Raw genomic sequence first — 57,671 nt, 5'->3', positions numbered from 1 at the left:
GAAAACCTTAATGAAGACATCTATTTTGTACGAGCTTATACTCCGATGATGAGTAATCTGAGTGAAGAATTTCAATATCTGAAACAAATTCCGGTTTACAATCCGTCTTCAACGAAAAAACTGATAAAAGATAAAACCTCATTGTGGTCTGTAACATTACACCCGGAAGCAAATACCTTTATACAGGGCAACCCATCCAAAATTGCTGTAAGACTTCACAGTAAAGGTATTCCACCTTCTCAGTGGGAAGGTTATGTTATTGAAAAAGATCATCCTGAAAAGAAAATTACAACCTTCAAAGGATTAGACGGAAATGTCGGTGTTTTCTCATTTACACCTGAAAAAGACAAAATTTACGAAGCTGTTGTGACCGACAACAATGGATTACAGAAATCCGCAACACTTCCCAAAGCTTCAGAAAAAGGGGTAAGCCTTCAGGTAATCAGTGAAAAAGACAATATTAAATACAAAATAAAAAACTCCGGAGAAGCGTATCCTTACCTTACAGTAATTGCAAATATTGGGGAACAGGTTGTTTATAAGGCTAAAGTAAACCAGCTGAAAGATGCATTCCAGTCTATACCAACAGATCAGCTTATCAATAGCGTTTTGCAAATCACAGTTTTTGACGATAAAGAAAATCCTTTAGTAAGCAGAATGTGCTTTGTGATGCCACAAAATTTACATATTGCCGCTCCCGAAGTAAAGCCTGAAAAATTGAGTACCGAAAAAAGAGCTTTGAATTCTTTCGATGTTAAACCTTTAAAAGATGTTCCGAATTATTCTGTAGCTGTATTTGATCCTGAATATAAAAAATCATTACAGGACGAAAACTTTTTGAGTTCTTTGTGGCTTACCAGCGTCATTAAATCTAAAATTGATCGTCCCGCACAATATTTTTCCAACAAGATGAACCCGGAAGCTTTGGATGCGCTTTTGATTTCCGAACAGTGGAAAATGTTTGACTGGAAAGAGATCATATCTGGGAAATATCCTGAAATTATTAATAATTCATCAAAATATATTTCTTACAGGGGAAAAGTTACCATCAATGCAAAACCTGCTCCACAGCAAACCCTTATTATGTTTGTGGAAGGCAACAAATCTGACCGCGAAATTCTTCAGGCAGAAACAGACAGCAACGGCGAGTTTTTCTTTGACAATATGATTTTTGAAAAACCAATAAAAGTCACTTATCAGCTAAACGGCGCAAATGCTTCGTTGAAAAGCAGAACGAACGTATTTGTAAATCCACTTAATACATTTATCCCTTTGAAAAAAGATTTACCTGAAGTAGAAGGATTTGAACTTGTGGAAAGAAATACAACATCAGAAACTTCTCAGCCCGCCGAATTGACAAAAATCATTGAGGCGAAAAAGTCTAAAAAAGAATATGACGAGAAAATCATCAATATTGAAGAGGTAAAACTAAAAGCCAAAAGAAAAAATCTTACGGAAGATCTCAACAAAAAACTCAGCAGTCCGCTTTATAAAAGCATGAATGAAGTAGTTTTTGACTTTGTAAATGATAATCAGTCTGCAGCAAGTTCACCGAATATTTTACAATGGCTTCAGGGACGTGTTGCAGGATTAACAATTAACAATGAAAACGGAAATCCAACTCCTTACATTAGACAAAGCAAAGCAAACATTTATCTGGATGAAATGTTAGTGGATGCTAGTTCTCTCAACGGAATAGCTGTTGCCAATATTGCTATGGTTAAAATCATAAAAGATGGTGGTCTTGGGATGAGCGGCGGCGGAAATGGCGGTGTGCTAATTTACACTAAGCGTGGAGATACCCAGAGTCCCATTGAAAATAAACTTTCTACGATGGTCGATTTAAATTTTTTCGTGATGGAAGGTTATAATGAATCTGAGAAATATCCTGATTCCGATTATGGTAATTCTGAGCTCTCAAAAATCAGTACCGATTACCGACCTGTATTGTTCTGGAATCCTACTCTTGAAATTGATGAATCCGCTCCTGCCATAATTAACTTTTACAATAATGATTCAGCGAAAAAATACCGATTTATGATTATGGGATTCGATGCTGAAAAATATATACCGGTTTATTATGATAAATTGATGCCTTGATGATCAACGCATGAAATATTGCCAATCATTTTGTGAATTTAAGATGCTTTCATTTTTGAGTATCTTTGAGATATTACACAACCCGTTGTTATGTTGTTTGTTGATACAAATAGTTGTGAATTGCTTTCATTTTTGAGTATCTTTGAGATATTACACAACCGAAGGATCTACATTTATGGAAATATCGCTGTTGTGAATTGCTTTCATTTTTGAGTATCTTTGAGATATTACACAACCAGCAGTCACGGCTTCAGCCACTCCATTTCGTTGTGAATTGCTTTCATTTTTGAGTATCTTTGAGATATTACACAACAACATCGACTTTAGGAACTAACTCGAAATAGTTGTGAATTGCTTTCATTTTTGAGTATCTTTGAGATATTACACAACAAATAAAAGTTATGGGTTGTGATATTCACAGTTGTGAATTGCTTTCATTTTTGAGTATCTTTGAGATATTACACAACCGTACCAACGTCAACTACCTTAAGTTTATAGTTGTGAATTGCTTTCATTTTTGAGTATCTTTGAGATATTACACAACCTCGAACATTTCGCGGTAGTACTCCGACATGTTGTGAATTGCTTTCATTTTTGAGTATCTTTGAGATATTACACAACCATAAGTTAATAGGATTCGCCCCGGTTACAGTTGTGAATTGCTTTCATTTTTGAGTATCTTTGAGATATTACACAACTATGCTCGTTTGTGATTGGGATGACCTCAAGTTGTGAATTGCTTTCATTTTTGAGTATCTTTGAGATATTACACAACTAATAGAAGTTTTGGCAGCCTTTGCTCTCAGTTGTGAATTGCTTTCATTTTTGAGTATCTTTGAGATATTACACAACAGTAAGTCCTTTGTGATTAACTTCGACTAAGTTGTGAATTGCTTTCATTTTTGAGTATCTTTGAGATATTACACAACACATATCATATCTGAGATAGGCTCCTAAAGGTTGTGAATTGCTTTCATTTTTGAGTATCTTTGAGATATTACACAACTATTTTTTGTCTGTAAGATTACTCTGCAAAGTTGTGAATTGCTTTCATTTTTGAGTATCTTTGAGATATTACACAACGCTCCTGAAAATGAAAGCCCGTAAAAAAGTGTTGTGAATTGCTTTCATTTTTGAGTATCTTTGAGATATTACACAACGTCTTTTGGCAACTCTGCTACTACTTCGTCGTTGTGAATTGCTTTCATTTTTGAGTATCTTTGAGATATTACACAACCCGTTCAATGGAGCTATAATGATTCACCCTGTTGTGAATTGCTTTCATTTTTGAGTATCTTTGAGATATTACACAACCTATTAATATGAAAACCGAACAAATAGGAAGTTGTGAATTGCTTTCATTTTTGAGTATCTTTGAGATATTACACAACATATTCGGCTTACTTGCCGTATGAGTTGGAGTTGTGAATTGCTTTCATTTTTGAGTATCTTTGAGATATTACACAACAATAAATAATCAATATCAGAAGTAAAATTCGTTGTGAATTGCTTTCATTTTTGAGTATCTTTGAGATATTACACAACCACGCCATTGTATTTTTGTGAAATTGTCAAGTTGTGAATTGCTTTCATTTTTGAGTATCTTTGAGATATTACACAACCGGATTCAAAAACTCAAGCTCTGATAAGAAGTTGTGAATTGCTTTCATTTTTGAGTATCTTTGAGATATTACACAACTTTGTTGCAACACCTTTGACATCTTCGATAGTTGTGAATTGCTTTCATTTTTGAGTATCTTTGAGATATTACACAACCGAAAAGATGCGAATTCCGAAGTTAAAACCGTTGTGAATTGCTTTCATTTTTGAGTATCTTTGAGATATTACACAACCCGGGAAGCCGAAAACGTTTAGAGTAGGCAGTTGTGAATTGCTTTCATTTTTGAGTATCTTTGAGATATTACACAACATACCGAGGCTTATAAAGCCTTGCAGGAGAGTTGTGAATTGCTTTCATTTTTGAGTATCTTTGAGATATTACACAACCAGGATGAGGTAGTAGAGCATATCAGGGCTGTTGTGAATTGCTTTCATTTTTGAGTATCTTTGAGATATTACACAACTATAATCATATCTATACATACAAACACACAGTTGTGAATTGCTTTCATTTTTGAGTATCTTTGAGATATTACACAACTAAAATAAAAATAAAAATGTGAAAAAAACCGTTGTGAATTGCTTTCATTTTTGAGTATCTTTGAGATATTACACAACAGACGTAAGGTTGGACTGGGAAATTGTTGCGTTGTGAATTGCTTTCATTTTTGAGTATCTTTGAGATATTACACAACGTCTTAGAAAAAGTAGATAAATTAGACCGAGTTGTGAATTGCTTTCATTTTTGAGTATCTTTGAGATATTACACAACTATTTCTTCTTACAATCATAGACGGATTAAGTTGTGAATTGCTTTCATTTTTGAGTATCTTTGAGATATTACACAACAGAAAGAAATTTACAATTGGTAGCTGTAGAGTTGTGAATTGCTTTCATTTTTGAGTATCTTTGAGATATTACACAACAATGCTTTAGAATATAACGCTCCCGCATCAGTTGTGAATTGCTTTCATTTTTGAGTATCTTTGAGATATTACACAACTGGTAGGAAACGCTTTAGTAATAACTATCAGTTGTGAATTGCTTTCATTTTTGAGTATCTTTGAGATATTACACAACTGCTGTGCATCATTGCGTAAAAAGTAGAGGGTTGTGAATTGCTTTCATTTTTGAGTATCTTTGAGATATTACACAACCAAAACTGCAATTATCCGCTTACAAATATTGTTGTGAATTGCTTTCATTTTTGAGTATCTTTGAGATATTACACAACTATGTCTAAACTTAGATTAAGTATAAACGTGTTGTGAATTGCTTTCATTTTTGAGTATCTTTGAGATATTACACAACTAAGCTACCATGAAGGCAACATCAACACTGGTTGTGAATTGCTTTCATTTTTGAGTATCTTTGAGATATTACACAACCACCGCCATTAGGACCCGAACCGGCTCCGGGTTGTGAATTGCTTTCATTTTTGAGTATCTTTGAGATATTACACAACTTTATTTTTATACATTTGTAACACAATAACGTTGTGAATTGCTTTCATTTTTGAGTATCTTTGAGATATTACACAACTGGTATTTCCACGTTGTAAGTGATTGGAGTGTTGTGAATTGCTTTCATTTTTGAGTATCTTTGAGATATTACACAACACGAAAGGAGGTTCTGAAAGTTATGGAGATGTTGTGAATTGCTTTCATTTTTGAGTATCTTTGAGATATTACACAACTATCAATTTCTCAACAAAGAATTTGCCAACGTTGTGAATTGCTTTCATTTTTGAGTATCTTTGAGATATTACACAACTCACTAGAATGGGATGGAAAGAGCAGGATAGTTGTGAATTGCTTTCATTTTTGAGTATCTTTGAGATATTACACAACAGGACAAAGAAGTTTAGATAACTTAAAGGGGTTGTGAATTGCTTTCATTTTTGAGTATCTTTGAGATATTACACAACAGCAGGATTAGCATTTGATACAGATGTGCAGTTGTGAATTGCTTTCATTTTTGAGTATCTTTGAGATATTACACAACACCTCAGATGCTAAGATGGCAGAGATCTACGTTGTGAATTGCTTTCATTTTTGAGTATCTTTGAGATATTACACAACGCTCCTGAAAATGAAAGCCCGTAAAAAAGTGTTGTGAATTGCTTTCATTTTTGAGTATCTTTGAGATATTACACAACTATGATGGCAGATAATAGAGTTTTAAAGTAGTTGTGAATTGCTTTCATTTTTGAGTATCTTTGAGATATTACACAACTTAAATCTTTTTGTAGAGTAAATAATATAGGTTGTGAATTGCTTTCATTTTTGAGTATCTTTGAGATATTACACAACCGTAGGTAAATACTCTGTACCTAGGTCAGCGTTGTGAATTGCTTTCATTTTTGAGTATCTTTGAGATATTACACAACCTAATGATGAGTTTGGGGATAGCATCAAAGGTTGTGAATTGCTTTCATTTTTGAGTATCTTTGAGATATTACACAACTAGAGCCGTTCACAGTTTAACTAAAATATCGTTGTGAATTGCTTTCATTTTTGAGTATCTTTGAGATATTACACAACTTTAAGTTTTAAAGATTAAATAAATTATATGTTGTGAATTGCTTTCATTTTTGAGTATCTTTGAGATATTACACAACCTTACCTCTATTGATTTAGATTACATTTTAGTTGTGAATTGCTTTCATTTTTGAGTATCTTTGAGATATTACACAACTAACGTTATATGTTTTAATTACTCTACAAAGTTGTGAATTGCTTTCATTTTTGAGTATCTTTGAGATATTACACAACTGAAGAGATTTAATACCTACCATATTTCTAGTTGTGAATTGCTTTCATTTTTGAGTATCTTTGAGATATTACACAACCTTTACTTTTAAAGCTCAGACACGTTTATCGTTGTGAATTGCTTTCATTTTTGAGTATCTTTGAGATATTACACAACCTCCGTTAATTTTTGCACCCATGTAATCGTGTTGTGAATTGCTTTCATTTTTGAGTATCTTTGAGATATTACACAACTTTGAGAATTAAGACCAGGCTGTCTTGTGTGTTGTGAATTGCTTTCATTTTTGAGTATCTTTGAGATATTACACAACGATCTCTAAAATATTCATAATAACATAACTGTTGTGAATTGCTTTCATTTTTGAGTATCTTTGAGATATTACACAACTTTGAGAATTAAGACCAGGCTGTCTTGTGTGTTGTGAATTGCTTTCATTTTTGAGTATCTTTGAGATATTACACAACTGGTGTCTTCAAAAATATTACTATCTTTGTGTTGTGAATTGCTTTCATTTTTGAGTATCTTTGAGATATTACACAACGATGCACTTGTTTGTAATGTCTCACTAATAGTTGTGAATTGCTTTCATTTTTGAGTATCTTTGAGATATTACACAACTTCATGCATAACAGGAGCGACCATAGGCATGTTGTGAATTGCTTTCATTTTTGAGTATCTTTGAGATATTACACAACCTCAAAATTTAATCCGTTGATAATCAACGGATTTTTCATTTATTTAGGATTCAAAATTTAGAATAATTCAAGTTGTTGGAAGGTCGGTGGCGGTTCTTCTTTATTCCTGGCAAAGAAAATTTCAATATCCCCAAATTGCTTATCCGTAATGCACATAATGGCAACTTTACCAGCTTTAGGAAGCATAAACTTGACTCTTTTAATATGAACCTCAGCATTTTCACGGCTTGGACAATGCCGAACATACATTGAAAACTGAAATAAAGTAAAACCATCATCCAACAAAGATTTACGAAAGCGATTGGCATCTTTCATATTGGCTTTAGTTTCTGTCGGCAAATCATATAATACTAAAACCCACATAATTCGGTACGCATTAAACCTTTCGGCGTTCATATCAGTTCGGGATAAGAAATCAGTCGTTTTTCTCCTGTGTAACATTTGTAAAGTGAAGTAGCCGTTGTTTTTACTGCTACCAACAACGGTCTTGTTTTACTTTCTATCAATACATCTTTAGTCGCGATTTGCAGGATGTGTGATTTGAATTCTTTCGTCAGTTCCTCAATATTTGGATTCTTTGTCAACCAATCCATTACCAACAAATCTACAAATGGTCGATAAGGTTCCATCAAATCATCTGCGAGACAATAAGGATTATATTTGTTTTTATGGAAAATTCCGAGTACTGGAAGCAATCCTGTCTCAACAATTGCTCTCGCTACAATACTTCTGAGAACGGAGTAACCGAAATTAAAAAACTGATTGGGAGAATCTCCAAAACGCTGTCTCAGAAAATCGAGGCTAATGAGGTATTTCCAGTAATGTTGGGCTGCAATACCTTCCATATTAGTAATATCTCCACTTTTAACGTTGTTTTGATAATCAATCATCGGTTCGTAATAGTTTCCTAATCTTCTTAATACTTCTTTCTGATTTTCAATTTTGCATTCGATGGTTTGTTTCCAAAGTTGTTTTTTCAAAGGTTCACTGGCTTCCAATTGATCTTTTACCCTATCAGAATGTTCAGTATGGCCATAAAGCGGTAACATCATTCCGTGTGGCAAATGATGATTGTCACAACTGACCACAACCACATTATTTCCCATCATTTTTTGAATGAGCTGATGTGAAATGGTAATCTGAAAATGATCTAACATCAGCAAACCCAAATCTTCCACAGGAACCTTTCCTTTCATCTCGTTTGAGGAAGGTTCCATAATGCACATTTGCTCGTCTTTGAGTTTGAGATAAGCGGGATTGCCGATGTAGATGGAGCGGGTAATCATAATTAATATTCTCCTATTTTAGTGATTTCTCCTAAATGATTTAACCTAACTTTTACAGGGTTTAAATCAATAAGTCCTTTTGTGCTTAATCTAAAGTATCTTTTGCTTTCCTTAGCTCCTTCAGTTTTCTTCAATTCTGTATTTTTTGTTTCTAAATGATGCCTGAAAAAATAATCACCATCAGTAATACTCCAGACTAAATACAAATGCTTGCTCAATAAAGTCTTATCATTATTTTCTATAGCTGCTTCAAAATCTTCTTGTAATAAACCCAGAACAAACATTTCATTTTGTTGCAGACTAAATTTCAATTTGAGTTTATCAATTGGCAATTTATTCAAAAATGATTCTGGAAGTTCTTTGTCTAATAATTGATTCCAAACATCTGACGAATTTTTAATAACAGCAGGAACATTATTTTTTTTTCTTTCTACTGCATGCCAAAATGTACAACTGTGCTGAACAAGCTTATTATCTTTATCTTCATAAATGGCAATATGATGATTGTTTCCTGTTAGTACAAACCCGATATCTCTGCCGTTTTTATCTTTTTTAATTGCCTGTAAATTATTAGCATCCGGACGAGCAAATAACCGAACTGTAATAATTGGGATTTGTTTTTCTTCATTAAGCCAAAGTGTATCCTTGAAAGCTTCTTTTTCTTTATTTCCAAATTGAGCTAAACGCTCTTTTACTAAAAATTTCACTCTATCATCAACAATATCATCAGCCTGACTTGCTTTTAGACTTTGTAGTTTATATTTCAAAACGGTTGCATCATTATAGCAAGATGCTTTTTCCAGAATTTCTGTTTTTTCTTCATTCAGAAAAATTGGGTTTTTCTTTAAAGTTGATAAAGACAATTTAGAATTATTTTCATTTTCTGCAAGTCTTTCCTCTACTAAGACTTTAATCTTAGGGTTTACAATTTTCTTCGAATTTTCAAATAAGTATTTTAAAGGCTTATCTTTCTCAATCACTTTTATTTTACCGTAAACAGATTGCTCGTGTAATGCTCCTCTTAGAACAATTACACCTGTGTCCTTATTCTTTCCGGTAGCTTTAAATTTAGTTATTGTCGCAACTTTTTTACCTGCTTTAAAAGAAACTAAAACCTTGTCAGCCTCTTGCTCCACATACTTTGTATCGAATTTAACAGGTTTCTGCAAACGCAAATAATCATCTAATTGAGATAGTCTTTCTTTGTGATTTTTAACAAACTCATTATCATTTTCAAATTCTTTTTCGTTATAATTTTCTCCTAAGAGTTTTTTTGCTTCTTTAATTTCTCTTTGCATCAAATCTTTAGTATCACTAGAATTCAAAGTATTTATCCGTTGAATAAAACCTTGCTTTGTACAAGCAACAACTAAAGCATCAATAGCGTGATGGCGGTGATCATCTCTTTTTGTCCAGTTTTCTATTTCTTCTTTTTGGTGCTTTCTTTTTCCGTGTTCGCTTGTCCATTCTTTGATTACGGTTTGTCCTAATTCTTTGTATTTAGGCATTTGCAGATTCATCAAGACATCGTCCCACCCCCAAAGATTACGAAGTTTTGCAGTAATTCCACCTTCTGTTGTTGTCACATTATTGCATACTTTCTGTAAAATTTCTCTTGCCTTTCGAGAAATATATTGAGTGTCTCTCAATTGTCTGTCGATAAAGTTTTCCCAAAGTTTTTTATCGGTCTCTGTTTCTTTTCCTAGTTTTTTCCTTTCCAAATATTCTTTGTGCGAAACTTTTAACCTTTGCATTTTACTGTAAGAAATAATTCCTCTTTTGAACCAATCATCTACACGTTCGGAATATATCCTAACTTGCTCCTCTCCTTTTGTACCAATATAATCGTACGCAGTTTGATTGGTTTTTGTTGAATTACATTTTCTGTGAACCAAAACTTTATTGGTTTGAGAATCATCAAATAACAGAGCTTTCGGCACTATGTGGTCAACATCAAAAGCATCGCCACTCAAAGCTTCTGTTAAATTAAATGTTTCACCACAATAAATACATTGATTATTGACGTGAGCATCTTTCAGATTTTTGCTAAGCGACGGGAAAATGAATTTATATTTCTGAATATATCTCTTGGTAACAGGTAATCCCAGTTCAGCTAATCGTTTTCCAATTTCCTCATTGAGTTTTTTATTTTTTGAATTTTGCAAATCGGCATCATTTCGTTCGTCTTTACTTTGTTTAAGTTCACGTGCAAGCTCGACTCTTATTTCAGATAGTTTTCCATATTGTTCAAGGATTGCGTTGACCACATTAATCATCTGATTCAGAATTTTCTCGACAATAGGTTGTCTCAAACTATTTTTAGAAAGAAGTTCTAATCTATCTAAAGTAATTTGTTGTTCTCTTTCATCCTTCGTCAACGAATTAGAATGATTGTAACCAGCCAAACTACAGGATTGGGAATAATCATAGCCTTCCATCAGAAAAGGCAGAATTTTCCGCATCGATTTGTTTGATTTATTCCCGAAAGCCTGTTTATTAAAATCAATGTGAGATAACTTTTCAGCAGTTTCATCATCAAAACCAAACCTTTTGATTAAAGCATTTTTACATTCATCCAAAACTTTTAGAGAATAAATGGTGTGCCACAATTGATACAAAGGTTCTTTCTCCAATGAAGCATCCAATTCCAAACCTGCTCTTTCTTCCAGAATTTCTCCAGTCTTTTTATCGACCAACATTGAAGTATGATTTGATGGAATAATGGAAACATCAAAATTCAAAAGTTCATTATCACCTAAAACCGTATGAAGAGCTGAAAAAGTTTCATTTCCTTTAATGCCTTTTAGGATTTGCTTATTCACATAAACATCATTTTTATTTAAGTCTAAAATTTCAAGAAGCTTAGTAAAACTTAAACTATCATTTTTAAATAAATAATCTGCTAAAATTTCTTTCTCCTTTAAATTGGGAGTTTTCTCACCCCATTTATATTTGCTTCCTTCTGGATTTTTTATTTTTAAACTAATCGTGTTGACAACTTCCCAAATCCGACAGAGCTGAAATAAAGGAGAAGTTTTCGGCGCAACTTTCGATCCTACAAAAACCACTTTATCTTTATTTTTTTCTTTATCGAAAACAGTTTTCTCAAAACCTTCAAATTCACAAATACTGACTAACCCTTTTTGAGATTTTAGTTTTCTTTGAAAATAAATAATTTCATTCCTTAATTGATGAACAACTTCATCCGTAAGAAAATCATGTTTATTTTTTTGAGCATTAATGATAGTATCAAACTCTTCTGTATAAGCTTCTCGTGGATAAACTTCTTCTTTGATTCTGAAATAAGAATTGTTTGTGTTTGCATTGTATAATTCTTCATAAAAATACTGTCCAATAGTTTGATTTCTCTCTTTCAACTGAGCATAACGACCTTTGACGGCCTGAACATAATCGGTATCTTTTTTATCAGCGTTGGCTTCGCTTCTCGCAGATTTATAACCTCTTTTCTGATTAAGCATATATAAAATACGCCCTAATTGTTCAGCAGAAATATTTTCATTAGGATTAGCTGAATCACTTCTAAGCTTCCACAAATCGAGCATTGGGAGCTTTAATAATTCCTCCGATGGAAAAATATTGTATTTATTTAGAATTTTTTTTAAATCACTTTTCTTTAGTTGCTTTCTGTCATATCCTTTTCTCTGAGTACGGCTTACCGTTCTGCTTTGATTCTTTGTAATTGACAAACCTCTTTGAAATTCTTCTTTATCACTGGTGGATAATGGAATTATTCTAGAGCCCATTGCAATAATGCGAATAGGGGTATTGTTTTCGTCAACTTCTATTAATGCCCAACCAATAGAGTTCGTGCCTAAGTCTAATCCAAGTATATTTTTAGTCATAGCTATTTTAGTTTTGATAAAGCATAAAAATAAAGAGAAAAAAAATAATTATTTTACGGAAAACCATAAAACGTTTAAAAAAATAATTTATAGATTTGTAACCGAAAGCAATTCACAATAAGGATTATTCCGTTGTGAAAACATTCAGGGCGGGGCAACTCGCCTTTTTTATTTCCCCAAATAAATCCTCTAATCATTTCCCTTTTAATAGAAAAAACGTATTTTTGAGCTTTCATAAACACAAATTTAAATACATGAATATTTCTTCATCCCGTACATCTGTTATTGCCTTAGCATTATTTACAGCCCCATTTTATTTTTCTCAGAACAAAGCAGAAGATGCAATTAAAAAATTTGAAGAAAATTATCCTCAGGAAAAAATCCATTTACTTCTCAACAAAAAAAATTATGTTGCCGGAGAAAACCTTTGGTTTACTTCTTTTGTTTTTGATGGTTATAGTCCTTCAACAATTTCTACGAATATTTTTGTAGAGCTTTACGATCAGAATAAAAAACAAATCAGTAAAAAAATATATCCTCTAATTCAAGGGAAAGGAAGTGGAAGCATTACCCTTCCTGAAAATTTAAAAGAAGATGTTTATTACATCAGAGCCTATACAACATGGATGGGAAATTTCAGTGATGATTTTAATGAGATACAGCCTATCACCGTTTACAATCCGTCATCACCTGAAAAGCTCGTAAAAAATACGGATGCACCATGGACTGCACAGGCTTTTCCGGAAAGCGGAACTTTTATTGATGGCATTAACACGAAATTTGCAGTCAGATTACAATCAAACGGAGAAACACCTTCAAAATGGAATGGTTATGTGACAGAAATTCAAACCCCTCAAATTAAAATTGTTTCGTTCCAAGGCTTTGATCAAAATATTGGTGCATTCAGTTTTACTCCTTCATCAGGTAAAAAATATCAGTTGATTATTGAAGATGAAAAAGGAGTGAAACAAACAGTAAATTTGCCTGAAGTTTCATCATCCGGAATCAATCTACAGGTTGAAAGTCTCAATGATGCCATAAAATTTACGCTTAAAAGCAAAAATATTGATGTTAATTCCAAATATAAAGTTTTAGGCACAATCAATAATCAATTAGTTTATAAAGCCAATATTTCAAAAATTTCTGATCAGATTTACTCAATCCCGACCAGTCAACTTGTAAACGGAATCCTTAATCTTACTGTTTTTGATGAGCAGGAAAATATTGTAGTACAAAGACTTTGTTTTATTCAGCCACAGCTATTAAAATTAAAACAACCCTCTATAAAAGGTTTATCATTAAATACAAATTCAAAAGAAAGTAATTCATTCAATATTTCTCAGAATTCCGGCATTTCTCAGTACACGGTTACTGTTTTAGACGAAAAAACCGAAAATCCTGAAGATGAAAACAGTTTACCTAGTAAACTTTGGCTTACCGGAGATATTAGTTCAAAAATTTACAATCCTGCGCAATATTTTAATAAAACCAGAAATAATAATGCATTAGATGCACTGTTAATTTCAGAAAAATGGAATCGTTTTAACTGGCAATCACTAATAACCGGTAATTTTCCAGCAATAAAATATAAACCTGAAAGCTACCTTTCTTATAAAGGAAAGGCCATGAAATTGGGTAAACCCGCTGCTGAAGAAGAAATTAATTTGATTTTTAAAATGCCTAATCAGGGAATTAAATATCATCTGATTAAGACCGATAAAGAAGGGTTTTTCACATTAAATGGTTTGGTGTTTGAAGACTCGATGACGTTTTCTTATCAACTCAACAATGAAAAAGCAACTAAAAATTCAGTACAGGTTTATTTTCAGCCCAATTTTTCGTTTCTTCCCCTGAGAAAAAATCTACCTCTTAATAATTATCATTTGGTTGCCCGAACTTCTGAGGATAAAATATCTGAAGAAGTAGAACGTGCTATCGCAACAAAAAGTTATTCTACTGAAGTGAATGAAAAGACTGTTTTGATTGAAGAAGTTAAACTGAAGGGGCAGAAAAAAGATTTAACCAAAAAACTTAATAAAGAGCTAAGCGGGCCTCTGTTTAGAAGCGGCAATGAACAAGTTTTTGATTTCGTTAATGATAATGCCGGAGCACAGGCCTCCCTGAACATTTTACAATGGTTACAAGGAAGAGTTGCGGGTCTACAGATACAATCACAGGGCGGAAATTACACCGCAACTTATCGTGGTAGCTCAATAGGTATTTTTCTCGATGAAATGCGGGTAGAACCCTCTCAGATCTCAAACATTTCTGTATCGAATATAGCTATGGTAAAAGTGATTAAAGGATATTTTGCCGGAAGTTTTGGAGGAGGAAACGGTGCTATTGCAATTTATACACGACGTGGCAATATGCCTGGTTCTACTATTGATACTACATTACCATCAACGTTGACTGAAATTAAATTGAGCGGCTATGATAAAGAAATTCCATTCAATAACTCCGTTTATGAAGATGAAAGTTTGAACATCAATGCAAAAGATAAAAGAAATGTCTTGTATTGGAATCCTTATTTAGAAAGTAATAAAAACGAACCCACAATCGTACAATGGTACAATAATGATGATGCAAAAGCTTTTAGAGTAATCATCATCGGTTTTGATGAAAATAATGATCCATTATATTACAATGAGGTTCTAAAAATAATTTTTTTAAAAACCAAAAACTAAAAGAGCTCCCATTTCTGAGAGCTCTTTTTGTTAAATGATGAATTGTTTGATTATTCTTCTTTGATAAACTTCTTCTGTACTTTTCCTTTTACATCTTCTATATCAATAATATAAACTCCACTGATGAGTACACTTACGTCAATTTTATTGTTAACAATAAATCCGCTTGAAATTAATCTTCCAGCTGCACTGTAAATTTTATAGCTCGCCTTTTCACTGATATTCTTTACATTCAGTATCGATTTTACAGGATTCGGATAAATCATTATAGAAGTCTGATCTAATGAATTTGGTGCCGGAACTTTTGAAATTCTAACGGTATAATCCTCTACTTCCCCATCAGCAAAACTAATACAGTTTACAGGAATTGCATCTTTTGCCATTGCCACTCTCATAACCACATATTTATGATCTGTCATGCTGATAAATGCATCAGAAGGTACATTAAATACTGCACTTGCAGTTGCATTTGTATTCGGCCCGTCTGCCAGAATTCTCTCATCAAGATCGAAAGTTCCGTTTCTGTCGAAATCTATCCAGACAGCTACACCAGCTTTTCCTCCTGAACTCAGGTTTTTATCAATAATAATCTGATTTCCTGTAGAGCCTTGAACCATTTCAATAAATTTCTTAGGATCTCCCGTAAAGTCAGAATAAGTAGTTCCTGTGGATTCATTGATCATTTCAGGCTTACCGGTTGGCTTAGCAGTAACTTTTGAAATAAATTCATTAGCAGAATTTGCAGACTGCATAGGACAATATATTACTGTAGGAGTTACGAAATAATACAATGGTGTGAAATTTCCCGGTTCACTGTTACAAATATTAGCTACCTGCATTTCATACTTGGTGACTTCTAATAATCCTGTAATGGTGTGCGTATTTGTATTTACCGAAATATTTGTCCAGCTCGGAATCCCAACTTTTCTGTATCTTAAAATATACGTTGCACCAGGGAACGGATCCCACACAACTTCAACGCTTGTAGGGTTCAGCTGAGTAATTGTAAATCCTGGAGGAGGAACTTCACAAACTCTTTCTGTTGTAAATACCTGAGTATTTGACCAAGGGTTTGGTGTAGTTTCACCATTACAGATACTTGCTACTACAACTTCGTATGTTTTATAAGAATCAAGATTAGGAATTGTATACGTATTAATTGGCGGCGGCGGTAATGCAGGAGTATTCCAAAGTATAGTTCCTTGCTCACGCCACTGTAAAACATAGGTTGCATTCGGTACAATCGGATTCCAGGTTACCAATGCAGAATTTGATGTAATGTTGGTTACCGTCACGCTTGGCGGAGTCGGATCACATCTTGTTGTAAAGGTAGTAGTTGGAGTAAAAATTCCAATTCCGCTGGCTCCACAAGTTGCAGCTACTCTTACTTCATACGTAGTTGCTGGAGTGAGTGCATTCACCAGTACAGGCGGATTACCTGCTAAAGTGGAAACATTCAGTGTAGTCCATGCAGAAGCTGGGTTTGTCACAGGTCTGTATTCTAAAACAAATGCAGTATTATTAGTAGCAGAAACCCAATTAATAATCGCTGAATTATGGGTTATCGTATTAAATGTTGGTGTAGCCGGAGTATCATTGCTACACGGTCTAAGTTTCACAGCATAATCCTCCACTTCACCATTTACCGGATCTACACACATTACCGGAGCACTTCCTCTTTTCAGCACTACTCTCATGGTCGTCGTATTTGGCCCGGTATATACTCCGGTTGCGGGAACATCGAACGATAATGTAACAGGACTTAAAGTATTGGAAGCAGTACTCATGATTCTTTCTGAATCAGTAAATATACCATCTCTGTTCCAGTCGATCCAGGCATGTACCGCATCTCCAAATGTAGTTCCTATCCATCCTTTAGAAACAGAAAGCTGATTTCCTATTGATCCTATTTCTAAATTGATCAATGTTGCAGGTGTCGTATAATTTGTATAGTTATCCTGCAAAGTCGTATTAGTCATCACCGGAAAGTTTACCGGAGTTACCGTAACATTTGATATGTAATCATTAGTTCCGGTACCTATCATATTACAATAAGTAACAGGTGGTGTGGTAAAATTAAGAGATGGAGAAAAAGCTCCCTGATTGCCTCCGCAAATTGTAGCGATCTGTACCTGATAAGCAGTTTGTTCCGTAAGATTTGGTATTGTATAAGAACTTTGTCCTACAGGAAGTGTTAATCCTGCTGCACTTGGTAACCATGCTCCAGTTGTTCCTTCTCTCCATCTGATAACATAGGTCGCATTTGCAGTTGGCATCCAAGAAACATAGGCTGAAGTATGGGTCATATTACTCACCGCAATGTTTGTTGGAGGATTCGTAGTACATGGCTGAAGATCAATAAATTTAATTTGATAATCCTCAACTTCTCCGTTACTCGTAAGGTTTGCACATGCATCCGCAGGAGTTACCCAGTACACAATAACACGCATTTTTATTTTACTTGTTCCAACATAAGCGTTTGCAGGAACATCAAAATTTCCTGTGACAGGAGTTGTGTTTGAAAGCCCCATACCCATTATTCTCTCTCCACCAGGTGTAGTAGAAGGATTATTATTAAAAATACCGTCTCCGTTAAAATCAATCCATGCGTACGTTGTATAAGTACTCGATGCAATTGTTCTTCCTACAGAAAGTGTATTATTAACTGAGTTCCTAAGGAGTGTAATGGTTTTGGTAGGATCATTGGAATAATCCGTATAGGTACTCGCTCCAGAATTATTACTTGTCATCGGAACGTTGGTTCCTATCATAGTCACATTATTAATAAAACCATTGGTAACCGTTGCAGTTCCCGAACTACAATAAGTAAGCGCTGGTGTGGTGAAAGTAACTGGCGGAGAAAATACTCCCTGAGTTCCACATATTGTAGCAATTTCTACTTCGTATTGCGTTTGCTCTGTAAGCCCCGGAAGAGAAATATTATTCGTAAAAGGGGTTGTTACATTAATGGTTTGCCATGTTCCAGAAGGCAATACTCTGTACCTTACGACATAAGTTGCATTCTGAGACGCCGTCCATGTTACCGAAGCTGAAGTAGCCGTAATATTATTTACCGTAATATTTGCCGGAGGTACATTTGTACACGGAGGAAGTACAGTTCCTACAAGTTGAAGACGCGGCAATACCGCATATCTGCTTGTAGCAGTAGGAGGATTAAGAGGATCCGGATTTGTTGTCGTATTATAATAAATCATTCCTCTATTTGCTCCCGCAGAATAACTGCCCCAGTTTGCGGTACAAGATGTTCCCGGTGTATTTTCATCTACAGCAATTACCACATTACTTGTCCCATCCCAAAGGAAAGGTGTTGAAAGCGGAATTTCTATCCAGGTTCCTGCTGCCATCGCAGGCAAAGTACCAGAATAAACCTGGGTTAAAGATCCTGCAGAAATCCAGCTTGTTGTGGTTGCGAAATCTGTTTGAGAAGTATTCCCCATGTACACTACCCATTGATTATAATTTGCCTGAGTAGCTGCTGTACTTGATACAAAATATCTAATTGATGTAATTAAATTATTCGTTCCTACAGCACTTGCAATTTCAGCCGTAGTATAGATCATCTGAGAATAATTGTATCCCGAGCACGAATATACCGGTAAAAATCCGTGCGTTGCTGTTCCACCTCCAATTTGTCCCGGTATAAAGCTGTCACCTTCCACCCACTGAGATTTATCTGAAGCAGAACATACGGAACGTACCCACCAGTAATAAGTAGTTCCAGGTACTAAAGGCGAAATATTTGCTGAAGTTGCCGGTATAATGGTACCGACAGTTGCCGCAGTCGGAGGCGTGTTGGTTGTACTATAATAATATTCATAACCACCTGCCGGTGCAGGAGCGGGCGAAAGAGGAGGCGACCAGTTAAGCGTTGCCGAAGTTGGTGCAATATTAGTCGCTGGCGAAACCAAAGGCACAAAACACGTTGGAGCCTGAATTACCTGTACTTCATCCAGCAAAACATCATCATAGAAGTTTCCATTGTCAGCAACATCTTTATCAACAGTAAATTTAAGCTGAATTGTTGCGCCGATATAACTCGCTGCCAAAGGAATACCTACAGTTCTCCATTCAGAACTGTTGCTATTGTCTGTCCAGATCTGAACCCATCCACTCCCGTTATTTACAGCAAGCTTTAATACATTATGCTCAAAAGCAGGAACGGTTCCTGTTGCTGAAGTAAGGTGATTTTTAAACCACTCAAATTTCACATATGGGTTCGTAAGTCCTGTAAGATTAATCTGAGGACTTATTAATTCTACATTATTTTCATCCTCGTAAGGAGCACTTGCATCCACCCAGGCAAAAGTTCCTGCGGGTTTTCCACCGTTTCCTGTAGCTCCATAACCTGCTGAGCCAGAAAATTTCCATTTTACATTAACGTTCGTAGATGTTGTTGTAGGATTTTGATTGGTCCAGCAAGTTGGCACTGCTCCCGTACTAAATGATTGTAAAAACGGTACGGGAACCGCATTACACGTTTGCGCCGAGACATTGATCTGTATACACAGCAAAAGTCCCAGAACCATTAAAAGTCTGTTCATATAATCGGAATTTGGTAAGTTAATAAAATTGTGAGTGTATCTTTTTCTCAAAAAAAGATTAAAATTTGAAATGATAAAATAGATAGAATAAGTAGAGTTTTTCCTCATAGGCATAAAATATTTTGGTTTGAATAACAAATATAGTTTTTTTATTTAAAAAGACAATATGATTACAGAAATTAAAACCAACACAAGTTATAATTAAAAATTAAACACAAAATCAGCTTATTTCATACTCAAACAATAATTACTATTTTCTACATATAAAATCCATAATTCAAAAATTTATTACAAATTCCTATTAAAATGATCTGAAAAAAGTCAGTATTTTAGCCATTCTAAAAATGCCACATGACCATAACAGAATTTGTAAACAAAGAATTAAATATATCCGCTAAAAGCATCAATGCTACTTTAAAATTATTGTCTGAAGACTGCACCATTCCGTTTATTTCCCGCTACCGAAAAGATGCAACCGGAAATTTAGATGAAATTCAGATTGAACAAATATTTAAACTCAATAAACAGTTTGAAGAGCTCATAAAACGAAAAGAAAGCATTTTGAAATCGATTGAGGAACAAAATGCCTTACACCCTGAATTGAAACAGAAAATTGAAGCCAGTTTTGATATTCAAGAGTTGGAAGATTTATATCTACCCTTCAAAAAAAGAAAAAAAACGAAGGCAGATGCTGCAAAAGAAAAAGGACTTGAACCTTTAGCAAAAATTATCATGAGTCAGAAAGCTCAGGATATTCTGTTTTTGGCTTCTAAATATTTAAATGATCAGGTTTCTTCTGAAGAAGATGCTTTGCAGGGCGCAAGAGACATCATGGCAGAATGGATTAACGAAAATATGTATGTCCGTAAAAATCTGCGTCGCCTTTTTCAACGTAAAGCATTAATTACCTCAAAGGTTGTAAAGGCTAAAAAAGACGAAGAAGATGCACAGAAATTTTCACAATATTTTGAGTGGGAAGAAAGTCTGAACCGAACACCCTCTCACAGACTTTTGGCAATGCTCAGAGCAGAAGCCGAAGGTTTCGTAAAAACAAACATCGGAATTGATAAAGATGAAGCCTTAGATTTTATTGAAAATGCTATTATTAAATCTAAAAATGAAAGTTCAGAGCAAATCGTTTTAGCCATAAAAGATTCCTACAAAAGACTTCTCGAACCCGCTATCTCCAACGAAACTTTACAGGAAGCAAAGGAAAAAGCCGATAAGAAAGCCATCGAAATATTCTCTGAAAACTTAAGCCAGCTTCTACTCGCACCACCTTTGGGAGAAAAAAGAATTCTGGCGATTGATCCGGGTTTTAAAAGTGGTTGTAAGGTAGTTTGTCTTGACGAAAAAGGAGATTTGCTGCACAACGAAACCATTTATCCTCATGCTCCGCAAAACGAAAGCGGAATGGCGATGAAGAAAATCCGATCGATGGTGAATGCTTACAACATCCAGGCAATTTCTATCGGTAACGGAACAGCAAGTCGCGAGACCGAATTTTTCATAAAAAAAATTGCTTTTGATAAGCCTTTGCAGGTTTTTGTGGTTTCTGAAGCCGGAGCGTCGGTGTATTCTGCAAGTAAAATTGCAAGAGATGAATTTCCGAGTTTTGATGTGACTGTTCGTGGTGCGGTTTCTATCGGGAGACGACTTTCGGATCCATTGGCTGAGTTGGTTAAAATTGATGCAAAATCCATCGGTGTCGGACAATATCAACATGATGTCGATCAAACTCAGCTGAAAAATGAGCTGGATTCTACCGTTATGAAATGCGTAAATTCAGTCGGAATTAATTTAAATACCGCTAGCAAATCACTTTTAAGCTACGTTTCGGGAATCGGTGAAAAGATGGCCGAAAATATAGTGAATTACCGCGCTGAAAATGGAGCTTTTGAAAACAGAAAACAATTGAAAAAAGTTCCAAGATTGGGCGAAAAAGCCTATCAACAGGCTGCAGCCTTTATCAGAATTACCAACGGAGAAAATCCTTTAGACAACTCGGCAGTTCATCCCGAAGCATATGGAATTGTTGAGAAAATGGCAAAAGATTTAGGCATAAAAACCAATGATTTAATTGCCAACAAAGAGAAAATCAATCTAATTCAACCTGAAAAGTATATTACCGAAACCATCGGAATTTTAAGTATTAAAGATATCTTGAAAGAATTGGAGAAACCCGGATTAGACCCAAGAAAAGCTGCCAAAGTTTTTGAATTTGATCCCAATGTAAAAAAGATCACAGATTTAAAAGTTGGAATGATCCTTCCCGGAATTGTTAACAACATTACCGCTTTCGGATGTTTTGTAGACTTAGGAATTAAAGAAAGCGGACTGGTTCATATTTCTCAGCTGAAAGACGGTTTTGTTTCTGATGTGAATGAAGTGGTGAAGTTGCATCAACATGTTCAGGTAAGAGTAACGGAAGTGGATGAACAGAGGAAAAGAATTCGATTGAGTATGATTTTGTAATTTTCTCTTGTACTACTAAGCCAAATTGAAATGAAAAAAATATCGGAGCTTAAAATAAAGAAAATTATTCATAGACCGACTCAAAATTTTGATGAGGAAGGAAAACGTATTTATAATGCTTTTGAATATGATTTATCCTACAATCCCACTCATATAGGAAATGAAAGAGAACGTTTGTATGCTAAGATAATTGATTTGCTTCCTTTTTTCTTATTATTTCAGCTTGGATTTCACATGATTTTTTTCGCTTCATTGCTTCTGTCAATTTTAAGCGTACTTGTAATAGGAACGTTTACAGAATCAACCTTAGGAACTACTGTCGGTAAGAAATTTTTTAAATTGAAAGTGATTGATGATTTTGGTAAAAATCCTAAAATTCTAAAATCAGCATTAAGAAATTTTTTATCTTTCATTAATTTCTTTCCTGTTTTTTCTGACTTTGAACCCGGACCAAATGAATACTGGGCAAAATCTGGAACTAGACTCAATTTCAGCATGCATCTCAACAATCAAATTGCTAAGACTTTTATTGTTAAAGAAGATAAGATTCCTGAAATCAAAAAACTGTTAGCAGAAAAAAAGTAGCCCGAAAATCAGGCTACTTTTACTTTTATTTAAAATCTTTAGAATCTCTTCTCGGCTCTTTCAATTCAGGCCATTTTGCGACTTCGCCTTTATCATTTTCAGGCATTGTTCTGCGCTCTCTGCTTGTAAATTCAGGATCTTCAGAAGCCATGTATGCTAAAGTTGCGGTAAGAATCACGTTGTTTTTCACCTCATCAAAAACAATTTTATCATACGTGTCTTTCGTGGTATGCCATGTGTAACCGAAATATCCCCAGTTTAATGAACTCAAAGAAAATCCGGGAACTCCTGCTGCAACAAATGAAGCATGATCTGAACCGCCTCCACCCGGCATTCCGGGAAAATCGGTCTTGATGTGATCTCTTACATTTTTTGGTACAGCATTCAGCCATTTTCCGATGTAATCATAAGATTTTACAAAACCTTGTCCGGCAATATTCACTACTCTACCCGTTCCGTTATCTTGGTTGAAAACCGCCTGCGTTCCTTTGATGATTTCCGGATTATCTGCTACAAAACCTCTTGAACCGTTAAGTCCCTGCTCTTCACTTCCCCAAAGTCCGACAACGATGGTACGTTTAGGATTCGGATAATATTTTTTTAGAATTCGCATCGTTTCAAGCATTGTTAAAACTCCCGTTCCATTATCTGTTGCACCTTGAGCGCCATCCCAGGAATCCAAATGGGCAGAAAGAATCACATATTCACTCGGTTTTTCAGAACCTTCAATCATTCCTACGGTGTTGAAAGTTTTTGCTTCCGGAAGGATTTTAGACTGTGCATCAACCTTAATTCTTGGTTTTGAACCTTTTTCAGCCATTCTGTATAACATTCCGTAATCTTCTATATCAATGTCAAACATTGGGATTTTTGAAGTTTTAGCTCCGAAAATACGATTGGCTCCCATAATTCCTGTCCAGTTTGAAATCGCAATTCCTGCCGCACCTGCTTTTTCTAAAGCTTCAGGAAGGGTGTTGTTATCATAACCGATGTTTTTCACATAGTCACGGAAATCTTTTGAAGCCTGCTCTTTTTCTGCCTTTAATTTTTCGTATAATTCAGGGGTGGCAAATTCTTTGATCTGTTCATCGGAACGACCTATTTTCTGGTATTGCGCCATCAAAACGATTTTACCTTTTGAAGAAGGAAGCCATTGATCAAACTCCACTTTAGTAGAAACTTTAGGCAGAATAATCACTTCAGCTTCGACTGCTTTTTTCGTTGAAGGACTCCAAGCCAATTGAGTTGCGGAAAGAGATTTCACTCTCGGATAAACCATATCGACATGTGTTGTTCCTCTTTGCCAACCTTTCCAAGTTCCAAACTGTTGAAGATTAGCTTCAATTCCCCATGATTTTAATTTATTGACTGTCCATTCATTAGATTTCAGCATTTCAGGAGTTCCGACAAGACGAGGGCCGATTCCGTCTAATAATTCGAATGCCATATCTTCCAACTGAGAATGGTTATTCGTTTCATTAACAAAATTCTGAACAATAGGATTTAATTTCTGTTCCGTCGATTGTGCATTGACAAACTGACTCGCCAAAACCACTGCAGGAACTGCAAAAAACGTGTTTATCTTCATACTTTTTATTGATTGGCATAAAGATAAAGTTTATTAGTGAAATTAAAATTTTGATCTGTAATTAAAATTTTCAAACCATTAAGAATATTGAGTTTTCAAGATTAAATAAGCTAAATATCTTTTAAGATTAATCAAGATTAATGATTTAGCAGAAAGCTTTTTAATCAATTTTATCAATCATTAAAAGAACTTAAAATTTCAATATCCTTAATGGTGAAAAAACACTTGGAACAATTTTATGCTTTTTTTTATAATAAATTTTACTAAAAAAAATCTGTGTAATCCTTAGGCAAAATTTTATCCCACGGATTTCACAGATTTACACAGATGTCATTTGGTATTTTCTCTTTTACCTTTTTACTTATTTCTTGTTTCTTTTTATAACGGATACTTTATCGCCTTATCCAGCTCAATCGGATTATTATACTTTCTGATATTTTCTTTGAGCCTTTCATTCACTTCGCGGGAATTGTTTTGTCCGACTTTCGTCCCGTCATTAAGATAAAATTCGTCACTTGAACGGGTTTGCTGGGTTGCATTTCTCAAATAACCAACCGGAGAATCATAATATTTCAGCTTGGAGTCTCTGTATTTTTTATTATCAACCGAGACACTGTTTTCAACCATATAATCGATATACATATTGTTTTTAGGCTTTTCAATTTTCTGCGATTTTACCAGTTCAAATTTGTAATCTTTTTTATCATCAGAAAGTTCTACAATTAAGCCGGGAAGTCCGTGAAATTTGTAAGGCCCTTCCTGAAAAGGAATATCAGTTGTAAACCACGCCGTCCATTTTCTTCCGCCCCAATTCGTTGTGGCTTTTTGTAAATTTAAATCTTTAACCTTTCTTTTCTCATTGGTCAGTTTCCAATTTTGAGAATCTTTTGAAGAAAGTTTCAGAACAACATTTTCCAGAACATCATAATAATCATAATCTGCAGAACCTGGTTTATGGGTTACAATATGAGAAGTATTAAATTTTGAGCCATCTGTAACAGGCAAATTGTTTGTAACCAAAGAATCTCCGATATAAAAATCGCGCGGATAGTATTTTACTAATTTAGGTTCGATATCGAGATGATAATTTTCTTTTGTTGTGATATTTTGCGTAGAATCTTTTTTATACTCTACGTCATAGATAAAACGCTGAGTTTGAGATTTTGCTACAAAACCGGCAATTAGAAAAGTTGATAATAGTATATTTTTCATGTATTAGTTATATCTGATTATTTTTCGTTAACAAATTCCTGTTCTTCCTTAGAAAGTAAAATTGCAGTTTCTTTTTCATCTTTAACGGGAATACCCTGCCAAATACTTTTAGTAAAATCAACTTTTGGGTCTAAACCTTTTTCATCAGCTTTTGTAAATGTGTTGTAAACAATTTCTCGCATCGTTTTTTTTACATGGGTTTCATCTTTATAGAAATAGGTGAATTTATCGCTTTCCACCCGCGAAACTGCTGGAATATACACTCCGTCTTTCTTATAAAATTCATAGGTGTAGGTCGCAATTCCGCCTTTTACCGTATACTCTTTTCCATCTGCAGCTATTTTTTTTTCTGCTGCCAGATCTTCCTGATTGTATATAATCTGGTAAGACGTGATGACTTTATCAATCTTATTATATCTCAGGTTTCCGTCTAATGTTACGCCGTAAGAAGTCTTTAGCTTAAAGTTTATCAATTGGTCATCCTCTTCTTCACCGACTATTGTTCCTGAAAATTTAGCATTAGAAGTTTTCATAAACCGCAATACTCTATCGACTTCATGATTAAAAAAATAACTTCCGATGTAGTCGTGATTAACCTCTTTCATTTTTGCAGAGAATACGCTGTCGGTAGCATTTCTCTTCAGATATTTAACGTTGTTCAGCTGTAGCTGGATAATGTCGTCGTATCTTTTGTTGTATCCGTCTTTGAAATTATACCAGTTGGTTTTGCTCCAAAGTTTGGCTTCAGAAATTGCCATAAAATACAGTTTATCATTATTAGAATATTTATTTTTCATGACAACATCATAGACGGAAGTCTTATCATAATATCTTTTCTCGTAATTTTTAAATACATCCTGAAAAAGCTTTTTAATATCAATACTTACAATTTTCACTTCTTCAATTTCTTTAAAAACAGGTTGAAGTTTAATTACAGAACTGAAATTTTTAATTTTTTCTTTTTTAAAACCTAAAGCAGAAACCTCAAAGTCTTTTGAAGTCGCATCAACAGGAGCAAAACCATCTTCATTGGTGTAAACAAGCTGTTCCTGCAAAACAATTCTTGCGTTTGAAACAGGTTTTCCCGTTTCGGAATCAATAACCTGTAATTTTTGTGCATTTAAGCAAACTGATAATAAAACAAACAGAAAGTAAAAATGTTTCATAAAAATTATTTTACATTAATAAACTCTTGCTCTTCTTTGGAAAGTAATACAGTCGATTCCTTGTCGTCTTTTACAGGCACATTCAGCCAAATGCTTTTATTGAAATCTACCTTCGGATCGAGACCTTTTTTATCAGATTTTGTAAAAGTATTATAGATAATTTCGCGCATAGATTTTTTCACATGTGTTTCGTCTTTGTAAAACATAGTGTAATTATCACTCTCAAACCGTGTTAAAGCAGGAACATACACCCCGTCTTTTTTATAAAAATCATACGTTAGCGTCGCCTGTCCGTATTTATAATCAAATTCCCTTCCGTCAGTTGAAATCTTCTTTTCAACCGGTAAATCATCCATGATGTAATTCGCCTGAAAAAATGTAATGACTTTATCAGCTTTATTATATTTGATATTTCCTTCTACATTCGTTCCTCTTTCTGTTTTAATTTTAAAGTTGATCGATTGCTCATCTCCTTCTTCAGAAATAAGCGTTCCGGAATATTTAGTCTTATGGAATTTTATGTTTTGAATATTTCGGTTCAGCTCGTAATTGAAAAAATAATTTCCCAATTCTTCATGTGAGAATTCTGCAGTCTTGGCAAAAAATATACTGTCTGAGTTATTCTTTTTCAAATATTTTACGTTATTAAGCTGCATCTGGAGAATATCATCGTATCTTTTGTTATAACCATCCTTGTAATCGTACCAGTTTTTTCTGCTCCATAGTTTGACTTCAGTAATAGCCATAAAATGGAGTTTATTATTATCAAAATACTTATGCTTCATCACCACATCGTATAAAGAAGGTTCGTCGTAATATCTTTTATTATAGTTTTTAGACACATCTTCAAATAGCTTTTTAATATCTACACTCACGATTTTCACTTCTTCAATATCCTTAAAAACAGGTTGAAGCTTAATTACAGAACTGAAGTTTTTAATTTTTTCTTTTTTAAAACCTGTAGCCGAAATTTCAAAGTCTTTATAAGTATTATCTACAGGTGCAAAACCATCTTCATTGGTATAAACGAGTTGATCAGATAAAATAATTCTTGCATTTGCAATAGGTTTTCCCGTTTCGGAATCAACAACCTGTAATTTTTGTGCGCTTAGAAAAGCTGATAATAAAACAAATAAAATAGAAAGATGTTTCATAATAAAAGTTCCGCTATTGGTTATTAGCGGAACAAATATAGATTCAAAAAACAATACAATTCTACATGAAATGATTTATTTAATATTATTTGTGAATATTTTACTTTTTTTAAGGATATTTTCTGAAAAATTGCTTCTGTAATCATCATCTGATTCAGAGAATTCATTAGTAACAAGATTGGTTTCTTACTGAATGTGTATTATAAATATAAAAAAAGCCGACTGAATCAGTCGGCTTTATCTGTTTTTATTTTTTTGATTCTTCAACAGAAACTTTTCTGAAGTCTTTGAACAATTTGCTTAGTTCCAAAGCTGCTTTACGAGCTCTTGTTCCAGCTGCTTTGTTTCCTTTTTCTACTTGTTGGTTTGCTTCAGTTGTAAAAGCTTCGAATTCCGCGTTGATTTTTTCAATAAGTTCTTTCATGTCTATAAAATTTAGGCTGCAAATATATGTTTTCAGACAATTCCAGCCTAATGGTTGAGGTTTTTTTTAAGCCAATACATGAAAATATAACATTAAAAACAAAAATATAACGAGAAAATGCTGCTCTCAGCCAAATATTAACATAATAATTCACTTTTTGAACAATATTTTTTAACATTTGAATTTACTTCAAAAGTAGTTCGTGTGCCTTCTTCCCTACTTTTTCAATTAAAACGAGACTTTCAGAATTCAAGTAATCAGAAAACACAACTCTGAAACAATGTTGATATTCATTCGTCACAGAAAAAGTTGTTCCCGGAGTAAAATGAATCTTCTCAGCTTCACAATAATTGTAAAATTCTGTCATATTTATTTCTTTCGGTAATTCGCACCAGATACTATAACCGCCTTTTGGCTGATGAAAATAAGATGTTTCAGGGAAATACTTCTTTAAAGCCGATAATAAAAGCATAGCTTGCTGATTAAGTTTCTTTCTAAACGAACGAAGATGACGGCCGTAGCTATTATTTAGTAAAAGTTTTACGATTAATTCCTGATAAATTGGCGAAACAGATCTTCCTAAAGAAAATTTGATCTTTTCTGCCTGCTGAAAAAACTTCCCCGCATTTAACCAACCCAAGCGAATTCCCGGTGCAAGGCTTTTAGAAAAAGACGAAAAAGTCATTACATTTTCATCATCAAAATTCTTGAGACAAGTTGGTCTTTGTTCGGTAAAATAAAGATCTCCATAAATATCATTTTCAATAATCGGAATTTTATGCTTTGCTGAAGTAGCCACCAAATTCTTTTTATCAGAATCGCTCATTAATTTCCCTGTAGGATTATGAAAATTCGGAGTAATGACTAATGCTTTTATGGTATGTTCATCACAAATTTTTTCAAAATAATTGATATCAAAACCATTTTGAATATCCATCGGAATTTCAATAATTTTAAGCTTTAAACTTGCTACAATTTCAAGCACAGAAAATACACAAGGACTTTCTATTGCAATCACATCACCTTCATTCGTTATCGAACGAAGAGCAATATATAATGCCTGTAATGCACCGTCTGTGATTATAATTTCATCCGGATGAATGTTGGTTCCAAACTTTCGCATTCTGTCAGAAATAAGATTTCTCAATTCTTCTAAACCATTTGAAGGATAATACCGAAGTAAGGAAGCGCCTTTTTCTCTGATGATATTCTGCATGGTCCGAAGAATCAGTTTTTGCGGAATCAAAACATCTCCTGGAACTGCATTGTTGAAAGAGTTGGCTTCCGAAGATTTATTCCTCGCTGAAGTCAGTTCAAGATTATGGATAAAATCTACATCTCTGGATATTGGAAAAAAGGTTTTTGGTAATGCCTGACTACTATTTTCAAAATCTTTATCAACAAAATATCCTCGTTTCGGAATACTTTTCACAAGACCTTTCATGATAAGACTTTCATATCCGCTCTGTATCGATACAATGCTTAGACCGAATTCTTTTTTAATTTCGCGGATTGATGGTAATCGCTCCCCTTTCAGCAAAACTCCTTTATTGACTTTATCTTCTATAACCGAAGTGAAAATTTCATATTTATATGAAAACATTTTTAAAATCTATACTGCACAAATTTATAAAATTAAAATCTGTACTGATTATTTTTAAAGAATCTGTATCTATATAATAAATCATATTCTATTTACTTTTGATAAAAAATAGGAAATGAAAATAATTTCAAAATTTGTAATCGGTTCTGATCAGGGTGTTTCTGATTTTTTATCTGTAAAAAAACAGGCTTTCAGTTATCTTCATAAAAATTTCATTGATAAGCAACAAATTGATGATTATACTGAAAAGCAATTTGATGAAAGAAAAGTAATTACACAACTGAATGATCTATCGAATCAGCTTATCATAACTTATAAAGAAGATTTATCCATTGCATATTGTCTTTTAAAAAGCGGTTCAAATAATTCTGCAGTTTCTGAAAATAAAAGAACAACAGAAATAGATTTCGTTATTCTTGAGGATCACGACTCAGAAGAGGTAAGAAATTCACTTTACAATAAGTTTATGACAGCTTCAAAATTCACGGATATTGTATGGATCAATATTTTACAGCAAAATACGCTTAATGATTTCCTGAAAAATAAAGGCTTTATACGTATTGAAAATTCATTAAGCCAAGAATTTGGTCTTCCAAGTTACATTTTAAGCCTCGATATAAAAGCTTTGCATTGATAAAAAATCAGATATTCAGCTTTAATTCTTGACTAATTTCAAACATATCACTTTATCTATTAAATATAATAGAAAATATTATCAATATTAACATTATTTATGATTAGTAAATGTATTACATTTGACAAATAAAACTATTACTAATATCCCTCATAATTAAATGTATCAAGTAACCGATGAATTAAAGAAAAATGGCTTTAGCATTAATCTTGTTTCAAAAATAATCGAACGAAATAATTTTTCGAAAAAGTTTAATACAGCAGACTATTTTTGTATTTATCTGGTCACCGAAGAATTCAATATTATAGTTGAAAACGAAAAATATGACGTTCCGGCCGGCAATGCCGTTTTTATCGGTCCACAAAAAAACGTGGAGTTTGGAAATACTTTGGGAAAAGAAATTTATGTAATTGCATTTTCAAAAGAATTTTTCGATAAAACTTCCAAAGACAGCATATATCTCAATTCAAATATTTTTTTCAATTACAGATCTCATATTTTTGTTGCTCCTTATTTCGGAACGAATGAATACAACAAAATAATTCTTGTTGAGAGATTAAAAAGGTTTGCGGAAACAGGTAATCATAATCTTTACATTTCTGCTGCACATAATGCCATTGAAAGTTTAATTTTAGACGCCCACCTCTATATTGACCATAAGAATGATCAGAAAGAAGAACATCTTGAATCTGTAAGTTTAGTAAACCGATTTACTGTAATTCTGCAAAGAGATTACAAAACACAAAAAAAAGTTTCCCATTACGCAAGTGAATTGAGAGTTTCTGCGAGAAAACTGACAGAAATGACAGAATTCGTTTATGGGAAATCTGCAAAGCAAATGATTATTGAAAAGGTTGCATTCGAATGCGAAAAAGCAATTAAGTTTTCAAAGAATACATTATCGGAGATTGCATTCGAACTTGGGTTTAATGATGAAGGAAATTTCACCAATTTTGTAAAAAAACACACCGGCAAAAAACCATCAGATATGAGAGAAGTTGCTGTATAATCTAAAATTCTCACTTAAAACACATACAAGAAACCACTCTATCTAAAGAGTGGTTTTATTTTTTATAAAAACTATAAATCAATTGATAACCAATTATATAAATTTTATTTTTAAGTAAAAATTTATAAATTTTTACGTAAAAATTATTAAATCAAACCCACAGTAAATTGCACTACGTATTTATACTGATTAGATTTGCAGTATAAGATTAGAACAACAGATAAAAATATTTCATTATAAGAAAATAAAAGAACACCAAATCACAAAGTTTTTATTAGTATTTATTTATTCTTTTCAATCAATACATTCAAATAATATTAATAAACTTTTCATCATCAGTTTTTAGAGGTAACAGGATTCAATATTAATTTAATAATGAGTCCTGTTACCGATTTTTCATTAAACACAAATATTATTCAACAAATATTCAATTTTAACGATATTTTTATATGAAATTGGAAATTATAATTAAAAATACACTTTAATTATTCAAAACACAATATCTTACACCCATTTCTGTAAAAATTCACAAAAATTAAACACATTTTTGCAAATCCCAATCTCTAATTGTTGTATACATTTGCATCCGAAAAGAATAGATAAACATCTACATTAAAACTGATTGAAATGAAACAATTTTTATTGACAGCATTAGCTCTTGTAGCTTTTGCAACATCGAAGGCTCAACAAGTTAAGCTGAATGTAATCTTAAAGCCTATCCAGACTCTTGTAGTAAACGATGAGCAGAAAACTGTAAATCTTGAGTACTCTACTACCAATGATTACCTAAATGGAGTTGGCAAAACCAACCAAGATCACTTGACAATTTACAGTACCGGAGGATTTCAGGTAAAAGTAAAAGCAAACAATGCAAACATGCAACTTGCCGGAAAAACTATGGCTGTAAATACAGTAAAACTTACTGCTTCTGCAGGTTCACAAGCATTGAGCAATGCTTCTTACCAGTCTGACTTATCACTTACTGCAAGTGAAACAACTTTGGTGTCATCTTCTAATGGTGCTGTAAACAAAAACGTTAGCGTAAAGTACCAAGGTGCAGGAGCTAATGCATACATCGACAATTATGTACCAAACCAAAACCCTTCAACCTATACTGCGGATTTGGTTTACTCTATTGTAAGTGCATAAAAACAATTGAAAACTGATTTGATGAAGAGTGTTACAATATTATGTTGTAGCACTTTTTATCGTAAATAATTATCTATGAAAAAAGTTGCTTTGGTATTCTGTTTTTTGATTATTCAAATCAGTGCACAAACAGGGCTTTCTGTCTCTCCGCCGAGGGTTTACTTCGATACTACTCCCGGAAGCAGCAGCACCCAAAAAGTTACAGTAACAAATGTAAGCGCCAAACATTCCCTTGATCTTGCAGTAAGCTTAGGAGATTGGGAATATGACGAACGAGGTGAAAATTTAATGCATCCCGCAAATACACTTGAAAATTCGTGCGCTCAATGGATCAGTATCAATAAAGAAGACACTTATTTTTCACTGGCTCCCGGAGAAAGAAAAGACATTAATGTAACACTTACCACTCCCACTCTTGAAAAAGATAAGCTTGCAGCACATACAGCCTTACTTTTTGTAAGCCAGATGAATCCTGTCGACGGAACAGACAGTAAAGGCGCAAAAATAAAAGTAAGTGTAAAATCCGGCATTAAAATTTTTCATAAAAAACCAGAAACTACAGCCCGAAAAATTGAAATTCAGGATCTGAAGTTTGACACTGCTAAAAAAATACTAAATCTTCAATTTGCAAATCATTCTGAATTGTGGACTGACGGTAAAATCAGCACAGATCTTATCAACACTACAACAGGAAAAAAAATATCAATCGACCCGACTGTATTTTATACACTTCCGGGAGATGTTAGAAAATTAAGCATTCCGGTAAATGCTCTTGAAGAAAAAGGATCATACAATTTATCAGTCTTAATCGATTATGGTGATGATAATGTTTTGGAAATGGCTGAACTGAATTTTAACTATGAATAAGTACTGCATCCTTTTTCTCCTCATCTTTAATTTTGCTTTGAAAGCTCAGGTTTCTGTAAGTTCGTGGACAAATTCGTATATGCAGATCAACAATTACAACGGAAATACTAATCCTGATGCATATACAGTGACTTTCGCAGGAAACGGAATTTTTAATGTTCCTCACTGGAGACTTTCTGCACGTCTGCAACAAAATATAGTCTCCGAAAACGGACAATATACCATTCCGGGAAATAAAGTTTCTTTCCAGCCGGTGTCAACAACCGGGCAAGCTACTCCGGGACCAATACCTTCTATGGCACAGATCGGTGCAGTATCAAATGTTTTTTTGCAGGAAAATGTTGAAGCTTTTTTAGTTCCGCAATCCAATGCAGCCATTTACAACAATCCGTCGAGTCCGAACGGATATTACAGTTTATCATTAAAATATGCCATCACTTTAATGGGCGGCGCATATCTCGGAACTTATCCCGCATGGACGAGATTCAACGCAACCGTAGAATTTACAGCGTACGACCAATACAATAATGTGATCGGAAGAATACCGCATACATTCCAGTTTCACATTGCAACGCTTTCGGGAACTCCACCCGTAACTCAGGAAATGTCTATGATATTAGATTCGAATGCATCAAACGGAACACTTGTCTTCGATAGTATGCAGGACTACAGCAACGGAAACAGTATTACTTATTCCAATGGTCTTAAAGTAAATACCAATACTAACTTTCAGGTAAAAGTACGATCTGTACAAAGTAATATGACTTCAACGCTGGGTTACACTCTTCCGGTATCTGCTATTCGGGTAAGATTGCAGCCGTTATCACAGGGAAATCAGACCATTTATCCGGTTACACTTTCTACATCGAGCCAGATTTTGGCTAAAGGAAATGCTACCCAATCGACATCCTATAACTATGATTTGATCTACTACTCTGTCGCCCAGGATCCTAATCTGATTAATGCAAAACCCGGAGAATATTCTACGACTTTGCAATATGAAATTACGCCTCAATAAATTATCTGATGAGCCTTAACTGCAGAAATAAATTTCTGTTTTTTATCTTATTTGTAGTGTCTTTTATAAAAATTGGCGCACAGTTCAGTCAGTTTCCTGTAACAATGGAGATTGAAGAAGATCATAATCCCTCAAAATCACGGCTCATCAATATTGTTATTGCGTTTCAGAATAATGGCTCTGAGACATTTACCGGAAAACTTCATACCATTTTACCTCAAGGTTACAAAGTAATCTCAGGGACTGATATTCCAATTAATCTGCAAAAAGGAGAAAAAAAATATATTCCGATAAGACTGATTGCCGAAACCAATGCAAAAGCAGGAAGTTCGGAACTTAGGATTCAGCTGTTAAGTAATTCCGGCGTTATTCTGTCTGAAAAAATCACCACCCATACGATCGAAGTAGATAATAATCTGACCATGACTTCATTGTCACCCATTATTTTCAGAAGTGCAGATAATGAACCTGTTTCAGTAAAAATACGAATTGCCAACACAGGAAATGTTCCTCAAAGTATAAGTTTGGTATGTAAATTTCCTGATGCAGACAAAGGAAACGTTTTCGTTGAGCAGCAAGCCGAAATTGGTGTAAAGCGAGATTCTGTGTTTACATTTACGTATCAACCATCAAAAAGTCTTTCAGGTACAGCAAACTATGTAATCAATATTTCAGGATTTAGAAATCCGGAAAAGGAAATTTTTAATACAACCAGCATTACCGTACAAAATATCGCCAGCAAACAGCGTTATCAGGAACCTCAATACAGCAGTATTACTGATCCTTTTAAAAATGAAATCACAACATCTTTCAGAAGAGTCGGGCAAAATCTGAATATGTATCAGATCTACGGAAACGGAGGTTTTAATCTTCCTTCCGGTTATCTTTTTTTGAGAGGAAATGCTTCCATCTTCAGCAATCAGCAGCTTCCTGTTATTACCAATACCAATATCAGTCTGTTTCAGGGAAATAACGAATATCATATAGGTTCTGTAAATAAAATGTTTGAAACAACGCTTTCCGGAAGAGGTGCAGAGTACATCCGTCATTTTGGTACCGGTAAAAAAATAGAAATCGCCTTTGTAGACCAAAATTTTAATCTGATCGAAAAAAATGCTTTTTTAAAAAACGGCTACGGATTTTTTGCAAAAGGAAGCCTGAATACGAATAATGATGATAGAAATGCATCTGCAGCCTACATTTACAGATATGACCCTTTTGAAAAAGCGAAACATCATATTTTGGGAACTGAAGGCAATTATGCTTTTAATAAAAAATGGAAGCTTAACGGGAAACTCAATACAGGATTGAGCTCATACGAAGAACAGGATGTTCTGAAACCTTCTTTGGCGTTTGAAACCAATTATAAAGGTGCTATAAATGAATATGACATCAATGGTAATTATTTTTACAGTTCTGCTTATTTTCCGGGGAACCGTAGAGGAAGTATGCAGATACAACAGAATATTACCAAAAATTTTGGCGATTATAATTTTTTTACAAGCTTTAATTACTCCAATTTTTCTCCAAAGTTTTACTTTTTTACCCGAAGTCAGATTTCGGATAATACCAGATTTGATTTAGGTTTAAAGTTTCCTAGTGTAAAGAAGCTCAATTTTGGGTTGATTTATCAATATCAAAACGAATCTTCAAACAGTTTCAATAATTTTTTTGGAAACTGGATGAGCGAGGAAGCTAAACAGATGAGCGCACACCGATTAATAGAATCTTTAACGTGGTCTGACAATAAAACAAGACAATCTGCAGTGCTTTCTCTTGAAAACGGATTTGTGCAGTACCCGCTTCAGGATTCTCCACAGTTTCAGCTGAGATTTAATGCAAATTATAACTTCAGGAACCTGAACTTTAATGCAATTTATCAGAAAGGAAGCTATTATCTTTCCGAGTATGCATTTACATACCGCATCAATAAAGATGTAGAGTACAAAAAATTGGCACTTTCGCTGTTTTACAACGAACAGTTTTTAGAACGTAAATTAAGCATAAGCACCGGAGCTTCTTATGCAGATGACATCATTTACGGAAAAGCACCGTCTGCTTTTATCAATGCAAAATACAATGCGAAAAAATTCGGAGCTTTCTTCAATTCGTCGTGGTATAATTATTCTGTAGGAAGTTTATCAAACAATATTCTGACACTGGAAATCGGAATTACGATAAACCTTAAGAAAGCCGTACTCGATCCCGGAAAAAAAGGAAAAATTCAGATTTTTACTTTCTATGACGAAAACAATAACAATATTTACGATCCTGAAGAAAAACCTGCGAATGATTATATCGTAAGCATCAATAATGTTGTGCTTAAAACGGATGCATTGGGAACAGCAATGTACAAAGACGTTCCTTTCGGAAGTTTTGAACTCAAACAATTGATACAGCAAGGTTGGTATTATGATGAACAGAAACTGGATCTCGATAAATACAATTACCCACTGCAAATTCCGCTTCACCAAAACGGAACAATGACCGGAAAATTATTTCTGGATTATAATGCTGCAACATCTTTGGAATTTGATATTAAAACCTCCTCTATTTATTTTAACATCCTGAAAGACAACCGACTTATTGAGAGATTCAGTGCAGATGATGAAGGTAAATTTACATCATTCCTTCCGACAGGAAATTATACCGTCATTATCGACGAGGCTTCTCTTCCGAACAATGTTTATTGTGAACAAAAAATCAAAGAAGTTAACATTAAGGCCGGTGAAATAACAAAAATCCCTGACTTTGTCATTAAGGTTAAAGAAAAAAGGGTTAATAAGAAAACCTTCAGCAATTAAGCCCATCTAAATTTTACTTAAAAACTTCATTAAAAATTTGCGTAGCTAAATAACTACATATAAATTTGTAGTCAAATAACTTCATAATGAACTTAAGAAGAGATGTATTTCAGGCAATCGCAGATCCTACAAGAAGGGCAATTCTGCTTTTAGTAGCTTCGCAATCGATGACTGCAGGTGCAATAGCGTCTAATTTCGATACGGCAAGACCTACCGTATCTAAACATTTGCAAATACTTTCAGAATGTGAACTCCTGACTCCCGAACAAAACGGAAGAGAAATCATTTATCATTTGAATCCAAAAAAAATGAAAGAAATAGCTGATTTTATAGAACCTTTCCGTCAAATGTGGGATGAAAGATTCAATAAACTGGAATCGATCATGAAGAACTACAAAAACAAAAATTAATATGGAACTGAAAACAAAAATTAAAGCTGAAGAAAATTCACAGGAACTTTTCATTACAAGAGAATTTGACCTTCCATTGGAATTGCTTTTTAAAGCTTATGAAGATGCTGAAATTGTAGAGCAATGGATGGGAACAAAAGTCATTAAGCTGGAAAACCAAAAACACGGAAGCTGGAGATTTGAGACATCTCACGACGGGCAGGTCGTATTTTCTGCAACCGGTGTTATTTTGGAATTTGTTCCCAACGAAAAGATCACCCGAACTTTCGAAATGGAGAACAGTCCGTTTCCTGTACAGCTGGAATTCCTGACTTTTGAATCAACAGATGAAAATAAAAGTAAACTGATGATTCAGCAAATCTTTAAATCAATTGATTACAGAAATCAGCTTCTGAAAATGCCTTTTGCAAAAGGTTTAAGCATGGCGCATGACAGACTTCAGGAAATTTTTAACCCTTCAAAATAATTCAAAATGCAAAAGAGAAATAAAATCATCTATTGGATTTTAACCCTATTTTTATCTGTTGGAATGTTAGCCGGAGGAATTCAGCAAATGTTACAGATCGGCGGTTACAACGAAATTATCACTAAATTACATTATCCGCTATATTTTTTAACGATTTTGGGAGTATGGAAAATTTTAGGAGTTATCGCCATTTTAATCCCTAAATTTCCGTTGTTGAAAGAATCGGCTTATGCAGGATTTTTCTTTGCCATGTCGGGAGCCGCCATTTCACATTTATCAGTAGGACAAAATTTTACGGAGGCAATTCCATCCCTGATCTTATTGATAGCAACTGTTTTGTCATGGTATTTCAGACCAGAAGACAGAAAAATAACAAATTATAAAAATAATCTATCATGAACGAGCAGGCAGAATTATTTTTCGGAAAAGCTAAAAAATGGAAAGAAGAATTTCTACTCCTGAGAGAAATCGTTTCGGAGAACAAATCTCTGGAAGAAGATTACAAATGGATGCATCCTTGCTACACTTTAGAAGGAAAAAACGTGGTGCTCATTCACGGTTTTAAAGAATATTGTGCTTTACTTTTTCATAAAGGTGCTTTGATAAAAGATCCTGAAAATATTTTAATTCAGCAAACCGAAAATGTACAGTCGGCAAGACAATTGAGATTTACCAATATTCAGCAGATTATTGACCTTAAATCGGTCATCAAAAGCTACATCAAAGAAGCTGTAGAAATTGAGAAATCTGGGAAGAAAATAGAAATGAAAGCGGTTTCAGACTACCTTATTCCGTCAGAATTTCAACATGCAATAGATGAAGATAAAAATTTGAATGAAGCGTTCTATTCATTGACTCCGGGAAGGCAGAAAGCGTATCTTTTTTATTTTAATCAGGCTAAACAAGTTAAGACCAGAGAATCGAGAATTGAAAAATATTATAAGAAGATTTTAGATGGAAAAGGGATTGATGACTGATCTATTTATCTTTTGCTAAAAGCAATACCTCACTTTTCATTTTACCGTTTTTAAATCTCATACTTGCCGTTTGATAATAAGAAATGGTCTCGGAAACCAAAAGATTATTTTTCTTTTTCAATTCTGATAAAGACTGATCCTTTCCGGAAACACTGAATTGTTTCACTCTTTTTCTGTCATCAATTTGGATGAAAATATTTGATTTCAACATTCCCAAAGTGCGGTAATTTCCAAGAAAAGCTCTTTCATCTCCTATTTTTGTCTGATTAATGTCTTTTCCGTACAAAGAAGTATTGTAATTCCATCCTAAATACCCGAATAAAGTGGGCATTAAATCAATCTGTGAAGTAAGTCGGTCGATTTTTTCAGGTGAATGATTAAGATTATAAATAATTGCAGGAATATGATGTTTTGCAATATTGATTTCCCATTTTCCGGCACTGCTTGCACAATGGTCGGCTACAATGACAAAAACAGTATTTTTAAACCACGGTTTTGATTTTGCTTCAGCAATAAATTTCCCTAAAGCATAATCTGTATATTTTACAGCGGCATTTCGGTCTCCTTGCGGAAGATTTATTTTACCATCCGGAAAAGTATAAGGTTTGTGATTGGAAGTTGTCATCACAAATTCGAAGAAGGGTTTTCCTGCTTTACTATTTAAATCTGCATATTTTATCGACTGTTTGTACAAATCTTCGTCGCAAATTCCCCACGCATTTTCAAAACTCACTTCATTATCTTTTATAGGAAATCTCGAAGTTCTTATTTGATCTGATAAAGGATTTCCACGGTCTCTGTCGACAATATCAAAACCCTGTCCGCCAAAAAAGTTATTCATATTATCAAAATATCCGTCTCCGCCGTAAATGAAATACGGATGATAATTTTTAGTTTTAATAATAGTAGAAATTGAAAACAGATTATCATTATTCGGTCTTCTTACAATACTGTTTCCGGGAGTTGGAGGAACAGACAAGGTCAAAGCTTCCATACCGCGGACTGTTCTGGTTCCGGTTGCGTATAAATTGGTAAAAAATATACTTTCTTTTGATAACTGATCGTAATTCGGTGTAAGATTGTCTTTGTTTCCGAATTCTGTCAGAAAATCTGCGCTGAAACTTTCAATAGCAATTAAAATAATGTTTGGTTTTTGCTCCTGATTTCCACTTGTTATTCTTGAAATATCATCATAATTATTTGTGCTGAATTTTTGATTTTGCTGCAACAGATTTTTTTTGAGAATTGAATAAGCTTCTTTTTCCTGAAGTTTCGGGTAGAATGTTTCATAATCTAATTCGTTTGACCTGAATGCGGAAACAAAGGAAAATGTCCCGTTTTTCCCTAATTCATTAATAACCATATTATTACTAAAATCCGCCTGTTTATTTTTCATTATTAAACCTAAACCAACCGAAATCAACAGTAAAGGAAACGAAATAACAAAACGTTTTGAAATGGGTATTTTATCTGAAAAAGTATGTTTGAAAATCTCTAATTTTTCAAACAAAATAAAAGTAAGAGTAATTAATGCTAATAAAACAAAGGCAATTAGAGGCAACGGATAAGATTCGTTGATGTTTTCGAAAACTTCATAGGTGTAAATCAGATAATCAACCGCAATGAAATTAAATCTTACTCCAAACTCATCCCAAAAAGGAATTTCAGCCAATAAACTGAAATAAATGATGATAAAAATCAAGGTTAAATAAAAATAAGTGAAACCTTTGTCAAACAGAGAACCAATCCATTTTTTAGGAATAATCAAAAGATACAAACCATATAAAAACAGAAATAAAGTGCCGACGGTAAAATCATAAATAAATCCTGTGAAAAATGCTCTCAGAATATAAATTAAATTAGAATCTACATCTTTTGAAGACCAGATCAGAAAAGAAATCCGAATAAGAAATGAAAGTAAAATATATAAGCTTAATACACTAAAAAGCGTAGAAAATCTTGTTCTATAAAGGTTTTTAATAAAAATTGACAGGCTCTTGAATATCATCACAACAGTTTGAGACGACAAGATTACATTTCAATTTTGAAGAAATTTTGAATTTTAGAATTTCACAGAAAAAATATGGAAATCATTTTCGAAAAAATATTCTATTTCCCAATGATGAAATCTGCAGATTTCTTTGATAATCGCCAAACCTAAACCACTCCCTTTATTATCTGTGGAGAATCTGGAAAACCTTTTGAAAAGCAGATCAGGATTCAGACTTTGAGTTCCTGAATTGTAAATCTGAAATGATTTTTCATTCAATTCAATTTTTATTATTCCCGCATTCGGAGTATGACGAATCGCATTAATCAGGAGATTATTGATTAAAACTTCCGTCAAAGCAGTATTTCCAAATGCTTTCACATTTGATTTGATTGTACTCGAAACCGAAATGTTTTTCTGTTGAAAATGCTCCTGAATCATTTCAAAACATTGTGTGACAAGTTCATCCAATTGCATATCAGAATTTTCGAACTGATTGTTTTCAATTTTGGCTAAAAGCAATAAATTTTTATTGATTCTGGAGCTTCTCGTTAAAGCACGGTTCATTTCCTCGGCAATTTCATACTGTTTTTCAGTTAAATCTTTGCTTTGGAGTAAAATATCGAGTTTGTTTTTTAAAATGGCTAAAGGAGTTTGTAATTCGTGAGAAGCATTTTCGGTAAATTCTTTTTGTGTTGCGTATACAGAAACACTGTGGTCAATAAGCTTTCGCAGTGATTCATTAAGGTCTTCAAATTCTTTGGTGTCGGTTTTCAGAAAATCAATTTTATCCTGATTATTAAGGTTGAATTTTTTTAATTTTTCTAAAGTATCACGGAAAGGTTCCCAAATTGTTTTGGATAATCTTCTGTTTAAAATAAACAATCCGGACACAATCAAGAGAAAGAAAAAACCTGTAATCAATCCGATAATCATAACGGTTTCTTCGGTTTCTTCAATGTTGGTTTCTATTGTAAAAAGATAAGGTTTTTTCTTGATGTAAACGATTTTTTTCAGGCATCTGTAACGCTCGATTTTCTTGTCTGCGGAGAAAGGTTTATATTTTTCAACGGTAAAAATAGAATCTGGTTTAACCTGGTCAATAGAAATTTTTTCAATATTTGTTCCCGGCTGAATTGTATTCCAAAGCGCAATATTCTGCTCAATTTCATCATGAGTCATATGAGCTTTATTGAATTCATACGACGTTTTTTCGGCAACAATTGTGTTATGCTCATCCAATTCTTCCTGCCAAATAAAATCCACCACAAAATAATACACAGGAATACTGATGATTAAAACAATCAGCACGTAGATAATAAACGGTTTTGTGGTTTTACTCAGCAGTGGTTTCATATCAATTTTCCCATTTGTAACCGGTTCCGTAAACTGTTTTTAAATAATGGTCGCAACCTGCGTCGTAGAGTTTTTTCTTCAAATTTTTCACGTGAGCATAAACAAAATCATGATTATCGAGCATATCTGCAAAATCTCCGGAAAGATGCTCTGCTAAAGTGCTTTTAGAGATGACCTTATTTTTATTTCCGATAAAATAAATCAATAAATCAAACTCTTTTTTAGTCAAAACAATTGCCTGATTATTAATGGTTACCGTTTTCGACAACAAATCGATCTGCAGCTCATTATTCTGTATTTTGTTGGAATTATCAAACTGTTTTCTGCGGATAATTGAAAAAACTCTTGCCATCAATTCAGAGAGATGAAAAGGTTTTGTCAAATAATCATCTGCGCCCATCTGAAGACCCTTAACCCGATCATCAACCGCATTTTTAGCAGAAACAATAATGACACCGTCCTGTTTATTCTGTTTTTTTAGTTCTTCTAAAATATCCAATCCGTTTCCATCCGGAAGCATAATGTCCAGAACAATACAATCGTATTGATGAGTATTGATTTTATCCATCGCCTGCTGAAAAGTAGAGGCAAACTCGCAGAGATAATTTTCTTCAGACAAATATTCAGAAATGCTTTCGGCAAGATCTTTTTCGTCTTCTATAATTAAAACTTTCATACTGCGAATTTATATTTTGAATTTAGAATAAATTTAGAATTTTAATCTGAAATAAAAATGTAAATAAATTAGATATTGAACTGAATCCAGCTAATGAGATCTAATTTTTTAACACTAAGTACGCAAAGATTATTATTTTTTTTGTTCGCAAGGGCGTTCCACTAAGGGCTTCTGCTATCTTTAGCTAAACGAAGTGCCCTTGCCAAAGGATAATATTTACAAATTTAAATAGAAAAATATTGTGGTCATAGTGTTAAAAACATCTAAAAATTATATATTTTAAGGTATTTGCAGCTTAAAAGGTCCTTCAAAATACGTCTGATAAGAATCGATTAACTTCCCTTTCATGTCATAAACTCCAATCGTAATATTTTGTTTAGACAAATTCATTTCAGCTTCCGGAAAACTGATATTGATCGTTCCTTTTGAAATTTTATCCCGATCAACGGTGATTTTGCTTACTGTACTGTAATTTATTTCTGCATGAGAAGGTTCAATCACTTTTATTGTCACTATTTTTTTCTCATTGGTTTTATTTAAAAAAGTATAGTTATACGTATTCGTAATTTTTCCCTCTCTTACGAAGAACGTACTTCCTGCCGGTTTGATGAATTTTGCTTCCATTTCGCCACGGTTGTAGAGCAGAAATCCTAAAAACCCTACTAATAAAAACAAAATCACAGCAAAACCTTTCATTCTTCCGGTAAATTTATATGGAGCTCCGGTTTCAATTTCTTTTTCGGAGGCATAACGGATTAAGCCTTTCGGAAGTCCTACTTTCTCCATTACTTCATCACAGGCGTCAATACAAGCGGTGCAGTTTACACATTCCAATTGTTGCCCGTCTCTGATATCAATTCCGGTCGGACAAACCACTACACACTGATAACAATCGATACAATCACCTTTTCCAACCGCTTTTCGATCTTCATTATTTCGCCATTTTGAGCGGTTTTCACCTCTTTTAAAATCATAAAAAACATTAATGGTTTCTTTATCAATTAAAACGCCCTGCAATCTTCCGTACGGACAAACCAGCGTACAAACCTGCTCTCTGAACCACGCAAAAACAAAGTAAAATGCTGCAGTAAAAAGAATCATCACAATAAAGTTGGTAAGTTTAGCAAACGGGCCTTGAGAAATAATATTAAAAACTTCTTCATATCCAACAATATACATGAACATAAAGTGAGTGATAATCAAAGAAATTACAATATAAACCGACCATTTCAAGCTTCTTTTCCAGATTTTTTCAGAATCCCATTCCTGTCGGTCGAGTCTCATTTGTTTGTTTCGGTCGCCTTCAATCATGTATTCAATTTTACGAAAAACAGATTCCATAAAAATGGTTTGTGGGCAAATCCAGCCACAAAAAATTCTCCCAAAAGCAATGGTAAAGACGATAATAAAAATAAGCGAAGCGATCGCTCCCAACGTAAGAATGAAAAAATCCTGCGGATAAAAAGGCTGCCCTGCAATGAAATACTCACCATCGATAACATTAAACCTAAAAAAAGGATTTCCATTGATTTTGATAAACGGAATTGCAAAATAGACCAAAAGCAAAACATAACTTACAAGTTCTCTTTTATTGGTATATTTTCCTTTTGGCTTTCTTGGAAAAACCCATTTTCTATTCCCGGATTGCTCCATTGTACCAATAGAATCTCTGTAAGTTTCAGGGTCTAAAACCTGTCCTTGTCCGCCACGTGCGATTTCTTCGTCTACTTTTGACATTAATTTTTCAGTTTTCAAATTTTTATGGAAGAGTACATTTTGAATTATACTTTTAACAGAATTCCAGATCTTAACTTTCTTATTTAAGAAAAGTTTAATGATTAATTCTAAAATTCTGATAAAAGGATAAGATTAAAAAGAAAATTCGCCGGTGATAGCCAATTTTTTTACTTTCATATTTCATTTTTCTAAAAGAAATTCTCATATTTATATTTATACCGCTCTATTTTTCAGATTAAACTTTAGAATAAAGAGGATTTTATTGAATTAAGAGACTATTAAAAATTAATAAATATAAATTTCAGATTGGTTTTTCGCAAAGACGCAAAAATTGTTTAACTATAGTTTGCTTTAAGGCGCAAGGATTTTATCTTCGATAAAATTGATCATCAGCATTATAAAAGAAAATCTATGATTTTCTCCTTGCGCCTAAAAAAAACAAAGAATGATATCAAACCTAGCGTCTTTGCGTTTTTCCAATAAATTTAAACAGGCTCTTAAAAAATAAATTATTTTAGCATGAAAATTTAACTTTTCAAATTTAAAACAGCTATACTTAGTATTTATGGTATTTTTCATTGAAAAAATAGTCATTTTGATGACTGCAAATTATTATTGAATTTAAAAATGAAAGATTTATATCCTACGTTTGACATCAACACTTTGTCGACCTGCAATTCAATCAACGAAATCTTCAGTATTGATCGGTTTTCAGAGTATCTTGAAGGTAATCCGAAAACAACGAAAGTTCACCGTCATGCTTTTTATCATCTGGCCTATTTCGTGAAAGGAATTGGGGAAAATATCATGGATTTTAAATCATATGAAGTTGTTCCCAAAAGTATTTTCCTGATGCGTCCCGGACAGGTTCACAATTGGATTTTAGATGAAAGCATTGAAGGATATGTTGTCAATTTTTCATCCACTTTTTTTGATCAGCTGCAAATTAGTTCTTCTCTGATTGATCAGTTTCCCTTCTTTAATCTTTTTCCGAGTGACCAGATGATTGTTTTATCTGAAAATAATACGGATAAAATGAAAACTTATTTTGAAGATATCATTTCAGAATCTTCCAATCCGAACGGAAGTTCGCAGATTATGATTGCTGCTATTTTACTGCAGATTTTTGCGCTCGCCGATAAAGAAATTGATTCTAAAGCTGCCTTTAACAAAACAAATTATAATTCTCTTATTTTCAAAAAGTTTACAGAATTAATTGAAGCCAATTTTCAGGAGATTAAATTACCGAAAGATTATGCAGCTTTATTAAACATAACTCCTAATCAGCTGAATTTCATCTGTAAACAGCAAATCGATTTATCTGCCGGAGAAATTATCCGAAACAGAATCATTCTAGAATCAAAAAGACTTTTGGTTAATTTTGATTTATCCATTGCCGCTATCGCCGAAAAAATGAATTATTTCGATACTTCCAATTTCGTGAAGTTCTTTAAAAAACATACAGGTTTTACCCCGGAAGCTTTCAGAAAGCAGTATTATAATAAATCTAATTAAAAATTTGGACCGATTACTCATCAAAATATAAACGAGTAAATTTGTAAATTCTTAATTGAAAAATCAACAGTATTCATGAAACTTTTTTTTGGTTTTTTATTCTTTTTCTCGGCTTTATTTTATTCTCAGAGCAATACGGAGCTTCTGAAAACATTGACCAAAGAGATCAGTCAGAAGAAAATGTACAGTGATAAAAAAGAAGCTGCTATTGAAGATTTAAAAAGAAATAAATCTCAGAATCCGAATCAGGAATATATTAATAATGAAAATATTTACAGACTGTACAAGCAATATCAGATTGATTCTGCGGTGCATTATGTGAAGAAAAATATGGCAATTTCGGAACAGCTAAATAATCTGAAAATGAAAGCTGAATCAAGTCTTCAACTGGCACATCTCTACTCTACTTTAGGGAAATATAAAGAGTCTGAAAGACTTTTAAAAAGTATTAATAAAAATGCGTTAGACAGCGAAACCAAAGCAAATTATTACGATACGTACAGTAAATTTTTTGAACACTACACCACAAATATTAATGATGTGAATGGCATTAAAAATATTGAATTGTATCGGGATTCGCTATTGATGGTGCTTCCCACATCTGGTGTTCAGTATAAAATCAATCTTTCACAAAAATTTATTCACGAAGGAAAACTGGATAATGCTGAAAAACTTCTGCACAATCTGATAAATATAGCCAAGAAAAAAAATCTCGATTATGCAATGTCGGCTTATCTTTTGGGAGATGTCTACAAACTGAAAAATAAAAAAGATGAAGAGCTGAAATATTACCTTATTTCAGCGATTACCGATACCCAAAATGCCATTAAAGACAATGCTTCTTATCAAAATTTAGCGCTTATTTTTTACCACAACGGAGATATTGACAATGCTTATCTTTTCACAAAATCTGCCATTGAAGACGCTATTTTTTGTAATGTGAAATTCAGAACATTGAATATTTCAGAAATGTATTCGATCATCAATAAAGCCTATGTTGATAAAGAAACGAAATCAAAAAGTCAGCTAAAGTTATATCTTATTTTCATTAGTTTGTTATCAGTAATTCTTGTTGGATTGATTATTTACATTTATCGTCAGATGAAAAAGGTTACCAGAATTAAAGAACAACTTTCAAAAACGACTGAACAATTAGAGCTTTCCAATTCTGAAATTACAAAAACCAACGAAAAACTACAGCTTCTCAACCATCAATTATCAGAATCAAACCTTATTAAAGAAGAATATATTGCCTATTTTTTTGATACCTGTTCGTCTTATATCAATAAATTAGAAGATTACCGAAAAAATTTAAATAAAAAAGCAAAAGACAATCAGCTTGATGAACTTTTCAAAACATTACGTTCAAATACATTAATTGAAAATGAGCTGGAGGAATTGTACCGAAATTTCGACCAGATTTTCCTGAATCTTTATCCGAGCTTCGTCACCGATTTTAATTCTCTATTAATTCCGGAAGAAAAAATTGTTTTGAAAAAAGGTGAACTCCTGAATACCGAACTGAGGATTTTTGCCCTAATCAGATTAGGAATTACCGACAGTGTAAAAATTGCAGCCTTCCTGAGATATTCTTTAAGCACGATTTACAATTACAGAACGAAGACCAGAAATAAGGCCGCTGAGTCCAGAGATTTGTTCGAAAACAGGGTTGCAAACATCGGGGAAATTGCTTCAAAATAGCTCCTAATTTTATATTTCCGCTACATTTTTTTTCCTAATCAATATACCAACTATTTAATTTTCAGTTATTTAAATTTTAAAACCACTACTTTTTAGCTTTCCAATTCAAATCTGCTTCTATTAAATTTTAGTTTTGCCTTAAACGGTTCAATTAACATTTAATTTAAATTATTTTACTCATGAAAAGGATGGTTATCGCAGCTTGTATGGCGGCAAGTATTTCTCAAATCGATGCGCAGACAGTTGCTCAATATGAAAAGGTAAAAATGGATAAATTCATCACGGAACTGATGAGCAAAATGACAGTTGAAGAAAAAATCGGTCAGCTCAATTTTCCGGGCGGTGGAGATGTCACGACAGGACAGGCAAAAAACAGCAACATAGCAGATAAAGTAAGAAAAGGAAATGTGGGTGCCATTCTTAATCTTAAAGGCGTCGAAAAAATCAAAGAAATCCAGAAAGTTGCGGTTGAAGAAAGCCGTCTGAAAATTCCTTTATTTTTTGCTTTGGATGTGATTCACGGTTACGAAACAGGATTTCCAATTCCACTTGGTTTAGCGGCAACGTGGAACCCGAAAATGATTGAGCAATCAGCAAGAATTGCAGCAAAAGAAGTGAGTGCAGACGGAATTAGTCTTACTTTCAGTCCGATGGTCGATGTTTCGAGAGATCCTCGTTGGGGAAGAGTTTCTGAAGGAAATGGCGAAGACCCGTTTTTGGGTGGAGAAATTGCAAAAGCTTTGGTAAAAGGTTATCAGGGAGACAATACCTACAAAACCAATTCCCAGATTATGGCGAATGTGAAGCATTACGCTTTATACGGAGCGAGTGAAGGCGGAAGAGATTACAACACGGTTGATATGAGCCGCCAAAGAATGTTCAATGAATATATGTATCCTTACAAAGCGGCTGTAGATGCGGGAGTTGGAAGTGTGATGACTTCATTCAACGATATCGACGGATTGCCTGCTTCAGCCAACAAATGGCTTTTGGATGATGTATTGAGAAAACAGTGGGGTTTTACCGGTTTTATCATGACCGATTACACCGGAGTGAGCGAAATGGTTGATCACGGAATTGGAGACCTTCAAACCGTTTCTGCAAGAGCCTTGAAAGCCGGAGTCGATTTGGATATGGTCAGTGAAAGTTATTTGACTACACTGAAAAAATCTCTTGACGAAGGAAAAGTAACAGTTGCCGATATCGATAAATCTTGCCGTTATATTTTGGAAGCTAAATATAAAATGGGCTTATTTAAAGACCCTTATAAATATATTGATGTTAAAAGACCTGCAAAAGATATTTATACCAAAGAAAACAGAGAATTTGCCCGAAAAATAGCCGCTGAAAGTTTTGTTTTGCTTAAAAATGAAAATGTTTTACCATTAAAAAAACAAGGAACTATAGGTGTTGTCGGTCCATTGGCAAATACAAAATCGAATATGCCCGGAACGTGGAGTGTTTCTGTGGATTTGAAAAAACCATCGACTTTGATAGAGGGAATTCAGTCTGTTGCAGGGAAAAACACGAAAGTTCTTTACGCAAAAGGAAGTCATTTGACCTCTGATCCGGAATTAGAGAAAAGAGCTACAATGTTTGAGCGCGGATTGGGAAGAGAAAACGAAAAACGCAGCGATGAAGAAATGATCAAAGAAGCTTTAGAAGTCGCTTCAAAATCTGATGTGATTGTTGCTGCTTTGGGAGAATCTTCAGAATTCAGTGGAGAATCGAGCAGTAGAACTGATCTTAATATCCCTGATGTCCAGCAAAAATTATTAGCGGAATTATTAAAAACAGGAAAACCCGTGGTTTTGGTTGTTTTTAACGGAAGACCTTTGACTTTAAACTGGGAACAGAAAAACGTTCCGGCGATTCTGAATGTTTGGTTTGGAGGTTCAGAAGCCGGTCCCGCCATTGCAGATGTTTTATTTGGAGATGTAAATCCAAGTGGAAAATTACCGATGACTTTCCCGCAAAATGTTGGTCAAATTCCGATTTATTACAATCATAAAAATACAGGAAGACCTTTGGCGGAAGGAAAATGGTTTGAAAAATTCAGGTCAAATTATATTGATGTGAGCAATGACCCACTCTATCCTTTCGGATATGGTTTGAGTTACACAAAGTTTGACTACGGAAGTATTAAATTAAGCTCAAACCAATTAAACCAAAACGGACAAATCACAGCAAGTGTAGAGGTTACCAATAAAGGTTCTCTGGAAGGTCAGGAAGTTGTGCAATTGTACATTCGTGATATTGTAGGAAGCATTACCCGTCCCGTAAAAGAGCTGAAAGGTTTTGAGAAAATTTCTTTAAAACCAGGCGAAACGAAAACCGTTACTTTCAAAATCACTCCTGAACTATTGAAATTCTACAATTATGATTTGGAGTATGTTGTAGAACCGGGAGATTTTGATCTGATGATCGGAACCAACAGTAAGGATGTTGAAAAAGTAAAATTTACTTTTAAATAATCGCTTTAATAAGCTTTAAGCTTATCTATTTTGATATTTACAGTCTGATACTGACTTAAATATATTCTATACAGTTTTTTGAGACGCAGAAAGTTAATTACTTTTCTTCGTCTCATTTTTTATATTTATTGACCACGGGATTTGCATACATCGCCAGAAAACTCTCTTTTAAAACAGTTTCAGAGCTGTCGATTCTCATTTCAAGACGACGTTCGAAGAGCTGCTTTTCTTCTTCCGTATAAAATTCAGAATATTGATTGGATTCATTCAGCAAATCAAATGCAATATAATTTGTTGGCCAAAGTTTGTAATTTTCGATGATAGAATCGTCAATAATCTGTGCGATTGCCTGAAGCTGTTTGTTTTTATTATCGGTGGTCAAAGCCACTTCATCAAGCTCATGTTCCAATACTTTTCCTGCATGAAGATGAATTCGTTTTTTCTGTCCCAGAACTCCGCTCAGAATGGTTTTAAAATCTTCATTTTCATCTTTTATGTAGACTTCATTTTTAGATTTTGCCATGACTTGAGGCATTTTCAGGGCATCAGTAGGATCATATTCATAAGAAATCGATAGCGGAACAATTTTAAGTGATTTAAAAAAGTCAATTAAAGAATGATTTTCGGATGCCATCGCCAACATTTTCAGAACGCCCTGTTGGGTTGCATCATTTCCATCTTTTGTACGACCTTCGCGTTGCGCAATCCAAACAGAACGATTTTCCTTGTGCAGCAAATCATTAATATACTCCGACATAATTTTTGAACTGTTCAGTTGCTCGCGAATCGACAATCCTCTCTGAACCAAAAAGTTACGGTTTAATTTTGCTAAAACGTGTAGAAAATTCTTTTGAACAAGATTATCTCCGATTGCAGAAGCAGTCATAATCAAGCCTTTATCCAACAAAACCAAGTTCAGCAATGAAGTATCCAAAACAATATCTCTGTGATTGGAAACAAATAGGTAGGCCGTATTTTTATCTAAATTTTCAAATCCTGAAGTTGTTAATCCTTCAGAACTCTGCTTCAGAATCTGGCGAATCGTCTGAGAAATACACTGATGCTGAAAATCACTTATAGAATGGATGCTTTTAAACTTGTCAAGCCAAAAATCTTCGTCAGAATCAGGAAAAGTAAACTGCATGAGTGCCTTCATCATCGGATGCCTTGCTATATTTTGCAAAGCCTCATTCACTTCATGATCATAGAAAGACCTGATCTCATCAAATTTCGACATAATTTTATTTAAAAATTTCGATTTGCAAAAGAACAAAAATTTTGCCGAGTAAATGAATGAAACAAAATTATAATTATGTTTTGAATAAAAATTAACATTTACATGAGAAAATGCAGACTATCAGCCTTTTAAAAAAAATTAATTCTGAAATTTAAAAATAAAAATCATTTTAAAATGCTAATTTAATGTAACAAATAATAATCAATTTTATTTTTCATTTATAAATACATACCTTTATCCAAGGAAATTTAAATTTTTCACAACATTTCCTTCAATTCTCTAAAATGAGACTATTTTTATATGAAAAGTAAAATCACAGGCGTAGGCAACTATATACCATCAGAAACCATCACCAATCTATTTTTTGACAGGCATATTTTCATGAATGAAGAAGGTGAGAATTTAAAAGAAGACAATTCTGTAATCACCAATAAACTAAAGAAAATTACAGGCATTGAAGAACGAAGATATGCAAGTAATGATCAGACAGCTTCTGATCTAGGATTTATTGCAGCAAAAGCGGCGATTGAAAACTCCGGGATTGATCCGGAAACTTTAGATTACATTATTTTCGCACATAATTTTGGAGACGTAAAATTCGGGACTATACAGTCTGATGCCGTACCCAGTCTTGCTTCAAGAGTAAAACATCTGTTACAGATAGAAAATAATTTTTGTGTAGCCTATGATTTGTTATTTGGCTGTCCTGGCTGGATAGAAGGAGTTATCCAGGCAAATGCATTTATTAAATCAGGAATAGCAAAAAAATGTTTGGTTATCGGCGCCGAAACGCTTTCGCGCGTAGTCGATATTCACGACCGCGACAGTATGATTTATGCAGACGGAGCCGGAGCAGTTGTTTTGGAAGCCAATTCTGATGATGATTCAGGGATAAAATCTCATTTATCTGCTTCTTATACTTTAAAGGAAAAAGATTTTCTAAATTTCGCCAAATCTTATAATAACGACAGCTGTCAGGATACAAAATATATTAAAATGGATGGTCGCAAAATTTACGAATTTGCGCTGATCAAAGTTCCGGAAGCGATGAAACAATGTTTTGATCAAAGTGGCTATTCTATCGATCAGCTGGATAAAATTATTATTCATCAGGCAAACGAAAAAATGGATGAAGCAATTGTTCAAAGATTCTATCAATTGTACGGCGTTCCGACTCCTTCAGACATCATGCCGATGGTGATCAGCAAACTTGGAAACAGCAGTGTAGCAACGATTCCTACTCTTTTGACAATGATTTTAAATAACGAATTGCCCAATCATCAAATCAAAAAAAATGATATTGTTTTGTTTGCATCTGTTGGTGCAGGAATGAACATCAACGCATTTGTGTATAAGTTTTAGAATTAATTTTCATAAATTATAAAAGAGAAACAACCAGATTGTTTCTCTTTTTTTATTGTTTCGTATTTTTACTTTTTTAAACTTTATAGTGGATTTTTGCGCAATCGATTACAAAAATTCAAATATACAGACAGTGCAGGATAATTAATATTATCAATTAATTTAGATTGCAATAAATAAGAAATCACAGTATTTCAAAACAAAATACCTGAAATTATGAATAAGATTGTACTAACCTTTGTAGCATTCCTACTTTCAATGTCGTTATCGGCCCAGTACAAACCGTGGACTTCCGCAAAACAGCCTTTAAAAGAAATCAAAGCATTAAAAAAACAAATCAAAAAACCTGAGTTCAGAAAAGTGGATTACCTGATTACAGATTTCGGTGCGGTTGGTGACGGAAAAACAAAAAATACAGAGGCTTTCAAAAAAGCGATTGAAAAATGCAGTGCTGAAGGTGGCGGAAGAGTTGTCGTTCCCAACGGAGTTTTCCTGACTGGAGCAATTTATTTAAAATCTAATGTCAATCTTCATTTAAGTGATGGTTCAACGATTTTGTTCAGTCAGGACAGCAACGACTACCCTATCGTTTTCACTCGTTGGGAAGGAATGGAATGTATGAACTACTCCTCTTTAATTTATGCTTACGAAGAAGAAAACATTGCGGTTACCGGAAAAGGAACTTTAGATGGAAATTCAGATTTAGATAACTGGTGGTTCTGGTGCGGTGCTACAAAATATGGTTACAACACCTCTCGTCCAGGAAGACAAAACCCTGCAAGAGCCAAACTTCACGAATATATGGCCAACAGAACGCCTGCCAGAGAAAGAATTTTTGGAGACGGATGGTATTTAAGACCGAATTTCGTTCAGCCTTACAAGTCTAAAAACTTCTATATGGCGGATGTTTTGGTTAAAAATTCCCCGATGTGGAATTTGAATCCGGTTTTGTGTGAAAATGTTTTAATTGAAAGAGTAAAAGTAATCAGTCACGGACCAAACAACGACGGTTTCGACCCTGAAGCCTGTAAAAATGTCTGGATTAAGGATTCATATTTTGATACCGGAGACGACTGTATCGCCATTAAATCCGGAAGAGATGAGGACGGAAGAGATATCGGAAGACCAGCCGAAAACCATATTATCGAAAACTGCGAAATGAAAGACGGTCACGGCGGTGTTGTGATTGGAAGTGAAATTGCAGGCGGAGCAAAAAATATTTACGCCATCGGAAATGTGATGGACAGCAAGAATCTTGACCGTGCTTTAAGAATTAAAACCAGCTCAAGCCGTGGCGGAACGATAGAAAATGTATTTTTCTACAACACAAAAGTGGGCGCTTACAAAGAAGCGGCCGTTCGTTTCAATATGCATTATGAAAAGCCTGGAAATCACATTCCCACTATCAGAAATATTTGGGTTGAAAATTTAACCGTTGATAAAGGTGGAAAATATGCCGTATTTTCTGATGCTTACGAATCTTCGCCAGTAACCGATTTCACGATGATTAACGCTAAAATGGTTGGCGTTCAGATTCCTTATAAAGTGGATTATCTGAAAAATGTGACTTTAAAAAATGTAACCGTTAACGGACAGCCATTAACCGAGTTAAAACCATAAAATGCGAAGAAAAACCATTTTTGCCGGACTGATTGTTTTGTCGGCATTTTCACTCTCCTATTCCCAGTCGAAACACTGGCAGAATAACGAGCGTGAGCTGCATTACAAAGAGGACAAAGGCGATTTTTTATTGGTCAACGGAAAGTACAGATTCAACCGTGCTTTGTATGGCGATAACCGTGCATCGAGGGTTGAAGCGGGAGATTTGCCAGAATTTGCGTTGTATCTTCCGGGAATGGGCGGGAATCTTCAATTCGTTATCCAAAAAGGAAATTCAATTAAAAAATTAATTCAGGCCGATAAAATTGAAACACGTTACCGCCCGGGTTCGATGCTGTATGAAATCAAAGACCCGATTCTCGGAAATGGAACTTTAAAACTGACAGTTTTGGCTCAAGCTAAAGAAGAAGGTTTGGTTTTAAAAATGGAAACTGTGAATGTAGATTCTTCAACAAAAATTTACGCAGTTTATGGCGGTGCGAGCGGAACGACTTTCAGCAGAAACGGCGACATCGGTGCAGACCCGGAATCCGGATTTTATCTGTTGCCTGAATATTGTCTGAACAATCAGTTTCAAATCAATAAAAATCAGTTTCAGCTAAATTATTTAAATAAGAAAAAAGAAACTCAAACCGTCAGCGGAAATTTTTCGAATGTCAATTCATTACAACAAACTGATGCGACGACTTTGGAAAAACTGGCTGAGTTTACTCAAAATAAAGCAGACAAATCTCCAATTGTCTATGCTTCATATTTTTCACAAAAGCAACCGGTTTACATTCAGGTGGCCAAAGGAAAATCGGATAAAACTTTTGCAGATGAAGATTTAAAAAACATCTTCAATGAAGCTGAAATATCCCGTTTAACATTAACGAGCAGAATTCAGCTAAAAACTCCGGATGCAGACTTAAATAACTTCGGAGCCAATTTAGCCGTTGCTGCAGATGGAATCTGGGAAAGCCCAACCTTCCTTCACGGTGCAGTTGCATGGCGAATGCGGCTGAATGCGTGGCGTGGCGCTTACACTGCCGATGTGTTGAACTGGCACGACAGAGCAAAAGAACATTTTGAAAGTTATGCCAATTCGCAGGTTCTGAAACCCGATTTTGCACCGATAGAAATGGACACGATGCGACATCTTGCCCGACACGAGGAGAAAATGGGAACTTCTGTTTTTTCGAGCGGATACATTTCCAGAAATCCGAATGACAACACAAAACCGCACCATTACGATATGAATCTGGTATTTTTTGACCAGATGTTTTCGCATTTCAACTATACCGGAGACAAAGAATTTCTGAAAAAAATGTGGCCGACGATGGTTCGTCATATGGATTGGGAAAAACGGAATTTCAAGCGTGGTGATTTATATGATGCTTACGCTGCGATTTGGGCGAGCGATGCCCTTCAATATTCGGGTGGAAAAGTAACGCATACTTCTGCTTATAATTATAGAGCCAACCGTGAAATGGCGAAACTGGCGAAAATCATCGGCGAAAATTCTCAGCCTTACGAACAGGAAGCAGATGCGATTTTAAAGGCAATGAAAAACCAGCTATGGATAAAAGACAAAGGTTATTTTGCTGAATACAAAGATGCTTTGGGCAATCAAATTGTTCACGACAAACCGGGAATCTGGTCGATTTATCACGTTTCCGACGCGTTTATTCTGAATGAATTTGAAGATTACCAAAACTTACAGTACATCAATCATCACACGCCCAAAATTCCGGTGAAGGTGAAAGGTGCGCAAAATAAAGAGTATTACACATTATCGACCACCAACTGGCAACCGTACGATTGGTCGATTAACAATGTGGCTTTGGCGGAAAATTTACAGACCGCTTTGGCGTATTGGCAGGCGGGAAGAAATGAAGATGCGTACCAACTTTGGAAGGGAAATTTGGTGGAGTCGATGTATTACGGCATCAGTCCGGGGAATTTTGAGCAGCTTTCTCATTACGATGCTTTTCGTGGCGAACTGTACAGAGATTTTGCCGACCCGATTGGTATTGCTTCGAGAACTCTGACAGAAGGACTTTTCGGAGTTTATCCGAACTTACTGGAGAATAAAATCAGCATCAAACCTGGTTTCCCGAAAGACTGGAATTCTGCCGAGCTGAAACTTCCGGATTGGGATTATCAGTTTAACAGAACTTCAAAAAAGACGGAGTATTTATTTAAATCAAAATATCAAAACCTGGTGGCGCTGGAGATGCAGGTTCCTGTGAATTATTCCAACATCAAATCGGTGAAAGTGAATGGTAAAAAAGTGGACTGGAAGATTAAACCCAATTCGATTCTGCAACCGTTTATTCAGTTTGAAACGCCGAAAGGAAAAGATTTTAAAATTGAAATCAATTATTCCGGAGAAGAATTGAAAAACGAACAAACAGATTACGTCAATTATATTTCTGAAAATCTTCAGTTAAATTTTGATTCAAAAAAGAAAATTAAAAATATCTACGACCCTCAAAGTTTGATTAAAAATTCCCCTCCTTTGGAGGGGTGGATTCGACCGAAGGGCGAAGACGGGGTGGTTAACCACGGATTTCAAATAATAAAAGAAGAAAGAAAAGGAACTTTTTTCGTTCAGGTGGAACAAAACGGAACGACTTGGTGGCAACCGGTGAATGTTGACATCCGTTTTCCTTTGGAGACAAAATGGGTAAATAAAAAACTTCAGATTCAATCCAAATCATCCAATCCAATTTATGGAAAGCTATCTGTTAATGGATTAAACAAAACTTTTTCGATTCAAAAAAATCAAAATGCGACCATTGAAATTCCGGCGAATGTTTTAAGCAAAGGAACCAATACAATCGTCCTTGATTATAACGGAATTAAACAAAATATAGAAATTACAGATTGGGAAAT

The 57,671-nt window shown here is 34.2% G+C and carries 35 protein-coding genes and 1 CRISPR repeat array (2 of these 36 cut by a window edge); of the genes, 20 read left to right on the top strand and 15 right to left on the bottom strand.

What is annotated here, in order from left to right; all coding sequences use genetic code 11:
• Positions 1–2,100 carry the 3' portion of a hypothetical protein gene (locus tag BA768_RS21390; RefSeq protein WP_065722271.1) on the top strand. It extends 312 nt beyond the left edge of the window, so the window shows 2,100 of its 2,412 coding nt (coding positions 313–2,412); its start codon lies beyond the left edge, outside the window; it ends in the stop codon at positions 2,098–2,100.
• Positions 2,101–2,135: 35 nt separating this feature from the next.
• A CRISPR array of direct repeats spans positions 2,136–7,187; the repeat unit is 47 nt; unit sequence GTTGTGAATTGCTTTCATTTTTGAGTATCTTTGAGATATTACACAAC.
• Between the two features lie 57 nt (positions 7,188–7,244).
• Here the strand turns inward: BA768_RS21390 and cas2 are convergent.
• From cas2 to cas9, 3 genes are read right to left on the bottom strand one after another with little or no spacing between them, the layout of a single operon-like run.
• Positions 7,245–7,583 carry a CRISPR-associated endonuclease Cas2 gene (gene cas2, locus BA768_RS20665; protein WP_034678328.1) on the bottom strand — a complete coding sequence of 113 codons (339 nt, stop codon included), beginning with the start codon at positions 7,581–7,583 and terminating at the stop codon, positions 7,245–7,247.
• A complete protein-coding gene (gene cas1 / locus BA768_RS20660; protein ID WP_065722270.1) occupies positions 7,580–8,473 on the bottom strand; it encodes a type II CRISPR-associated endonuclease Cas1 in 894 nt (297 codons plus the stop codon). The genes cas2 and cas1 overlap by 4 nt, the downstream gene beginning before the upstream one ends.
• 2 nt (positions 8,474–8,475) lie before the next feature.
• Positions 8,476–12,336, bottom strand: coding sequence for a type II CRISPR RNA-guided endonuclease Cas9 (gene cas9, locus BA768_RS20655; RefSeq protein WP_065722269.1), 3,861 nt, complete (start codon positions 12,334–12,336; stop codon positions 8,476–8,478).
• Between the two features lie 254 nt (positions 12,337–12,590).
• Here cas9 and BA768_RS20650 point away from each other — a divergent pair, with 254 nt between their 5' ends.
• A complete protein-coding gene (locus BA768_RS20650; protein ID WP_123947154.1) occupies positions 12,591–15,023 on the top strand; it encodes a Plug domain-containing protein in 2,433 nt (810 codons plus the stop codon).
• Between the two features lie 50 nt (positions 15,024–15,073).
• On the opposite strand, the gene BA768_RS20645 is transcribed toward BA768_RS20650, so the two are convergent.
• Positions 15,074–19,585 carry a fibronectin type III domain-containing protein gene (locus BA768_RS20645; protein WP_165601812.1) on the bottom strand — a complete coding sequence of 1,504 codons (4,512 nt, stop codon included), beginning with the start codon at positions 19,583–19,585 and terminating at the stop codon, positions 15,074–15,076.
• Positions 19,586–19,936: 351 nt separating this feature from the next.
• Here BA768_RS20645 and BA768_RS20640 point away from each other — a divergent pair, with 351 nt between their 5' ends.
• Both BA768_RS20640 and BA768_RS20635 read left to right on the top strand, forming a co-directional pair.
• Positions 19,937–22,060, top strand: coding sequence for a Tex family protein (locus BA768_RS20640; RefSeq protein ID WP_065722267.1), 2,124 nt, complete (start codon positions 19,937–19,939; stop codon positions 22,058–22,060).
• A gap of 30 nt (positions 22,061–22,090) precedes the next feature.
• Positions 22,091–22,645 (top strand): RDD family protein, encoded by a 555-nt coding sequence (locus tag BA768_RS20635; RefSeq protein WP_065722266.1) that lies wholly within the window; start codon positions 22,091–22,093, stop codon positions 22,643–22,645.
• Between the two features lie 25 nt (positions 22,646–22,670).
• Here BA768_RS20635 and BA768_RS20630 read toward each other — a convergent pair whose 3' ends face one another.
• The 6 genes from BA768_RS20630 to BA768_RS20600 all read right to left on the bottom strand — a co-directional run bounded on the left by BA768_RS20630 (position 22,671) and on the right by BA768_RS20600 (position 29,792).
• The gene (locus tag BA768_RS20630) at positions 22,671–24,233 is read right to left on the bottom strand and encodes a M20/M25/M40 family metallo-hydrolase (protein ID WP_065722265.1); all 1,563 of its coding nucleotides are present in this window, start codon (positions 24,231–24,233) and stop codon (positions 22,671–22,673) included.
• 378 nt (positions 24,234–24,611) lie between these two features.
• Entirely contained in the window at positions 24,612–25,445 is an 834-nt protein-coding gene (locus tag BA768_RS20625) for a GLPGLI family protein (protein ID WP_065722264.1), read from the bottom strand.
• A gap of 17 nt (positions 25,446–25,462) precedes the next feature.
• Positions 25,463–26,611 (bottom strand): carboxypeptidase-like regulatory domain-containing protein, encoded by a 1,149-nt coding sequence (locus BA768_RS20620; RefSeq protein ID WP_065722263.1) that lies wholly within the window; start codon positions 26,609–26,611, stop codon positions 25,463–25,465.
• A gap of 5 nt (positions 26,612–26,616) precedes the next feature.
• The gene (locus tag BA768_RS20615; RefSeq protein WP_065722262.1) at positions 26,617–27,765 is read right to left on the bottom strand and encodes a hypothetical protein; all 1,149 of its coding nucleotides are present in this window, start codon (positions 27,763–27,765) and stop codon (positions 26,617–26,619) included.
• Positions 27,766–28,012: 247 nt separating this feature from the next.
• Positions 28,013–28,189, bottom strand: a complete 177-nt coding sequence (locus BA768_RS20610) for a histone H1 (protein ID WP_034678341.1) — start codon at positions 28,187–28,189, stop codon at positions 28,013–28,015.
• A 184-nt stretch (positions 28,190–28,373) separates the two neighbouring features.
• Positions 28,374–29,792: a PLP-dependent aminotransferase family protein gene (locus BA768_RS20600; RefSeq protein ID WP_065722260.1), complete on the bottom strand. Its 1,419-nt coding sequence runs from the start codon at positions 29,790–29,792 to the stop codon at positions 28,374–28,376.
• Between the two features lie 115 nt (positions 29,793–29,907).
• Here BA768_RS20600 and BA768_RS20595 point away from each other — a divergent pair, with 115 nt between their 5' ends.
• The 10 genes from BA768_RS20595 (at position 29,908) to BA768_RS20550 (ending at position 39,126) form a co-directional block, all read left to right on the top strand.
• On the top strand, positions 29,908–30,426 hold the full coding sequence (locus tag BA768_RS20595; protein ID WP_065722259.1) for a hypothetical protein: 519 nt from the start codon (positions 29,908–29,910) through the stop codon (positions 30,424–30,426).
• Between the two features lie 160 nt (positions 30,427–30,586).
• A complete protein-coding gene (locus BA768_RS20590; RefSeq protein WP_065722258.1) occupies positions 30,587–31,435 on the top strand; it encodes a helix-turn-helix domain-containing protein in 849 nt (282 codons plus the stop codon).
• 627 nt (positions 31,436–32,062) lie between these two features.
• Positions 32,063–32,584 carry a hypothetical protein gene (locus BA768_RS20585; protein WP_065722257.1) on the top strand — a complete coding sequence of 174 codons (522 nt, stop codon included), beginning with the start codon at positions 32,063–32,065 and terminating at the stop codon, positions 32,582–32,584.
• A gap of 75 nt (positions 32,585–32,659) precedes the next feature.
• Positions 32,660–33,451, top strand: a complete 792-nt coding sequence (locus tag BA768_RS20580) for a molecular chaperone (protein WP_065722256.1) — start codon at positions 32,660–32,662, stop codon at positions 33,449–33,451.
• Positions 33,444–34,469, top strand: a complete 1,026-nt coding sequence (locus BA768_RS20575; RefSeq protein ID WP_065722255.1) for a hypothetical protein — start codon at positions 33,444–33,446, stop codon at positions 34,467–34,469. Before BA768_RS20580 ends, BA768_RS20575 begins: the two co-directional genes overlap by 8 nt.
• A gap of 8 nt (positions 34,470–34,477) precedes the next feature.
• Positions 34,478–37,273, top strand: coding sequence for a hypothetical protein (locus BA768_RS20570; RefSeq protein ID WP_065722254.1), 2,796 nt, complete (start codon positions 34,478–34,480; stop codon positions 37,271–37,273).
• Positions 37,274–37,359: 86 nt separating this feature from the next.
• Positions 37,360–37,683, top strand: coding sequence for an ArsR/SmtB family transcription factor (locus BA768_RS20565; protein WP_065722253.1), 324 nt, complete (start codon positions 37,360–37,362; stop codon positions 37,681–37,683).
• Between the two features lies 1 nt (position 37,684).
• On the top strand, positions 37,685–38,149 hold the full coding sequence (locus BA768_RS20560; protein ID WP_065722252.1) for an SRPBCC domain-containing protein: 465 nt from the start codon (positions 37,685–37,687) through the stop codon (positions 38,147–38,149).
• Positions 38,150–38,155: 6 nt separating this feature from the next.
• Entirely contained in the window at positions 38,156–38,548 is a 393-nt protein-coding gene (locus BA768_RS20555) for a DoxX family protein (RefSeq protein WP_065722251.1), read from the top strand.
• Positions 38,545–39,126 (top strand): YdeI/OmpD-associated family protein, encoded by a 582-nt coding sequence (locus BA768_RS20550; RefSeq protein ID WP_065722250.1) that lies wholly within the window; start codon positions 38,545–38,547, stop codon positions 39,124–39,126. The genes BA768_RS20555 and BA768_RS20550 overlap by 4 nt, the downstream gene beginning before the upstream one ends.
• 1 nt (position 39,127) lies before the next feature.
• On the opposite strand, the gene BA768_RS20545 is transcribed toward BA768_RS20550, so the two are convergent.
• The 4 genes from BA768_RS20545 to ccoG all read right to left on the bottom strand — a co-directional run bounded on the left by BA768_RS20545 (position 39,128) and on the right by ccoG (position 44,885).
• Positions 39,128–41,134: an LTA synthase family protein gene (locus tag BA768_RS20545; protein WP_065722249.1), complete on the bottom strand. Its 2,007-nt coding sequence runs from the start codon at positions 41,132–41,134 to the stop codon at positions 39,128–39,130.
• Between the two features lie 54 nt (positions 41,135–41,188).
• Complete coding sequence (locus BA768_RS20540; protein WP_065722248.1) at positions 41,189–42,472, bottom strand: sensor histidine kinase; 1,284 nt, start codon at positions 42,470–42,472, stop codon at positions 41,189–41,191.
• Position 42,473: 1 nt separating this feature from the next.
• Positions 42,474–43,148 (bottom strand): response regulator transcription factor, encoded by a 675-nt coding sequence (locus BA768_RS20535; RefSeq protein WP_065722247.1) that lies wholly within the window; start codon positions 43,146–43,148, stop codon positions 42,474–42,476.
• Between the two features lie 279 nt (positions 43,149–43,427).
• A complete protein-coding gene (gene ccoG, locus BA768_RS20530; RefSeq protein WP_065722246.1) occupies positions 43,428–44,885 on the bottom strand; it encodes a cytochrome c oxidase accessory protein CcoG in 1,458 nt (485 codons plus the stop codon).
• Between the two features lie 627 nt (positions 44,886–45,512).
• Between ccoG and BA768_RS20525 the strand changes: the two genes are divergently transcribed.
• The 3 genes from BA768_RS20525 to bglX all read left to right on the top strand — a co-directional run bounded on the left by BA768_RS20525 (position 45,513) and on the right by bglX (position 50,575).
• Positions 45,513–46,400 (top strand): AraC family transcriptional regulator, encoded by an 888-nt coding sequence (locus tag BA768_RS20525; protein WP_065722245.1) that lies wholly within the window; start codon positions 45,513–45,515, stop codon positions 46,398–46,400.
• Between the two features lie 75 nt (positions 46,401–46,475).
• Positions 46,476–48,101: a DUF6377 domain-containing protein gene (locus tag BA768_RS20520; RefSeq protein WP_123947152.1), complete on the top strand. Its 1,626-nt coding sequence runs from the start codon at positions 46,476–46,478 to the stop codon at positions 48,099–48,101.
• A gap of 179 nt (positions 48,102–48,280) precedes the next feature.
• Entirely contained in the window at positions 48,281–50,575 is a 2,295-nt protein-coding gene (gene bglX, locus BA768_RS20515; RefSeq protein WP_065722243.1) for a beta-glucosidase BglX, read from the top strand.
• Between the two features lie 112 nt (positions 50,576–50,687).
• Here bglX and BA768_RS20510 read toward each other — a convergent pair whose 3' ends face one another.
• Positions 50,688–51,812 carry a 1-acyl-sn-glycerol-3-phosphate acyltransferase gene (locus BA768_RS20510; protein ID WP_065722242.1) on the bottom strand — a complete coding sequence of 375 codons (1,125 nt, stop codon included), beginning with the start codon at positions 51,810–51,812 and terminating at the stop codon, positions 50,688–50,690.
• A gap of 300 nt (positions 51,813–52,112) precedes the next feature.
• Between BA768_RS20510 and BA768_RS20505 the strand changes: the two genes are divergently transcribed.
• The 3 genes from BA768_RS20505 to BA768_RS20495 form a co-directional block, all read left to right on the top strand.
• Positions 52,113–53,174 (top strand): 3-oxoacyl-ACP synthase III family protein, encoded by a 1,062-nt coding sequence (locus BA768_RS20505; protein WP_034678371.1) that lies wholly within the window; start codon positions 52,113–52,115, stop codon positions 53,172–53,174.
• A 216-nt stretch (positions 53,175–53,390) separates the two neighbouring features.
• Positions 53,391–54,794, top strand: coding sequence for a glycoside hydrolase family 28 protein (locus BA768_RS20500; protein WP_065722241.1), 1,404 nt, complete (start codon positions 53,391–53,393; stop codon positions 54,792–54,794).
• A 1-nt stretch (position 54,795) separates the two neighbouring features.
• Positions 54,796–57,671, top strand: partial view of a DUF4450 domain-containing protein gene (locus BA768_RS20495; RefSeq protein WP_065722240.1) — the 5' portion only. It continues 733 nt past the right edge of the window; 2,876 of the gene's 3,609 nt are visible here — the first part of the coding sequence; its start codon is at positions 54,796–54,798; its stop codon lies off the right edge, out of view.

Source organism: Chryseobacterium sp. CBo1 (assembly GCF_001693475.1).
GTDB classification, from domain to species: Bacteria; Bacteroidota; Bacteroidia; order Flavobacteriales; family Weeksellaceae; genus Chryseobacterium; species Chryseobacterium formosense.
The sequence above is the reverse complement of the archived record's forward strand: the minus strand, read 5'-3'. Positions and strand labels throughout refer to the sequence as shown.

Bases quoted from the DNA above. Each gene is read 5' to 3' on its own strand.
- BA768_RS20545 (WP_065722249.1), bottom strand. From the start codon at position 41,134: ATGATATTCAAGAGCCTGTCAATTTTTATTAAAAACCTTTATAGAACA.
- BA768_RS20635 (WP_065722266.1), top strand. From the start codon at position 22,091: ATGAAAAAAATATCGGAGCTTAAAATAAAGAAAATTATTCATAGACCG.
- BA768_RS20555 (WP_065722251.1), top strand. From the start codon at position 38,156: ATGCAAAAGAGAAATAAAATCATCTATTGGATTTTAACCCTATTTTTA.
- BA768_RS20600 (WP_065722260.1), bottom strand. From the start codon at position 29,792: ATGTTTTCATATAAATATGAAATTTTCACTTCGGTTATAGAAGATAAA.
- BA768_RS20550 (WP_065722250.1), top strand. From the start codon at position 38,545: ATGAACGAGCAGGCAGAATTATTTTTCGGAAAAGCTAAAAAATGGAAA.
- BA768_RS20575 (WP_065722255.1), top strand. From the start codon at position 33,444: ATGAATAAGTACTGCATCCTTTTTCTCCTCATCTTTAATTTTGCTTTG.
- BA768_RS20520 (WP_123947152.1), top strand. From the start codon at position 46,476: ATGAAACTTTTTTTTGGTTTTTTATTCTTTTTCTCGGCTTTATTTTAT.
- cas9 (WP_065722269.1), bottom strand. From the start codon at position 12,336: ATGACTAAAAATATACTTGGATTAGACTTAGGCACGAACTCTATTGGT.
- BA768_RS20625 (WP_065722264.1), bottom strand. From the start codon at position 25,445: ATGAAAAATATACTATTATCAACTTTTCTAATTGCCGGTTTTGTAGCA.
- BA768_RS20620 (WP_065722263.1), bottom strand. From the start codon at position 26,611: ATGAAACATTTTTACTTTCTGTTTGTTTTATTATCAGTTTGCTTAAAT.
- BA768_RS20615 (WP_065722262.1), bottom strand. From the start codon at position 27,765: ATGAAACATCTTTCTATTTTATTTGTTTTATTATCAGCTTTTCTAAGC.
- BA768_RS20580 (WP_065722256.1), top strand. From the start codon at position 32,660: ATGAAAAAAGTTGCTTTGGTATTCTGTTTTTTGATTATTCAAATCAGT.
- BA768_RS20630 (WP_065722265.1), bottom strand. From the start codon at position 24,233: ATGAAGATAAACACGTTTTTTGCAGTTCCTGCAGTGGTTTTGGCGAGT.
- BA768_RS20585 (WP_065722257.1), top strand. From the start codon at position 32,063: ATGAAACAATTTTTATTGACAGCATTAGCTCTTGTAGCTTTTGCAACA.
- BA768_RS20640 (WP_065722267.1), top strand. From the start codon at position 19,937: ATGACCATAACAGAATTTGTAAACAAAGAATTAAATATATCCGCTAAA.
- BA768_RS20645 (WP_165601812.1), bottom strand. From the start codon at position 19,585: ATGAACAGACTTTTAATGGTTCTGGGACTTTTGCTGTGTATACAGATC.
- bglX (WP_065722243.1), top strand. From the start codon at position 48,281: ATGAAAAGGATGGTTATCGCAGCTTGTATGGCGGCAAGTATTTCTCAA.
- cas2 (WP_034678328.1), bottom strand. From the start codon at position 7,583: ATGAACGCCGAAAGGTTTAATGCGTACCGAATTATGTGGGTTTTAGTA.
- BA768_RS20570 (WP_065722254.1), top strand. From the start codon at position 34,478: ATGAGCCTTAACTGCAGAAATAAATTTCTGTTTTTTATCTTATTTGTA.
- BA768_RS20540 (WP_065722248.1), bottom strand. From the start codon at position 42,472: ATGAAACCACTGCTGAGTAAAACCACAAAACCGTTTATTATCTACGTG.
- cas1 (WP_065722270.1), bottom strand. From the start codon at position 8,473: ATGATTACCCGCTCCATCTACATCGGCAATCCCGCTTATCTCAAACTC.
- ccoG (WP_065722246.1), bottom strand. From the start codon at position 44,885: ATGTCAAAAGTAGACGAAGAAATCGCACGTGGCGGACAAGGACAGGTT.
- BA768_RS20650 (WP_123947154.1), top strand. From the start codon at position 12,591: ATGAATATTTCTTCATCCCGTACATCTGTTATTGCCTTAGCATTATTT.
- BA768_RS20595 (WP_065722259.1), top strand. From the start codon at position 29,908: ATGAAAATAATTTCAAAATTTGTAATCGGTTCTGATCAGGGTGTTTCT.
- BA768_RS20510 (WP_065722242.1), bottom strand. From the start codon at position 51,812: ATGTCGAAATTTGATGAGATCAGGTCTTTCTATGATCATGAAGTGAAT.
- BA768_RS20525 (WP_065722245.1), top strand. From the start codon at position 45,513: ATGAAAGATTTATATCCTACGTTTGACATCAACACTTTGTCGACCTGC.
- BA768_RS20565 (WP_065722253.1), top strand. From the start codon at position 37,360: ATGAACTTAAGAAGAGATGTATTTCAGGCAATCGCAGATCCTACAAGA.
- BA768_RS20560 (WP_065722252.1), top strand. From the start codon at position 37,685: ATGGAACTGAAAACAAAAATTAAAGCTGAAGAAAATTCACAGGAACTT.
- BA768_RS20535 (WP_065722247.1), bottom strand. From the start codon at position 43,148: ATGAAAGTTTTAATTATAGAAGACGAAAAAGATCTTGCCGAAAGCATT.
- BA768_RS20610 (WP_034678341.1), bottom strand. From the start codon at position 28,189: ATGAAAGAACTTATTGAAAAAATCAACGCGGAATTCGAAGCTTTTACA.
- BA768_RS20590 (WP_065722258.1), top strand. From the start codon at position 30,587: ATGTATCAAGTAACCGATGAATTAAAGAAAAATGGCTTTAGCATTAAT.
- BA768_RS20500 (WP_065722241.1), top strand. From the start codon at position 53,391: ATGAATAAGATTGTACTAACCTTTGTAGCATTCCTACTTTCAATGTCG.
- BA768_RS20505 (WP_034678371.1), top strand. From the start codon at position 52,113: ATGAAAAGTAAAATCACAGGCGTAGGCAACTATATACCATCAGAAACC.